Source organism: Streptomyces sp. NPDC045955 (assembly GCF_056430805.1).
In genome coordinates, this window is sequence record NZ_JBWKKY010000003.1 from 1 (window position 1) to 57,671 (window position 57,671).

The following is a 57,671-nucleotide window of genomic DNA, read 5'->3' on the forward strand; positions in this document are numbered from 1 at the left end:
TTTTTTTCCCCCCCCTCCCCCCCACCCTCCTCCCTTCCCTCCTCCTTCCGCGCGGGCCCCCCCCGGGGGGGGGGTCCAACCCGGGAAAAACCCGCCCCTCCCCCCCCCCGCCACGGTGCTCGGGCACCGTGGCGGGACCGGTGACCGGAGGTGATGACACCTCAGTTCACCCCCTGTCGCCGGGCGATCTGCTTGGCCTGGCTGACGGCGTCCCTCCAGGCGGCGTCGGGCTTCTTGCCCTTGGCCTCGATGCTGGTCAGCTCGGTGAAGTAGGGGGCCATGACCGCGGCGTCCGCGGGTGCCTCGTAGCTGACCGGGATGGCCTTGGCGGCCGGGCCGAAGACCTCGATGACCTTCTGCCCGCCGAAGAAGGCGTCGGCGCCCGTCATGGCGGGCATGGCGTACGAGGCGGGGGAGGCGGGGAAGATGGCGGCGTCGGTGAAGCCGCGGGCGTTGTTGGCCGGGCTGAGGATCCAGCTGATGATCTTGAATGCCTCTTCGGGGTTACGGCACTGCTTGGGCAGCGCCAGGTAGGAGCCGCCCTGGTTGGCCGGTCCGCCGGGCGTGGCACAGACCCGCCACTTGCCCTTGGTGCCCGGGGCGGCCTGCTCGATGTCCAGCGCGTGCCAGGCCGCCCCGAGTTCGGTGCCGAGGTTCTTGCCGATGGCGGCGTTCCAGGTCTGGTCGTTGATCTTGGCGTCGATGCCGAGCGTGTAGGGGCGCACCGCCGTGGTCCACGCGGCGCGGATGTGGTCCTGGTCGCCGATGAAGTGGTTGTTCTCGTCGATGAACCGCTTGGTGCCCTGGCCGACCGCGATGTTGAACACCGAGCCCATGTTGTTGATCAGGTAGGTGCCGGGCACGGCCTTCTTCAGCTCGGAGCCGAGCGCGAAGTAGTCGTCCCAGGTCCCGGCCTCGGCGGCGACCTTGTCGGGGTCGGTGGGCAGCCCGGCCTTGCGGAACAGGTCCGCGCGGTAGAAGAGAGCCGTGGGGCCGATGTCGATCGGGAACCCGATCTGCTTGCCGTCCTCGGTCTGGGCGAGCTTGGTCTTCCAGTCCAGGTACTGGGACGAGACCTTCTTGAAGCCCAGCTCGTTCAGGTCGAGGAAGCGGTCGGCGTTGGGCAGGAAGGACGCGATGTCCTCGCCCTTGATGCCGGTGATGTCGGGCACGGAGCTGCCCGCCGCGAGCGTGGTGGTGAGCTTCTGCTTGAAGTCGCCGCCGATGGAGGCGGCGGTCAGCTTGATCTGGCTGCCGAAGTGCGTCTTGGCCTCCGCGACCACCTTGTCGCTCAGCGCGCCACCCCAGTACCACATGGTGAGGCTCTTGCCGTTCTTGGTACCGCCCGATCCCGAGCTGCCGCCGCATGCGACGGTCAGGCCGGAGGCGGCCGCGGTGAGCGCGGCGGCCTGGAGGAAGCCTCTACGAGAAAGGTCCACGGGTCACTCCTGTTTTTCCTGTTCGTGGTGCCGAGGTGTGGGTGAAGGTCAGTGCTGCCGTGCGGGAGGGGTGACGGGGGCGTACACGACCGGCGGACCGGGGTTCTCCGGGAGCCGGTCCGCCAGGAAGCCGTAGGCCCGCTTCAGATCGGGGTCGGTCAGGGAGCGCCACCAGCGGTCGACGCCGTACCAGCCGGGGGCGGCCAGCGCCCCGCCGTGGTGCCGGACCGACAGCCCGGCGGCGAGCACCGCGAACCGCAGCCGCTCCGCGAGCGGCCAGCCGCCGAGCGAGGCGGTGACGAACGCGGCGCCGAAGACGTCTCCGGCGCCCGTCGCGTCCAGTACCTCGACGTGGAGGGCGGGCACGTCGGCGTACTCGCCGGTGGTCTGGTCGACGGCCACCGCGCCGTCCCCGCCCCGGGTGACGACCGCGACCGGCACCAGCTCGGACAGCGCGCCGAGCGCGGCCACCGCGCTGTCCGTGCGGGTGTAGGCCATGGCCTCCGTCTCGTTCGGGAGGAAGGCGTGGCACAGCGCGAGCTGGTCCAGGAGGGCCGTCGACCACTCCTGGCTGGGGTCCCAGCCGACGTCCGCGTAGATCTGCGTGCCGCCCGCGGCGGCCTTGGCGAGCCAGTCGCGCGGCTGCGCCTCGATGTGCACCAGGGCGGTACGCGCCACGGGCGGGTCGCCCACCAGCACGTCCTGCGAGTACGGCGGCTCCTGGCCGTGGGTGACCAGGGCACGGTCCGTGCCGTGGGCCAGGGCGACGGTGACCGGGGTGGGCCAGCCGTCGGCCGTACGGGAGAGCGAGAGGTCGACGCCTTCCTGGTCGCACAGGATGTCCCGGCAGCACTCGCCGTAGAGGTCGTCGCCGAACACGGTGGCCAGCGAGGTGCGCAGGCCGAAGCGGCTGGCCGCCACCGCCAGGTTGGCGATGCCGCCCGGCCCGCAGCCCATGCCCGTCGTCCAGATCTCCTCGCCCGGGGTCGGGGCCTTGCCGAGCCCTGTGAGGACGAGGTCGTAGAAGAGCAGCCCGGTCAGCAGCACATCGGGCCGGTCGTCGTCCACGGAGGGTCCTCTCGTTCGGAAGCGTTCGAGGAGCCCACCCCGCGAGCTCGTCAAAACTCTTCATTTCGGTGACCGGAATCGTGCGCCGCTCGGAGAGATTGGTCAATACCCGAGCAGAAGTGAGCATGGAAATGATTGGGGATGACGAGTACTGTTCACGCCGTGCTGGCAGAACGACGACACCAACTCATCCTGCGGGCCCTGCGCTCCGGCGGGCCCGCGTCCGTGACCGACCTCTCGGAGCAACTCGGCGTGAGTCCCGCCACCATCAGGCGTGACCTGGTCAAACTGGAAGAAGACGGGCTGCTCACCCGCGTCCACGGCGGCGCCGTGGTCGAGGAGGGCGACCAGCCCTTCGCCGAGGTCGCCGAGGTGCGCGTGGCCGAGAAGGACGCCATAGCCGAGCGTGCGGCGGCGATGGTCAGGGACGGCCAGTCGGTGCTGCTGGACATCGGGACGACGGCCTACCGCCTGGCCCGGCAGCTGCACGGCCGCCGGCTCACCGTGATCACCAGCAACCTGGTGGTCTACGAGGAGCTCGCCGACGACGAGGGCATCGAGCTGGTCCTGCTCGGCGGCATGGTCCGCCGCGAGTACCGCTCGCTGGTCGGCTTCCTCACCGAGGACAACCTGCGCCAGCTGCACGCCGACTGGCTCTTCCTCGGCACCAGCGGCGTGCGGCCCGGCGGGCAGGTCATGGACACGACGGTGGTGGAGGTGCCGGTCAAGCGCGCCATGATCAAGGCCGGCGAGAAGGTCGTGCTCCTGGCCGACGCGGCGAAGTTCCCGGGGCACGGGATGGCGAAGGTCTGCGGTCCCGAGGAGCTGGACGTGGTGGTGACGAACGAGCCGGTCGACGCGGCGACGCGGTCCTCCCTGCAGGACGCAGGAGTCGAGGTCGTCGTGACGGGAAGGGTGCAGACGTGAAGCTGACGATTCTGGGCGGCGGAGGATTCCGCGTGCCGCTGGTGTACGGGGCGCTCCTCCAGGATCACGCCGAGGGCCGGGTGACGCACGTCGTCCTGCACGATCTCGATCCCGCGAGACTGTCCGCGGTGACGCGCGTTCTCGCCGAGCAGGCGGCCGGAGTCCCCGACGCGCCCGAGGTGAGTGCCACCACCGATCTGGACGAGGCCCTGCGCGGCGCGGACTTCGTGTTCTCCGCGATCCGCGTCGGCGGTCTGGAGGGCAGGGCGAACGACGAGCGCGTGGCCCTGGCCGAGGGCGTCCTCGGCCAGGAGACGGTCGGCGCGGGCGGCATCGCCTACGGCCTGCGCACCGTCCCGGTCGCCGTCGACATCGCCCGGCGCGTCGCCCGTCTGGCGCCGGACGCCTGGGTCATCAACTTCACCAACCCGGCCGGCCTGGTCACCGAGGCCATGTCCCGCCACCTCGGCGACCGCGTCATCGGCATCTGCGACTCCCCGGTCGGTCTCGGCCGCCGCATCGCCCGGGTGCTCGGCGCGAACCCGAAGGAGGCCTGGATCGACTACGTCGGCCTCAACCACCTCGGCTGGGTGCGCGGCCTGCGCGTCGCCGGCCGCGACGAGCTCCCGCGTCTGCTCGCCGACCCGGACCTGCTCGGCTCCTTCGAGGAGGGCAAGCTCTTCGGCGTCGACTGGCTGCGGTCCCTGGGTGCGATCCCCAACGAATACCTGCACTACTACTACTTCAACCGGGAAGCCGTCCGCGCCTACCAGCAGGCCGAGAAGACCCGCGGCGCCTTCCTGCACGACCAGCAGGCCCGCTTCTACGCCGAGATGCGCAACCCGGACGCCCCCGCGTGGAAGGTCTGGGACCGCACGCGTGCCGAGCGCGAGGCCACCTACATGGCCGAGAACCGCGAGACCGCGGGCGCCGGCGAACGCGACGAGGACGACCTGTCCGGCGGCTACGAGAAGGTGGCCCTCGCCCTGATGCGGGCGATCGCCCGGGACGAGCGCACGACCCTGATCCTCAACGTCCGCAACCAGCACACCCTGTCGGTCCTGGACACGGACGCCGTCATCGAGGTCCCCTGCCTCGTCGACGCCAACGGCGCCCACCCCGTCGCCGTCGACCCGCTGCCCGACCACGCCACCGGGCTGGTCTGCGCGGTCAAGGCCGTCGAGCGCGAAGTGCTGGCCGCCGCCGACTCCGGCTCCCGCGCCAGTGCCGTCAAGGCCTTCGCGCTGCACCCGCTCGTCGACTCGGTCAACGTGGCCCGCAGGCTGGTCGAGGGCTACACCGAGGTCCACCCCGGACTGGCGTACCTTAGGTGAACGCCGCTCGGTAAGCGCTTTCCCCCACCGCTTCCCGCCTGCTCGCTCTTCCCGCTTCCTGGAGACATCTCATGCACGACGAAAGCCGCCGCATCGAGGAGCGCGTGCAGCGCCTTCACGACCAGCGCATCAAGACCGCGATCTACGCGGCCACCGTCCCCTTCGGGGTCGAGGCCTGGCAGGCCCCGGGGGAGCCGGTCCCGTTCGAGGAGGCCGCCGCCGCCTCGTACGCGCCCTTCGCGATGGGCACCCCCTGGGGACCGCCCTGGGGCACCACCTGGTTCCGCATGCGCGGACAGGTGCCCGAGGCGTGGGCGGGCCGCCGCGTCGAGGCCGTCATCGACCTCGGCTTCGTGGGCGACTGGCCCGGCAACCAGGCCGAGGCCCTGGTGCACCTCACGGACGGCACCCCGCTGAAGGCCGTCAACCCGCTCAACCAGTACGTGGCGATCGCCAACCCGGCGACGGGCGGCGAGACGGTCGAGTACCTGGTCGAGGCCGCCTCCAACCCGGACATCCTCGCGGACAACTTCTCGAAGACCACCCCGCTCGGCGACATCCTCACCGCCGGGGACAAGCCGCTCTACACCTTCCGCAGCGCCGACATCGCCATCCTCGACGAGGAGGTCTGGCACCTCGACCTCGACGTCCAGGTGCTGCGCGAGCTGATGCTGGAGCTCGGCGAGCACGACCCGCGCCGGCACGAGATCGCGCACGCGCTCGACCGGGCGATGGACCTGCTCGACCTGGACGACGTCTCCGGCTCCGCGCCCGCCGTCCGCGAGGCGCTGAAGCCGGTGCTGTCCAAGCCCGCGCACGCCAGCGCGCACACGATCTCCGGCGTCGGCCACGCCCACATCGACTCGGCCTGGCTCTGGCCGATCCGGGAGACCAAGCGCAAGACGTCCCGCACCTTCTCCAACGTCACGTCCCTGGCCGACGAGTACGACGACTTCATCTTCGCCTGCTCCCAGGCCCAGCAGTACGAGTGGGTGCGCGACAACTACCCCAAGGTCTGGGCCCGCATCCAGGAGTCGGTCAAGAACGGCCAGTGGGCGCCGGTCGGCGGCATGTGGGTCGAGTCCGACGGCAACCTGCCCGGCGGCGAGGCCGTCGCCCGCCAGTTCGTCCACGGCAAGCGGTTCTTCATGGACCACTTCGGCATCGAGACCAAGGGCGTGTGGCTGCCGGACTCCTTCGGCTACAACGCGGCCTACCCGCAGATCGCCAAGCTCGCCGGCAACGAGTGGTTCCTCACCCAGAAGATCTCCTGGAACCAGACCAACAGGTTCCCCCACCACACCTTCTGGTGGGAGGGCATCGACGGCACGCGGATCTTCACCCACTTCCCGCCGGTCGACACCTACAACGCCCGCTTCAGCGGCGAGGAGATGTCCCGCGCGGTCCGCAACTACCAGGAGAAGGGCGGCGCCAGCCGCTCCCTGGCCCCGTTCGGCTGGGGCGACGGCGGCGGCGGCCCCACCCGCGAGATCATGGAGCGCGCCCGCCGGCTGGCGGACCTGGAGGGCTCCGCGAAGGTCGTCGTCGAACACCCCGACGAGTTCTTCGCCAAGGCCCGCGAGGAGTACCCGGACGCTCCTGTCTGGGTCGGCGAGCTCTACCTGGAACTGCACCGCGCCACCTACACCTCCCAGGCCCGCACCAAGCAGGGCAACCGCCGCTCCGAGCACCTCCTGCGCGAGGCAGAGCTGTGGGCGACCACGGCCGCCCTGCACGCGCAGGGCTACACGTATCCGCACGAGAAGCTGGACCGCCTCTGGAAGACGGTGCTGCTGCACCAGTTCCACGACATCCTGCCCGGCTCCTCCATCGCCTGGGTGCACCGGGAGGCCGAGGCCGAGTACGCCCGTGTGGCCCGTGAACTCCAGGCGCTGACCGCCGAGGCGCTGGCCGCGCTCGGCTCCGGCACCACCCGCGTCTTCAACACCAGCCCCTACGACCGCGCCGAGGTGGTCCGCACCTCCGAGGGCGCACCGGTGTACGTGGAGGTGCCCGCGAGCGGCTCCGCGCCCCTCGCCGGCGCCGAGCCCCCGCAGCCGGTGACCGTGAGCGGCCGGGTGCTCGACAACGGGCTGGTCCGCGTGGAGGTGGCCGAGGACGGCACCCTGTCGTCCGTCCGCGACCTGCGCGCGAACCGCGAGGTCCTGGCGGAGCCGGGCAACCTGCTGCGCCTGCACACCGACCTGCCCAACTACTGGGACGCCTGGGACATCGACAAGCACTACAAGAACCGCTACACGGACCTCCTCGACGCCTCGTCCGTCACGGTCGTCGAGCAGGACGCGCTGGTCGGTGCCATCCGCGTCGAGCGGGACTTCGGCAAGGGCTCGAAGATCACCCAGACGATCACCGTCCGCGCCGGCAGCCCCCGCATCGACATCGAGACCGACATCGACTGGCACGAGACCGAGAAGATCCTCAAGGCGGCCTTCCCGGTCGACATCCGCGCCCCGCACTCCTCCGCCGAGATCCAGTTCGGCCACATCCAGCGGCCCACCCACACCAACACCAGCTGGGAGGCGGCCCGCTTCGAGGTCTCCGGCCACCGCTGGGTGCACATCGGCGAACCCGGCTACGGTGTCGCCGTCATCAACGACTCCACGTACGGCCACGACGTGTCCCGCACGGTCCGCGAGGACGGAGGCACCACGACCACCGTCCGCCTCAGCCTGGTCCGCGCGCCGCGCATCCCGGACCCCGAGGCCGACCAGGGCCGCCACCGCTTCACCTACGCGCTGCTGCCCGGCGCGACCGTCGAGGACGCCGTCGCCGAGGGCTACGCCCTCAACCTCCCGCTCCGGGTGGCCGACGCGGCGGGCGCTCCCGCGCCGGTCGTCTCCACCGAGGGCGAGGGCGTGACCGTGGAGGCGATCAAGCTCGCCGACGACGCCTCCGGCGACGTCGTGGTACGGCTCTACGAGTCCCGCGGAGGCCGGGCCCGGGGCGCCCTGCGCACCGGCTTCCCGCTCGCCGGCGCGCAGATCACCGACCTGCTGGAGCGACCGCTGGAGGAGGCGGGCGTGGACGACGACGGCGCTGTCCCTCTGGAACTGCGGCCCTTCCAGATCCTGACGCTGCGTCTGCGCAGGGGCTGACCCATGGCCATGCAACCCTGGTTCACCGACGCCAAGCTCGGGATCTTCATCCACTGGGGCATCTACGCCGTCGACGGCGTCCAGGAGTCCTGGTCGTTCTACGACGGCATCGTCCCCTACGACCAGTACATGTCCCAGTTCGACCGCTTCACGGCCGCCCGCTACGACCCGCGCGACTGGGCGAGGCTCTTCGCGCGGGCCGGCGCCAAGTACGCCGTGCTGACCAGCCGCCACCACGACGGCGTCACCCTGTGGGACACGGCGTACGGCGACCTGAACGTGGGCCGCGACCTGATCGGCGGCTACGCCGACGCCCTGCGCGAGCAGGGCCTCAAGGTCGGGCTCTACTACTCGCACTCGGACTGGAGCCACCCCGACTACGCCTCCACCCGCAAGCCGGACCGGCCGCCGGAGCTGGAGGACAACCGCTACTCGGAGGTCGCCGCCGAGGACGAAAACCTTCAGGCCTGGGAGAGGTTCCTCGCCTACCGCGACGGCCAGATCCGCGAACTGACCTCCCGCTACAAGCCCGACCTGCTGTGGTTCGACGGCGAGTGGGACCGCAGCGAGGAGCAGTGGCGCATCCCCGAACTCGCCGCCCTCATCCGCTCCGAGGTACCGGACGTCGTCTTCAACGCCCGCATGCTCAGCGAGGGCGACTACGCGACGCCGGAACAGGGCGCCCCGGTCGTCCCGCCCGAGGGCCCCTGGGAGCTGTGCCTGACGATCAACGACTCCTGGGGCCACCAGCACCACGACCACAACCACAAGTCGGTCGACCAGCTGATCCGCTACTTCACCGAGACCATCGGCGGCGGAGGCAACCTGCTGCTCAGCGTCGGCCCGCGCGAGGACGGCACGATCCCGGCCGAACAGGCGGAGCGGCTGGAAGGGCTCGGCGACTGGATCGCCCGGCACGCGGAGGCGGTGTACGGCACTGGACGGGGACTCCCGCCGGGCCACCACTACGGCCCGAGCACCCTCTCCAAGAACCGCCGCACCCTCTATCTGACCCTCTTCGACGCCCCGCGTGCCGAGATCAACGTCCGCGGCCTGCTCAGCCAAGTCCGCAGGGTCTCGGTGCTCGGCAGCGGCACGGAACTGGCCCACCGGGTCACCGGCGGTCTCCACGAGACACCGGGCGTCCTGTGGATCGAGCCTCCCGCCGTGCCGGACCTCGACCCGCACGCCACGGTGCTGGCCGTCGAACTGGAAGGGGAACTGGAGCTCTACCGCGGAGCCGGCCGATTCTGACGAAAGTTTAAGGAACCGGTAAGCGGCCTGCTCACGGGCGGTATGTGGACGTCCGTGAGCAGGCCGGTTCGCCTTCCGGACACCTGACGTTCGCCCGTTCCCTCTGGGATGCGGAACGCACAACGCGAACGAAAGGTGTCACCGTGCGAGACCCGCGTATGGCCGCCATCGGCAAGGGCCTGAAGCGTCGCGGAAGGCTGGTGATACAGGCGGTCAGTCCACCGCGCCGGAACCTCGACGCCATCCCCGCCCCCCGCCCGGCGCCCGACACCTACACCGCTCCGACCGCCCCCCGGCTGGTGGACTCGCCGGTGTTCGTCCTGTCGTCGGTGCGCTCCGGTTCGACCCTGCTGCGCGTCCTGCTCAACAGCCACAGCCGTATCCGCGCCCCGCACGAGATGCACCTGCGCACGGTGCACGTCCACCTGTCCCGCGACTTCACCGCGAACGCCATGAGGGCGCTGCACCTCGACAAGGACGAGCTGGAACACGTGCTGTGGGACCGGGTGCTGCACCTGGAGCTCACCCGCAGCGGCACGGACGTCATCGTCGACAAGACCCCGCCGAACACCCTCATCTGGCCCCGTCTGCGCCGATGCTGGCCGAACGCCCGCTACATCCTGCTGCTGCGTCACCCCGGCGCTGTCGTCAGGTCCCTCACCGACCGGCGTGCCGACCCCGATCACGAAGCCGTCCGCGCCGAGGTCCTCGACTACAGCGAGAAGCTGGAGGAGGCCCGCCTGAACCTCGACCCCCATGTGATCACCTACGAGGAGCTCACCGCCGAGCCGGAGAAGGTCACCCGGGGCATCTGCGACCACCTCGGCGTCCCGTGGGAGCCCGGCATGCTCGACTACGGCAGCAAGGACCACGGCACCTTCCGCCCCCAGCTCGGCGACTGGTCCAGCACCATCAAGTCCGGCCGCATCCAGTCGGCCCGCTCCGCCGACCCGGACGTCGAACTTCCCCCACGCCTGAGGGAACTGGCCCAGGCATGGGGGTACAGGGACTGAAGGGGGGCAGGGGCTTTGCGGACACCCCCTAGAGGGGCAGGGCCCCGACCGTGGCCTGTGGGGCCGCCGCCTCGACGGAGTCGGCCGGCACCGCGGGCAGTGGCTGCTGCTCCGTCGCCTCCGGCCGCTGCTGCGGCAGCTGCACCGGCCGCAGCGGACGCGGCCCCGACACCACCGTGTAGTCCTGGCCCAGGAACGGCGGGACCACCTCACCCGGGTCCTCGCCGAGCGCCAGCTGGACGGCGGCCCAGGGAGCGTTGACACCACACAGCGACAGCTGGTGCAGGCCGCCGGCCGGGCGGGTGTTGACGTCCATCAGGACCGGCCGGTCGCCGAACATCCGGAACTGGATGTTGGACAGGTAGTGCAGCCCGAAGCCCTCCGCGATCCGCCGGGCCGGGTCCAGCCACTGCCCATGCAGCGTGAAGCCCCGGCGGCGGCCGTTCTTGGTGCGGCCGATGGCCAGCCGGACCCGGTTGTCCGGACCGGTCAGGCAGTCCACCGACACCTCGGGCTGCTCCAGGCGCGGCATCACCAGCCAGTCGACCGGCTCCTCGGCCCGTCCCAGCGCCTCCAGCACCAGGTCGAGCGGCACGTACGGGCTCGGGAAACCGTTCAGGTGCATCAGCGAGAAGGGCGTGCGCGTGATCACGCGGAAGCCCACCCCGCCCGCCCCGGACGCCGGCTTGAAGCACGCCTTGTGCCCGGCGGCCTCCAACTCCTCGACCGCCGCGACGAGTTCATCGGCCGACCGGACCCGCCACCACGGCGGCACCGGCACGCCGATCGCCTGGACCGCCTCGTAGGCGATCACCTTGTCGTGGAAGACGGCCACCGCCTCGGGCGGCGGTGCCAGCACCGCCGTACCGGCCGCCTCGAACTCGGGGCGGTGCGCCACGATCGCCGACTGGTGCAGCCGGGGCACGAACACGTCGATACCGCGCCGCCCGCACTGGTCCAGCGCGTACTCGACGTAACCGGCCGGGGAGAGGTTCTCGGGTTCCAGCTCGGCGGTGTCGGCGGCGGCCAGCACGGGGGAGTCCGGGTCACCGTGCGTGGCATGGATCTCCACGGCCCGGTCGCTGGGATTTCTCCGCAGCTGATCCATGAAGAACACGTTCTCCGCGTACGTGCGGTTGAGCCAGACGCGTACGCGAGAGACCATGCAGGCCGCCTTTCACGGTTCGCGGGCAGGGCTCAGCAGCCCGTGCCCGGGCAGGAGGAATGGAGGGACACCAAACCGCCCCTGCGAGAGGGAAGTTTTCAGCGGTGGTGTTGGGGCAGATCATACGGCCTCGGCGGGCCGTGTCGTGCAACGCGCGTGTTACGGATCGCGAGTCCCGTTCGTCCGTTCCGCCCTTGTCCCCGGGCGCGGTGATGTGATCTCGTGGTGGCGTTTGCGTCGGGTGCGCGGAGGAGGACGAGGGGTGACGTCGACGGCCGGTGGCGCCGGACAACTGCTGGCCATCAGCGATCTGCACATCGGCTATCCGGAGAACCGCGCGCTGGTCGAGCGGATGCGGCCCGGGTCGGACGACGACTGGCTGCTCGTGGCCGGGGACGTCGCCGAGGCCGTGGCCGATGTGCGCTGGACCCTCGAGACGCTCGCCGGCCGCTTCCGCAGGGTCGTCTGGGTGCCCGGGAACCACGAGCTGTGGACCCATCCGAGCGACCCCGTCACCCTGCGCGGTGTCGCCCGGTACGACCACCTGGTCGAGTTGTGCCGGGACCTGGGCGTGACGACACCGGAGGACCCCTACCCCGTCTGGGACGGCCCCGGAGGCCCCGTCGCCGTCGCGCCGCTCTTCCTCCTGTACGACTACTCGTTCCTGCCGGCCGGCTGCGCGACCAAGGAACAGGGCCTGGAGTACGCCCAGGGCACGGGCATCGTGTGCACCGACGAGTACCTGCTGCACCCCGACCCGTACCCGAGCCGGGAGGCCTGGTGCCGGGCCCGGGTCGCCGAGACCGAACGCCGGCTCGCCGAACTGCCCGGCGACCTGCCTGTGATCCCCGTCAACCACTATCCGCTGCACCGGCACCCGATGGACGTCCTGTGGCACCCCGAGTTCGCCATGTGGTGCGGCACCGGTCTGACCGCCGACTGGCACCGAAGATTCCGCGTCCACACGATGGTCTACGGCCATCTGCACATCCCCCGCACCACCTGGCACGAGGGCGTGCGCTTCGAGGAGGTGTCGGTGGGCTACCCCCGGGAGTGGCGCAAGCGGGCCGGGGAGCCGGGGCGGCTGCGGCGCATCCTGCCGGCGGAGGGCGAGGAGCGGTGATCGGGGAACTGCTGCCACAGACCGTCGTCACCGTGGAGGCGTACGGCGGCGAGGGCGCGGACGCCCCGCTGTACCCCGAGGAGGCGGCGCTCGTGACGCGGGCGGTCGCCAAGCGGCGCCGGGAGTTCGCCGCCGTCCGCTCCTGTGCCCGCCGGGCCATGGAGAAGCTCGGCGTGCCGCCGCAGCCGGTCCTGCCCGGGGAGCGCGGCGCCCCGCGCTGGCCCGCCGGCCTGGCCGGCAGCATGACCCACTGCGACGGCTACTGCGCCGCCGCCCTGGTCCGCGCCACCGACCTCGCCTCCCTCGGTATCGACGCCGAGACCCACGGGCCGCTGCCCGAGGGCGTCCTGCCCGCCGTGGCCCTGCCGACCGAGACCGAGCGCCTGCGGCACCTGGCCGCACAGCGCCCCGACGTCCACTGGGACCGGCTGCTGTTCAGCGCGAAGGAGGCCGTCTACAAGGCGTGGTTCCCCCTCACCGGCGAGTGGCTGGACTTCACGGAGGCCGACATCGACCTCTCCGCCGCCCCCGGCGACCGGCCACGCGGCACCTTCCGCGCCACGCTCCTCGTCCCCGGCCCACGCGTCGGCGACCGCCGCCTCGGCCATTTCGACGGCCACTGGACCACTGACCGGGGCCTGGTCGCCACGGCGGTCGCAGTACCGCACGACTGAGACAGCCGTGCGGGGTGCGCGCCTGCGGACGTCGGCGGGCGCGACCACCGCCGTCGGCTCAGGGGCCCGGCTCCGGGCACCAGTTCCGGAGCAGTTGGAAGAACGCCTCCTCGTTGCCGGTGAGGCCCGCTCGGTCGAGGGCCTCTTCCGCCTCGGCGAGGACGGCGGGCGGGACGACCGGGGGCCGGGGGGCGCCGCACGGGCCGGGCTCCAGGTCGAAGGCGGCGCGGACGGTGTGCAGCAGGCGCAGATAGGCCTGGACGGCGGTGCGTTCGCGGTCGGTCAGTACGGCGGTGGGCATCAGTCGGCTCTCCCCGTGTCGGAGTCATCGGTCACGCCCCGCACACAAGGGGCGCACCTCCAGCTTGCCGCCCACCACTGACAATCCGGCCCCGCCGCCCGGCGGTTCGCCCGCTCGGCGGAGGCGGAACCCCAGCTCAGCCCTGCGACCCCGGATACCCCAGCGACGCCTCGATCCGCCCCGCCAGGTGGTCCCGCTGCACCGGCCCCCGCGACGACGAACCCGCCAGCCACGTCCTGCACTTGCTGGCCAGCAGCAGACCGAAGCTCTCGGCCTCCTTCTCGTCGTCGAGGTCGAAGCGGGTGCGCGCGGCGACCTTCAGCACCGTCTCCTGGAGGTCCGCGCCGTCCTGGAGCAGCCGGGCCGCGACCGCGGCGCCCTCGACGTGGTGGGAGCAGTGCCCCGCCTTCATGTGCCACAGCTCGTGCCCCAGGATCACCAACTGGTGGTCGGGAGCCGTGCGTTCCTCGATCACGACGAGGTCCTGCTCGGCCATGTCGAGCCACAGCCCGCTCGCGGTCCCGGGCGGGAAGGCGGCCGTACGGAAGTGGACGGGGCGGCCCCGGCGTCTGCTCATGGCGTCGCACAGCGCGGCGTACAGCTCCTCGGGCCGCGCCGGCGCGGGGAGGGTCAGCTCCGCGACCAGTTCGCCGCACAGGCGGCGCATTTCCTTACCTATGCCCACAGTTCTCCCCACGGTCACGACTCGGGCCGCTTGACACTCTCCAGGAGCATGTCCAGCCACTCCGCCACCTTGTCGCGGTGCTGGTCGGTGGGCAGCTGCGCGGCCCGCCAAGCGATGCCGCGCACGCCGTGGTCCTGCAGCAGCCGCTCCAGCGGGTCGTCGGCCGCCGCGGCCGCCTGCCGCTCCCGGTCGGCGAGCTTCTGGAGCAGGTCCTGCTCGGTGTGCTGGAGGGCGCTCACCAGCGCCTCGGGGTCCTCGGCCGTGAGGAACCCGGCATGCACCCGGAAGAACCGCTGGAGCGCGTCGCAGTGCTCCATGGTCGGCCGCCGGTCGCCGTTGATCAGGGCGCCGGCCTGCTGCCGGGACATGCCCGCGCCGTCGGCGATCTCCTGCTGGGTGTACTTGCGGCCGTTGGGCTTGAGCCGGGTCCGGCGCAGCAGGTCCAGGCGCTGGAGGAACCGGGCCTGCACATCGGGCTCACCCGCCGGCCGGCCGCCGAGCAGGGCCTTGACCACGGGCTCCGGGACGCCGGAGGCGACGGACAGCCGGCCGAAGTCGAAGACCTCGGCGTGCGGCACTCCGAGCCGGTCGGCGAGCGCGGTGACACGGGAGACGACGGCCGCCAGCACGGCCGTCGGCGTGGCGCCCGGACCTTCGACGAAGCCACCCGTCACCGACAGATCTCCTACGTCTCTCACAGGCTTCTCACAAGTGGATGCCGTGACCTACCCCGGCGTGAACTTCCCGGAGCGTACTCGGTGGTTCGAACTCACATCCAGGTCTCGCCACAACTGTGGCCAATTTCAGCCGTCAACCAGCATGAAATGCCACGATAGTTGACACGCCTCAGCTCCGGGCACCAGGATCGGTGCGCCGCGTCAGGGCCGCACAGGCAAGAGGGGTGACCTCCCGATGGCATATCAGGCAGGAGGGCAGCGGCCGGCACCGCGGCCCGTCCCCGACACTTCCGACGTCCAGGCCTACCTGGAGGACTACGCCGGGCTTCTGGAGGCCGTCTCCTTCCCCTCGCTCGTCGTCGACCACTGCTGGGACGTGGTGCTGGCCAACAGCGCCTTCCGGTCACTTTTCGGCGGCGTCGGCCCGCACCCGACGGCCATGCCGGGCGACAACTTCCTCAGGTTCGTGCTGTTCCACCCCGACGCTCCCACCGTGCTCGGCGAGCACGAGGCGAGCTGGTGTCTGCCGATGCTCGCGCACTTCGCGCGGACCGTGGAGAGCCACGGTCCCGATCACGGCCTGCAGGCCATCCGCCGCGACATCGCCCAGGACCCGATCATGGAGGCCGCCTACCGGCACGGCCTGCCGCACTGGATCCGCTCGGTCGGCGAGAGCGCCGTCGAGCAGGACGGTGCCGTACGCCCACTGCTGCACCCGGATCCCCGCTGGGGCGCCATCGACTGCCGGATCGTCGTCGAGACGTCCAGGACACTTGACGAACTGGGCTGTACCCGGCTCACGTTCGTGCTGCGCGAGGCCCGCCGCACCCCGTCCCGGGAGCGCCGGACGCGCCGTACCGCCTCCTCCCATCTGAGGGTCGTCCCGGCGGCCGACTGAGCCCCGCCGGCCCCGTCGCCACAGCACCGCATCGCGCAGTCGCCGGCGTCCGCCCCATTCCCAGGCCGTGTGGTGTGTGACATAGTACTGGCGTGAGCGAGCCGCTGACCTGCGATGTCGTGGTGGTCGGAGCCGGAGTGGTGGGAGCCGTCTGCGCCCTGTACGCGGCCCGCGCGGGCCTGGACACCGTCGTGCTGGACCGCGGCCCGGTGGCCGGCGGCACGACCGGCGCGGGGGAGGGCAACCTCCTCGTCTCCGACAAGGAACCCGGACCCGAGCTCGACCTGGCCCTGCTGTCCGCCCGGCTGTGGGCCGAACTGGCCGAGGAGGGGCTGGGAAAGGCGGTCGAGTACGAGGCCAAGGGCGGGATCGTCGTCGCCGGCACCGGCGAAGCGCTGACCGGGCTGGAGAGCCTCGCCGCCGGGCAGCGCGCGGCCGGGGTCGAGGCGCTCCCGGTGCCGCCCGACCGGCTCCCCGACCTGGAGCCGTACCTGGCCCCCGGCCTCGCGGGCGGCGTGCACTACCCGCAGGACGCCCAGGTGATGCCCGCCCTTGCGGCGGCGCACCTGCTGCGCGCCTCGAACGCCCGGCTGCTCACCGGCCGGGAGATGACCGGGGTGCTGCGCGGCCCCGACGGTGCGATACGCGGCGTACGGACCGACCGGGGCGACGTCCACGCCCCGGCGGTCGTCAACGCGGCCGGCACCTGGGGCGGCGAGGTGGCGGCCCGCGCCGGGGTGTCGCTGCCGGTGCTGCCCCGGCGCGGATTCGTCCTGGTCACCGAGCCGCTGCCGCCCCGTATCCGGCACAAGGTGTACGCCGCCGACTACGTGGCCGACGTCGCCAGCGACTCGGCGGCCCTCCAGACCTCCCCCGTGGTCGAGGGCACCCCCGCCGGGCCGGTCCTCATCGGCGCCAGCCGCGAACGCGTCGGCTTCGACCGGACGTTGTCGCTCCCGGCGCTGCGAGCGCTGGCGGCGGGCGCGACGCGACTCTTCCCGTTCCTCGCCGGAGTCCGGGCCATGCGGACGTACGCGGGCTTCCGGCCGTATCTGCCGGACCACCTGCCCGCGATCGGCCCCGACCCCCGGGCGCCCGGACTGCTGCACGCCTGCGGGCACGAGGGCGCGGGCATAGGTCTGGCCACCGGCACCGGGCGGCTGATCGCCCAGGCGCTGACGGGGCGGACACCCGACCTGGATCTCGGACCGTTCCGGCCCGACCGCTTTCCCGAGGAGGCCGAGTGAATCCACTGGAGCTGGCGGGGGCCAGGCCCGGCCCCGCCTTCACGGTCACCTTCGACGGGCGTCCGGTCCAGGCGCTGCCCGGCCAGACGGTCGCCGCCGTGCTGTGGGCGGCGGGCATCACCTCCTGGCGGACCACCCGGGGCGAGGGCCGCCCGCGCGGTGTGTTCTGCGGGATCGGCGTCTGCTTCGACTGCCTGGTGACCGTCAACGGCAGCCCCAACCAACGCGCGTGTCTGCTCCCGGTGCGGCCGGGAGACGTGATCGGCACGCAGGAGGGGACGGGCCATGCGGACTGAACTCGCCGTGATCGGCGCCGGACCGGCCGGGCTGGCCGCGTCACTCGCGGCGGCCGCGCGCGGCATCCGGGTCGCCCTCGTCGACGCGGCGACGGAGACCGGCGGGCAGTTCTACCGGCAGCCCGCAGCCGGGCTCGCAGCCGCGCGGCCCGAGGCGCTGCACCACCGGTGGCGCACCTGGGAGCGGCTGCGGGACGGCCTCGCCGCCAGTTCCGTGCACGTGCTGACGGATCATCATGTGTGGTGCGTGGAACGCACGTCCGGCGGCTTCACCGTGCACACGCTGCTCGGCCCGGAGCAGGAGGAGCCGGCCGAGGTGCACGCCCGGGCCGTGCTCCTGGCCACCGGCGGATACGAGCACGTGCTGCCCTTCCCCGGCTGGACCCTCCCGGGCGTCGTCACCGCCGGGGGCGCCCAGGCCATGCTCAAGGGCGGGCTCGTGCTGCCGGGACGGCGGGCCGTCGTGGCCGGGACCGGTCCGCTGCTGCTGCCCGTGGCGACCGGGCTCGCGGCGGCCGGCGTCGACGTCGCCGCGCTCGTCGAGTCCACCGGCCCCGGGCGCCTGGCCCGCCACGGCCGGGCCTTGGCCGGCAAGCTCCCCGAGGGCGCCGGATACGCCGCCCGGCTGCTGCGGCACCGCGTGCCGGTCCTGGCCCGCCACACCGTCGTCCGCGCCCACGGCGACGACCGGCTGACCGGTGTCACGGTCGCCGCCCTCGACGCCGACGGACGCGTCCGGCCCGGCACCGAGCGGCGGTTGCCCTGCGACACCCTGGCCGTCGGCCACGGCATGCTTGCGCACACCGATCTGGCGGAGGGCCTCGGCTGCGGCCTGGACGGTCTCGCCGTGGCCGTCGACGCCGAGCAGCGCACGGACGTACCCGGCGTGTGGGCGGCCGGCGAGTCCACCGGTGTCGGCGGCGCGGCCCTCGCCCTCGCCGAGGGGCACATCGCCGGGTGCTCCGCCGCCGCCCACCTGCGCGGCACCGCCCCCGACCCGGCCTCCGCCGCCCTCAAGGCCCGTAGGGCACTGAGGAGTTCAGCGGCCGCCCTCGACGCCGCCTACATCCCGCCCGCGCACTGGTCCGAACAGCTCACCGACGACACCGTGGTCTGCCGCTGCGAGGAGGTCACCGCCGGTGCCGTGCGCGAGGCCCTGGACCTCGGCGCGGGCGAGGAGCGCACCGTGAAGCTGCTGACCCGGGCCGGAATGGGCTGGTGCCAGGGCCGGATGTGCGCCGTCGCCGTCGCGGGTCTCGCCGGCTGCCCGCCCTCCCCGTCCAGAAGGCCGTTCGCCCGTCCCGTGCCGCTCGGCGTCCTCGCACGGCAACACACCCAGGAGGAAATGTCATGACCGACCACCGCCCCTGGCGCGGCGTCCTCGTCGCCACCGCGCTCCCGCTGGACGACGACCTCTCCGTCAACTACGACAAGTACGCCGAGCACTGCTCCTGGCTGGTCGAGAACGGCTGCGACGGCGTCGTGCCGAACGGCTCCCTCGGCGAATACCAGGTGCTCACCCCCGAGGAGCGCGCCCGTGTCGTCGAGACGGCCGTCGCCGCGATCGGTGGGCAGCGCGTCATGCCCGGCGTCGCCGCCTACGGGTCCGCCGAGTCCCGGCGCTGGGCCGAGCAGGCGGGCGAGGCGGGCTGCCGGGCGGTGATGCTGCTGCCGCCGAACGCCTACCGCGCCGACGAGCGTTCCGTCCTCGCCCACTACGCCGAGGTCGCGAAGGCGGGCCTGCCGGTCGTCGCGTACAACAACCCCGTCGACACCAAGGTCGACCTCGTGCCGGAGCTGCTCGCCCGGCTGCACGGCGAGGGACACATCCGGGCGGTGAAGGAGTTCTCCGGAGACGTCCGCCGGGCCTACCGCATCGCCGAACTCGCCCCCGAGCTCGACCTGTTGATCGGCGCGGACGACGTCCTGCTGGAGCTGGCCGTCGCGGGCGCCAAGGGCTGGGTCGCCGGCTATCCGAACGCGCTGCCGCAGGCGTCCGTCGAGCTGTACCACGCGGCCGTCGACGGCGACCTCGACACCGCGCGGTCCCTGTACCGGCAGCTGCATCCGCTGCTGCGGTGGGACTCGCGGGTGGAGTTCGTCCAGGCCATCAAACTGTCCATGGACCTGGTCGGCCGCCACGGCGGACCCTGCCGGCCGCCGCGCATGCCGCTGCTGCCCGAGCAGGAGGCCGCCGTCCGGTCCGCCACCGAGAAGGCCGTCGCGGCCGGACTGGCGTAAGGGAAGGTGGGATCATGCGCAGCAGACTCGTCCTGCACGCCGTCGACTCGCACACCGAGGGCATGCCGACCCGCGTGATCACCGGTGGCATCGGCACCATCCCCGGCGCCACCATGAACGAACGGCGGCTGTTCTTCCGCGAACACCGCGACGACATCAAGCAGTTGCTGATGAACGAGCCGCGCGGCCACACCGCGATGAGCGGCGCGATCCTCCAGCCGCCGACCCGGCCCGACTGCGACTGGGGCGTCGTCTACATCGAGGTCTCCGGCTATCTGCCGATGTGCGGGCACGGCACCATCGGCGTGGCGACCGTGCTCGTCGAGACCGGCATGGTCGAGGTCACCGAGCCGGTCACCACCATCCGGCTCGACACCCCGGCGGGACCGGTCGTCGCCGAGGTGGCCGTGGCGGACGGGGCCGCCACGTCGGTCACCCTCCGGAACGTGCCCTCCTTCGCCGTCGGCCTCGACCGCGAGGCCACCCTCGCCGACGGCCGGACGGTGACGTACGACCTCGCCTTCGGCGGCAACTTCTACGCCATCCTGCCGCTGGAGCGCCTCGGCCTGCCCTTCGACCGGTCCCGCAAGGACGACATCCTCCGGGCCGGCCTGTCCCTCATGGCCGCCGTCAACGCCGAGGACCCGCCCGTCCACCCGGAGGACCCGTCCATTCAGGGCCTCCACCACGTCTACCTGGCCGCCCCCGGCTCGACCGCCCGGCACTCCCGGCACGCCATGGCCATCCACCCCGGCTGGTTCGACCGCTCGCCCTGCGGCACGGGCACCAGCGCCCGCATGGCACAGCTGCACGCGCGCGGCGAACTCCCGCTGCACACCGAGTTCGTGAACGAGTCCTTCATCGGCACCCGGTTCACCGGCAGACTGCTCGGCACCGCCGAGGTCGCCGGCCGCCCGGCCGTGCTGCCCAGCTTCACCGGACGCGCCTGGATCACCGGCACCGCCCAGTACCTGCTGGACCCCGAGGACCCGTTCCCGGCGGGGTTCGTCCTGTGAGCCGCACGCCCGCGCTGCCTGTGCTGGGCAGCAGGAAACCCAGCCACCGCGAGCGGGTCGCGGAGGCGCTGCGGGCCGCTCTGATCGCCGGGGAACTGCTCCCCGGCGAGGTCTACTCGGCCCCCGGCCTCGCCGCCCGCTTCGGCGTCTCCGCCACCCCCGTGCGCGAGGCCATGCTCGACCTCTCCAAGGAAGGCCTCGTCGACACCGTGCCCAACAAGGGCTTCCGGGTCACGGCCGTCTCCGAGAAGCAGCTCGACGAGTACACCCACATCCGCGCGCTGATCGAGATTCCCACCACGGCCGGCCTCGCCGCCTCGGCCGACCCCGTGGCGCTGGAGGCGCTCCGGCCGGTCGCCGAGGAGATCGTCACCTCCGCCCGGGCCGGTGACCTCATCGCCTACGTCGAGGCCGACCTGCGCTTCCACCTCGGCCTGCTGGCCCTCGCGGGCAACGACCATCTCGTCGACGTCGTACGGGACCTCAGACGCCGCTCCCGGCTGTACGGCCTGACCGAGCTCGCCGAGCAGGGCCGGCTGGAGGCGTCGGCGGAGGAGCACCTGGAGATCCTGGACGCGCTGCTCACCCGGGACGAGGAGGCCGTCCGGGCGGTCATGACCCGTCACCTGAGCCACGTGAGGGGCCTGTGGGCAAGCGCCCTTTAGGGGCGCGGGGCCGTAACAACATGCGGCTCCGCCGCGTGGGCGCGACCAGCCCCCACGGCCCGCAGCCTCCAGACGGCACGTCGGACCGAGCTCGTCCGGTCCTTCGAGCGCGGCCTCGCCGTGATCCGCGCCTTCGACGCCGAGCACCCGGCGCTGACCCTGAGCGAGGTGGCGCGGGCCTGCGAGCTGACGCGCGCGGCGGCGCGCCGCTTCCTGCTCACCCTCGCCGACCTCGGCTACGTGCACACCGACGGCCGCCGCTTGCGCCTCACCCCGCGGGTGCTGGAACTCGGCTACTCCTACCTCGCCGGCTGCACGCTGGCCCAGATCGCCGAGCCCCATCTGGAGCAACTCGTCACGCGGGTACGGGAATCGTCCTCGCTCTGCGTCCTCGACGGCGACGACGTCGTGTACGTCGCCCGGGTTCCGACCCGCCGCATCATGACCGCGCCCCTCACGGTCGGCACCCGGTTCCCGGCGTACGTGACGTCGGTGGGCCGGGTGATCCTCGCCCATCTGCCCGACGAGGACGTCGAAGTCAGGCTCACCCGGGCGGAGTTGAAGCCCCTCACCCCGCGCACGGTCGCCACGCCTCAGGCCCTGCGGGCGGAGCTTCGCCGCGTCCGCCGGCAGGGCTACGCCGTCGTCGACCAGGAGCTGGAGGAGGGGCTGAGGTCGGTCGCCGCCCCGGTGCGGAACCGGGACGGCGAGGTGGTCGCGGCCGTCGACATCGCCGTGCACGCCGGGCGCAACTCCGCCGACTCCGTACACCGCGACCTGGTGCCGCACCTGCTGGCGACGGTCGCAGGGATCGAGGCCGACCTGCGGATCACAAGTCCAGCACCAGCCGTCGCCCTCGGCACCGGGACACGCAGATCATCATCGTCTCCCCGCTCTGACGCTCCTGAGGGGTGAGCACGGAGTCCCGGTGTTCCGGGGTGCCGTCGAGGACGTCGGTCTCACAGGTGCCGCAGGTGCCCTCGGTACAGGAGAAGAGCACCTCGACCCCGGCGTCGCGCACGGCGTCCAGCACGGACACGTCCGGCGCCACGGTGACTGTCCTGCCGCTCCGCGCCAGCTCCACCTCGAACCCGGTGTCGCCGCCCGTCTCCTGTTCCTTGGGCCGGAACCGCTCGACGCGCAGCACCGCGGGCGGGCAGCGTTCCTCGACAGCGTCCAGCAGCGGGCCGGGGCCGCAGCAGTAGACGAGTGTGCCCTCGGGTACGTCGTCGAGCACCGAGGGCAGGTCCAGCAGGCCCGTCTCGTCCTCGGGCGCGATCGTCACCCGGTCGCCGTACCGGGCGAGTTCCTCGCCGAACGCCATCGACCGGCGGGTGCGCCCGCCGTACAGCAGCGTCCACTCGGCGCCCGCCGCCTCGGCCGCCGCCAGCATCGGCAGGATCGGGGTGATGCCGATGCCGCCCGCGACGAAGCGGTAGCGGGGGGCGGGCTCCAGGCCGAAGTTGTTCCGGGGCCCGCGCACCCGGACCTTGTCGCCCTGCCCCACCTCCTCGTGCACATGGGCCGAACCGCCCCGGCCGTCCGGCTCGCGCAGTACCGCGATCCGCCAGGCCGACCGGTCCGCCGGATCGCCGCACAGCGAGTACTGCCGCTCCAGCCCGGCGCCGAGCACCACGTCGATGTGGGCGCCCGGCTCCCACACCGGGAGCGGCTCGCCGAGCGGGTGGCGCAGGGTGAGGGCGAGCACGCCGTCGGCGGCGAACTCACGCCGCTCGACGACGAGTTCGTCTTCGTACACGCTCATGAACTGTTCCCTCGCGGCTCGTCGACGTCATGCCCCTGGGGGTGGGCGAGCATCCACTCCCACATCTCCACCGGGTCCTGCGCGGTGTGCTCCCGGCCGCAGTGGCAGGTGCCGTGCAGGACGTCGGTGCCGGGCAGCCAGTCGATACGGTAGATCTCTCCGGTCGGGCTCGTCACTGGACCTTCTCCACGGGCTTCTCGCCCTCCTCGACCAGCCGGGCGAGGATACGGCGGGCGGCCAGACCACCGGTGTCGATGTTGATGCTCAGCTCCTGGTAGCCGGCGCGCTCGGTGCCGAGGGTCTTCTGCAGCAGGTTGAGGGCGGTCACGTCCTGCATCACCACCGTGTGGTTGTTGCCGCGCAGGAACTCGGTGACCTCGGCGTCGTCGGTCGCCCAGTCGCGGGAGACGGCCCAGAAGTCGTACACCTTTCCGTCGCCGGACGGGGTGATCGCGTACGTGATCTCGGTGTGGAAGCCGTTCGGGTCGCTGCCGTCCGCCTCGGGCAGCACACCGACCGGGGCGATGCGGCTGTGCAGCAGATACAGGCAGGGCGCGTGGTACTCGATGTCCTGCCAGCGGGTGATCCGGCCTGCGATGCCGGTGGACTTGGCGTAGAAGGGCGGGCACTCGGCGTCGTCCATGTGCCGGCTCACCCGGACGATCCCGGCGCCCTCGTCGACCTCCGTCGTGATCGGCGTCTCGGCGACCTCGGGGGTGCCGATGTACCCGCCGTGCAGATACGTCTCGTGGGACAGGTCCAGGAGGTTGTCGACGAGGAGTCCGTAGTCGCAGTCGATGGGCTCCATGCCGCGCACGGTGACCCAGCCGGGGGAGTCGAGGTGCCTGGCCCGCGGGATGCTCTGCGGATCGGCGAGCGCCGGGTCACCGATCCACACCCAGATCAGCGAGTCCTGCTCGACGACCGGGTAGGAGGCGACCCGGGCCGTGCGCGGCACCCGCTTCTGGCCCGGCACGTACACGCACGTACCGCTCGTGTCGTACGTGAACCCGTGGTACCCGCACACGATCCGGTCGCCGTCGAGCCGCGTCGGGGCCTCGGACAACGGGTACCGGCGGTGCACACACCGGTCGTGCAGCACGACCGGAGTGCCCTCCTCCTCGGTCCGGTAGAGCACGAGCGTCTCACCGAGGATCGTCCGTCCGAGCAACTCCCGCCCGACCTCGTGACTGTAGGCGGCGACGTACCACTGGTTCCTGGCGAAGGCGGTCATGTGAGGCATGGGGTTCCCGTCCCTGTCGGCGGGGCGTCGTCGCCCCGCGTGCCGTGGTTGGAACCAGGGTCGTGAGGCTTGCATCGGCTCGGCAAGACGGCTTCTGCCAGGCGGAAGAACTTCTGTAAAGAGGCTGGTCAGAGCCTTGTTCTGTCAACCTCTAGTCGCGAGAGTGGAGTGCCGCGTGGTGCGGCCGTTCGGTTCGCGCTCAGGGGTGCCGGAGGCGCCGACGGCGAATGCGACTACTCACAGCGTGGCGTTAATCGCCCAATTATGTCCACTTAGTTTCAATTGGGATGCTCCTCTGTCGGCGGATACTCGGTACATCGGCAAGAATCAGCATCACTGCAGGTCAATTACTGTTCGTTTTGGAGTCTGGGGTCCTTGGGGCGAATCCGGGTCGAATCCGCATCCTTTCAGGCTGTTGAGCGTGTTGCCGCTGGTCAGGGTGGTGTGAGGAGCCTGTCCGCCCGCCGACCGGATGCCGACGACGCCACGCCCTGTCCCGCCGCCCGTCACGGACCGGCTGGGTCGCGGAAACCCGCACGCGAGTTGAGCGGCGAGGCCAGCGCGGACAGCCCCACCAGGACCCGCAGCGCGCCCGCGATCCCGATGATCAGGTACATGTTGTGCCAGTGCTGTTCCAGCACCCCGCCCAGCACCGAGGCCAACGGGATCGACATGAACGCGATCATCCGGGTGGTGGCGACCACACGTCCGAGCAGCTCCGGCGGCACGGTGCGCTGGCGCAGCACGAACCAGCTGACCATGTTCACGGTGCCGATTCCGTAGATCAGTGCCCACAGCACCGAGACGCCGACCACGTCCCGCACCCAGATCAGCGCCACGATGCCGGCGCCCGCCAGGACCGTGCCCGCGATGACGACCCGGCCGGGTGCGAAGCGCCGGCCGAGCCAGGGGCAGACCCCCGCCCCGAGCACCGCGCCCGCGCCTTGCGCCGTCAGTACGACACCGATGAGCGTCGGCGACATCGCGTGGTAGTCGCTGAGGTAGTAGACGAGGTTGGCCTGCACCATCCACGTGCCCAGGTTGGCGAGGAAGAAGAGAGCGGCGCCGCTCAGCAGCACGCGGTTGTCCCGGCCGATGTGGACCAGCGCGTCCCGGATCTCGCCCAGCAGGTCACGGCGTTCGGGCGGGGTGTCCTTCCCGTCCCCCTCCGCGGTCCGCCTGATGGCGACGATCGCCAGCGCCGACACGGCGAAGGTGCCGGCGTCCGCCCAGATCGCACCCTGGTAGCCGAGGGCGGCGATCAGCACACCGGCCACCGCCGGACCGGCGAGGCTCATCACGTTGTCGCCCATCTGCATCCAGGCGTTGGCGCGTTCCAGGTCCCGGTCAGGCACCAGCCGGGGCACCAGGCCCTGGAACGCCGGGTAGTACAGCGGCTCTACACACGCCAGCAGGAACGCGAGCACGTACACCAGGAGCACGGACGACGCGCCCGACGTCACCACGAGCGCGAGCAGCCCGGCCAGCGCGGTCGCCGCCAGGTCACCGATGACCAGGATCCGCCGGCGCTCGAACCGGTCGGCGATCACCCCGCCGGGCAGCGAAAGCAGCAGCAGCGGCGCGTACTCCAGTGCGTACACCACGGCCGTGCTCAGCGCCGAGCCGGTCAGCTCGAGCACCATGAGCGGCAGCGCAAGCCGGTAGATCCAGGTGCCGAGCCCCGACACGACGAACGCGAACAGCAGCAGTTCGTACGGTGCGCCCAGCCGTCGGCCGGCCGGCGCGCGAACCTCCGTGCTCATGCCGTCCTGCTTACTTCGGCCACCTCGCGGATCAGGCCGGTGACGGCCGTGCGCCAGGGACGCAGGTAGAAGTGGTCGCCGGGGAACATCCGTAGCGCGAACGGGCCGGACAGGTGCCCCCGCCACGCCTCCAGCTGCGCGAGCGGGATCGTGTCGTCCGTGCCGCCGAGCACGGTCGCGGGCACCTCCAGCGGCTCGGCGTCGGCCGCGGCGCGATAGGTCTCCAGAACCTCGTAGTCGGCGCGGAAGTACGGCAGCACCAGGCCGCGCAGCTCGGCGTGTTCCCGCAGCTCCGCGGGCACCCCGCCGTGGCGTCGCGCCACGACGTCGAGGAAGTCCTCCTCGGGCAGGTCGTGGATGCTCCCCTCGTACGCCACCAGGCCGGGCGCGGGCCGTGCGGACAGAAACAGGTGCCGGGGGCCGGGGAGTCCGGCCGTCAGCAGGGCGCGGGCCACCTCGAAGGCGACCAGCGCGCCGAAGCTGTGCCCGAAGAACACGGTCGGCAGGTCCGTCCGGACGCGGTCGGCGAGTTCCGCCACGAGGGGGTCCATCCGCGTGTGCGGCGTCTCCTTGGAGCGGGCGCCGCGGCCGGCGAGCTGTACGGCGCAGACGTCCACGGTCTCGGGCAGGTAGCGGTGCCAGCGGGTGAACTCGGCCGCCGTGCCGCCCGCGTGGTGGAAGCAGTAGAGCCGCAGCCGAGGGTCGGCGCGGTGCTCGCCGCGCACCGTCCACTGCTCGTCCCCGAATGTGTCCGGCACCGCCGTCACCTGCCTTCCCCGGCCCGGCGGCGCAGCTCGGCGGCCAGGGCCTCGATCGTCGGGAACTCGAACAGAACGCCGATGCTCAGCTCAACGCCGAGCCGGTCGCGGACCTCGGCGATCAGGCCCACGGCGCTGAGCGAGTCCCCACCGAGCGCGAAGAAGTCGTCGCCGTGGCCGACGCGGGACAGGCCGAGCGCGGTCTGCCACAGCTCTTCGAGCACCGCGGTGACGTCCTGAACGGGAGACTGGGCGGACTGGGCGGACGGTTCGGTCCGTGGGGCCTGTTCGCCGTGCGCGGGCGGTTGCGCAACGGACTCCGGCGCGGGCACGGGCGGGGGAGTGGTGGGCGGGGCGGAGCCGGGGGCACGGTCCGGGGCGGGTTCCAGCTGTAGCGGCACGCCGTCGCGGTACGGGCGCACCGCGACCTGCCGGCCCGGACGTGCCGCCAGGATGTCGAAGAGCAGGGCCACGCCCTCGCCGGGCGGGATGCCCTCCGAGGGTGGCAGGCCCGTGGCGCCGTCACGCGCGCCCTCCCTCTCCGTGGCCTGGGGGCCTCCCAGGGTCTGCGGGGCCTCTGTGGTCTGCTCGCCGTCGTCCGGCCCCGCGAAGGGGTTGCCGTCCACCCGCCGCATCGTGAACCCGCGCACGGTGACGGCCACCACCTCGTCGGCGCGCACCAGATCGATGTCGGCGACCAGGACGCCGTGGCCGCCACGGAGGTGCCGGATATGGGCGGTGAACGTGCCAGGGAGGTCCTCGTACACCGTGATCTCGCCGTACAGCAGCGGCAGGTGGTGGTCGTCCTCGCGGCGGCGTGTGAGCGCGGTCGCGCTGTCCAGCAGCGCCGGGTGCAGTGCGTGGTCCTCCACCTCGGCCCGGTACCGCGGGTCGAGGGCGAGCCTGGCGAGCTGCTCGTCGGCGGAGCGGCGCAGTCCCTGGACGTTGAGCCAGTGCGGGCCCAGTTCGGCGAGGTCGCCGGCGCCGGTGGCCTCGACGGTCTCGGTCATGCGCGCGGACACCGCGGCCAGGTCCACGCGAGGCGCGGCCCGGTCACCGACGGTCTCGACACGCCCCGAGCAGTGCACGGTCGACCCCGTACATACCGTGAAGTCCCAGCGGTCCTCGCGGGGCTCCAGGACGACGCGGACGCGTCGGGTGCCGTCGACGAACAGCGGGCGGCGGAACACCACCTCGCGCAGTCGCACGGGTGCCCCGGAGAGGTCCGGCAGCAGCGCGCGGGCGGCGCTGACCACGAGGTCGAGGTGGCCGGTGCCGGGGAGCACGGCGCGGCCGCCGAAGCGGTGTTCGTCGAGGAGCCAGTCCTTCTCGGACAGCTCCTGCTCGTACACCAGCGGCTGCGCGGTCCGTCGGCCGCGGTCGTCGGTCCACGCCGCGAGGGGCTCCCCGCTGCCGGGGTCGACCGTGGAGCGGGCAGCCATGCCGACGCGGGCCCAGCTCGGCCAGTTGACGCTGACGCAGCGCTGCCGGGACACGGCCGCGTGAGCGTCGAGGAAGGCGTTGGCAGCCGCGTAGTCGGCGCTGCCGACCAGTCCGGCGATGGAGGCGCGGCTGGAGAAGGAGACGAGGAAGTCGAGCGGCGGCCGGTCGGCGAAGACCTGTTCGAGGACGAGTGTGCCCAGTACCTTCGGCCGCAGCACGGCCCGTACCTGCTCGGGGGTACGGAAGGCGATCATGCCTTCGCCCGGCAGCCCGGCGGCGTGCGCGACGCCGTGGACGGGGCCGGCGGTGTGTTCCACGCGCTCGACGACGGCGCGCAGGGACTCCTCGTCGGTGACGTCGGCGCGTTCGGCCAGCACCCTGGCGCCGAGCCGCTCCAGCTCGGCCACCTCGGGCGCGGTGGATCCGGTGGGCCCGGAGCGTCCGACGAGGACCAGCGTGGGGGCGAGTCCGGTCTCGGCGAGACCACGGGCGACGGCCAGACCGAGCCCGCCGAAACCGCCGGTGACGAGGTAGGTCCCGCCGGGGCGAACGGGGGCCTCGGTGGCGGGCCGGTGCCGGAGCGGCACCTCCACCGGGGTCCAGCGGCGGTCGCCGCGCAGGGCGACGACCGGCGGCCAGTCGGCCTCCTGGATCTGATGGGTTATCAGGTCGTCGTCGGTGCCGGGCGACACGTCGAGGAGCATGCAGGCGGCGTCCGGCAGTTCGAGCGGCACGGTCCGGGCCAGCCCGGTCAGGGCCGCCTTCGCGGGGTGGACGGGCTCGCCGCCGGAGACGTCCGCCGCCCGTTCCGTGAGGAACAGGAACCGCGCGGGCAGACGCAGCCGTGAGGAGCGGGCGACGATCCGGACGAGGTCGTACGCGCTCTCCACACCGTCGGTGAGCTGTGCCTCGACGGTGTCGGGGGCGGCGTCCGGCCACGGCGTGGCGGCGCGGGCGTGGACGTACACGGCGGGCTCGTCGCCGCGCGTAAGGAGGTCGTCGAGGACGGCACCCAGGGTGCCGGGGCGGGCAGGCACCACGCGGTGTCCGGCGTGGCCCAGGAGCCTGGTGACGCGGCGGGCCGCATCCGGGTCGTCCGGGAGCAGTACGAGTGCGACGCTGCCGCGGTGCCGGGGCGGCCGGGGGCCGGTGGGCTCCTCCCGCCAGCGGATCAGCGACAGAGGGGCGGGCGGGAAGCTCGCTGGAGGCGGCACGGGCGTGCGCTGGGAGGCCCGGCTGCCCTGTGCGGCACGCGCCGGGGCCTGCGTGCCCGGCGCGGCTTGTTCGACGCCGAGGTGGCCGGTGTCCCCGGCCGATGCGTCGGCCGGGCTCGCGGCAACGGGTTCCGGACCGGGCGGCGGCGGGCTGATCCAGTGCCGTTCGCGCTGGTACGGGTACGACGGGAGCGCGATCCTGCGTAGCGGTCGGGAGGGACCCATGGCGTCCCAGCGCAGGTCGTGGCCCTCCGTCCACAGCGTCCCGGCGGCGGCGAGGACCGCGGCCCGGTCGTCGCCGTCGCTGCCGAGCGTGGCCACGGCGAGGTGGCCGGAGCCCTGGTGGCGTACGAGACCGGTGAGGGTGCGGCCGGGGCCGGCCTCCACCGTGGTGAGTCGGCGTCCGGCGAGGAGCCGTGCCAGGGCGGGGCCGAAGAACACCGGCGCGGTGAGCTGTCCAGCCCAGAAGGCCGGGTCGACGGCCTGCTCGGTGGTGAGGGGCTGCCCGGTGGCGGCCGAGACGACGGGAAGGACCGGAGGGGACAGCGTGATGCCGTCGAACGCCTCCAGGAACCGCTGCTCGGCGGGGGCCATGGCGGGGGAGTGGAAGGCGTGCGAGGTGTCGAGCCGCTTGGCCTGCGCGCCCGCGGCGCGCACCCGTTCCGCGACGGCCTCGATCGCGTCGGCGGGCCCGGCGAGGACGGTCTGCCGCGGCCCGTTGACCGCGGCGAGGGCGACGCTGGCACCGGCGGCCGCGTCGTCCAGCAGGGCGCGGGCCTCCTCCTCGGCGAGGGAGACGGCGAGCATCGCTCCGGGCGGCATGGCCTGCATGGCCTGGGCGCGGGCGGTGACCAGGCGCAGTCCGTCCTCCAGGCTGGTGACCCCGGCGACCATGGCGGCGACGAGTTCCCCGACACTGTGGCCGAGCAGGGCGACGGGGGTGACGCCCCACGCCCGCCACATCGTGGCGAGCGAGTAGCCGACGGACGCCAGCAGCGGCTGGGCGTACTCGGTCCGGGTGAGCAGCTCGGCGGCGTGCGGGCCGCGCCAGGCCGGTTCCAGGTCGACGCCGAGAGCGGCCACGGTGTCGAGGCACTGGTGCATCGTCTCGGTGAACGTGGCGTCGTGACCGAGGAGTCCGGCGGCCATGCCGGGCCGCTGGGCGCCCTGGCCGGGGAAGAGCAGCGCGACCGGCCGGACGGCGGCGCCCCTGGTGGCATCCGCGGTGGTGCCGTCGGCCGGGCGCAGCACGCCCCGCCCCTCGGCGTCGGATAGCAGGTCCACGGCCTCACGGGCGCTCGCGGCGACGGCGGCGCGGCGCAGCCGGTGGACGGTCCTGCCGTGCCGCAGGGTCGCTGCCGCGTCCGCGAAGCCGTCCTCGCCGTGCCAGGTGAGGTGCCGGGCGAGCCGGGCGCGTACCTGCGGCTCGGCGGCGTCGGTGCGCGCCGACCAGACAAGCAGCTCGGGGCCGTCGGCGGGGGTGCCGGGCGGGGCGGGCGGTGCCTGTTCCAGCAGCACATGGGCGTTGGTGCCGCCGACGCCGAAGGAGCTGACGGCGGCCGTCCGGGGCCGCCCGTCCGTGGTCGGCCACACGTCGCGCCTCCCTACGACCTGGAACGGGGTGGCGTGGAGGTTCAGCTTGGGGCTGGGCTCGGTGAAGTGGACGGTCGGCACCAACTCGCCGTGCTCCATGCACAGGACGGTCTTGATGAGCCCGGCGACCCCGGCGGCCGGGCCGAGATGACCGATGTTGGACTTGACCGACCCCAGCGCGACAGCGGACGGGGCGGGGCCGCCACTGGCCGTGAGGAACCGGTACGCGGAGGTGAGGGCCTCGATCTCGATGGAGTCGCCGATGTCGGTGCCGGTGCCGTGCGCCTCGACGTAGTCGATGTCGCCGGGCGTGAGCCCCGCGACGGTCATCGCCTCGACGACGGCCCGCAGTTGGCCGTCCACGCCGGGCGCGCTGAAACTCACCCGGTCGGAGCCGTCATTGGTCACGGCGGAGCCCCGTACGACGGCCCGGACGGGATCGCCGTCCGCCAGTGCGTCGGAGAGAAGCTTCAGCACGACCACGCCGCCGCCGTTGCCGAAGACGGTGCCGCCGGCCCGGACGTCGAAGGGCCGGCAGACGCCGTCCTGCGCGTAGATGCTCCCGGGCGCCCAGCGGTAGCCGTGGCCGTAGGGCAGCTCAATCTCCGCGCCACCGGCCAGCGCCGTCTCGCACTCGCCGGCGCGCAGCGCCTCGCACGCCAGGTGGACGGCGACGAGGGAGGTGGAGCAGGCGGTGGCGACGGAGAGGGCGGGGCCGGTGAGGCCGAGGCGGTAGGAGACGGTGCTCGCGACGTAGTCGTTGTTGTTGTAGATGTCCAGGGACAGTGCCCCGGCGCGGGCGGCGAGTTCCTTGTTGGCACGGATGTTGAACTCCGCGTACCGGTTGGAGGCGGCGCCCCCGTACACGCCGACGGTGCCGGGCACGGCGAACGGGTCGTAGCCCGCGTTCTCCAGGGCGGAGTGGGCCAGTTCGAGGAAGAGACGCTGCTGCGGGTCGCGCATGGCGGCCTCGCGGGGGGTCATGCCGAAGAACTCGGCGTCGAAGCGGTCGGCGTCGGACAGGAGCGGGACACGGCGCACGTAGTGCGGATCCCGCAGATGGGCCTCCGGGACGCCGGCGGCGCGCAGTTCGTCGTCGGTGAGGGTGCTGAAGCAGTCGGCGCCCTCGGACAGAGCGTGCCAGAACTGCTCGAGGTTCTCCGCGCCGGGGAACCGTCCGGCCATGCCGATGATCGCGACCGGTTGCGCGGTGCTGCCTGCTGGGGAGTGCTGCTCCGTCGGCTGCTGCGACAGGTTCATCGCTGGGTGGTCCTCTTCTGTTCGGCGAGGCGTCGGCGGACGGTGCGTCGCGCGGCGGCGACCCCGGTCAGCGACGTGGGGCGGGCGGGGGCGGACGGGCTACCGCCGCCGGGTGCGGGGGCGCTGTCGCCGCGCAGGTGGCTGGCGAGCAGACGGGCGTTGGGGAACCGGAAGAGGTCGACGACCTGCACGGTGACGCCGTCCGCGCGCAGCCGTTCACGCATGCGCAGCAGCGAGAGGGAGGTGAGGCCGGCGTCGAAGAAGTTGGTGGTCGCGCCGGGCGGCGGGCCGGACACGGCGGCGCCGGACGCCGCCAGTTGTTCCCGCAGGGCCGTCAGGACGACCTCCTCGACGGCCGACGGCGGCCGCTCCGCAGGTTGCGCTTCAGGGCCGCCGGACACCTCGGCCGCGGCGGCGGTGGCCGCCCGGACGTCCACCTTTCCGTTGTGGTCGAGGGGCAGTTCGGGGAGGACGACGATCCGCCCGGGCACGGCCCATGCCGGGAGCACCGTGCCGAGTTCGTGGCGGAGTTCCTCGGCGAGCACGACAGCCGCGCCGGGTGCGGAGACGAACGCGGTGATGTCGGTGCCCGTGGCCACGGCCACGCACTGGGCGACGGCCGGGTGGGCGAGGAGGGCGGCCTCGATCTCTGCTGGTTCCAGCCGGTACCCGCCGACCGACACCTGCCGGTCGCGGCGGCCCGCGAACTCGATGTGCCCGTCCGGGGTGTACCGGCCGAGATCGCCGGTGCGGTACGAGGTGATGCCCGGCTCGCCGTACACGTCGGGGCCGAAGGGTGAGGGATCCTTCGCCGGGTGGGTGCGCAGGGCGAGGCCTCGGCCGCGTACGACGATCTCGCCGAGCTGCCCCACGCCCGCGCCCTCGATGACGAGCTCGCGCCACGGGCCGGCGGCGGCCAGCGGCACCGCGGCCCGGCCGCGCCTGCGCCGCACCGGGTCTCCCGCCGGGTCGTGCCAGCGCAACCAGGAGCAGAGCTGTGGCGTCTCGGTGGAGCCGTAACCGTGGTGGATCTCGGCGGCCGGGGCGGCGCGGCGCAGCTCGCGGGCGACCGGGTCGGTCAGCAGGGCGCCGGACAGCACGATGTGCCGCAGCGCATCGATGCGCCGACCGGTGGCCAGGGCGACGGAGGCGAGAAGCCGGGCGAGAGAGGGGGTGGCGTGCAGCAGGGTGATCCGCTCCGCGATGATCCGGTCGAGCAGCGCCTCCGGCTCGCCGGCGTCCGGCAGATGGAGGGACCCGCCACTGGTGAGCGGCACCAGGATGTCACGCAGTACGGGGTCGTGCCCGGGGGCTGACAGCATCAGGACGCGGTCGTCCGATCCGGCGCCGAACGCCTCGCGGTAGTGGTGCAGGGCCTCGGGAAGCGCGTCACGCGGGGCGAACACCACGCTGGGCTCGCCCGTGGTGCCCGAGGTGCACAGCGCGTGGCCGCAGTCGAGGGGCCGCGGCTCACCGGTGGGGCGGGGCAGGTCCGGCCCGGCCAGCACGGGCACCGGCCAGTCGGGGCCGCCGGGGACGAGCACGGCCTCGGCCCCCGAGCCGGCCAGGGCGGCCAGCAGCCGGCGGCCGGGCAGCGCCGCGTCCACGAGGGCGACCGCGCACCCGGCGTGCCAGGCGGCGAGGAGTTCGACGACGGTCGTGCCGGTACGGTCACCGGGGAGCAGCACCATACGGTCCGACCACCCGGCGGCGCGCAGGGCGTCGGCGCGCTCCACGACCGCCCGCTGGAGCTGACGGTACGTGAGTACGCCACCGGGCCCGCTCAGCGCGACCCGGTCGGGGTGGGCCTCGGCCGCCCGGGTGAACGCCTCGCTGATGCCGGGGAGTTCGGGGCGCGGAGCGAGGGCTGCCGGGGACCGGTCGCCGCCGAGCGGCCATCCGGCGGGTGCCCGGTCGAGACCGTCGGGCCCGGCTCGGAGCAGCCGGACCACCTGGTCCAGGAGGTGCCCGGCCACCTCCTGGTCGAACACGTCCACGGCGTACACGAGACGCAGGCGGTAGCCGGTGTCCTCGACGCGGCGCAGATAGAGGCCGAGGTCGAACAGGGATCCGGTGGTATCGGGTTCCACCTCGGTGGTGGCCACCCCGTCGAAGGAGGGTGGCGGTGCCGCCTGGGTCAGATCGTTGAACCACACCTGGTACAGCGGGTTACGGCTGAGGTTGCGGGGCAGGCCCACGGCCTGGACGATCCGTTCGAAGTCCGCTCCGGCGTGCCCGTGGGCGTCGAGGAGCGCGTCGGCCACCTGGCGTACCAGTTCCGCGAACCGGTCCGAGCCGGCGACGTCGACACGCACAGGCAGCGTGTCGACGAGGAAACCGATGACGTCCTCGCTGGGGCCGCCGTCGCGTGAGGACCACGGCACGCCGACGACGACCTCGTCCTGCCCGCTCCACGACGTGACGACCGTGGCGAACGCGGCGAGGACTACGGCGACGGGCGTGACGCCGAGAGCACGCGCCACCTCGTCCAGGCGGCGCGCGGCGGCGCCGGTCACGGTGGCGTCGACGGCGCCGCCCGCGAAGGTGTTGACCGCGGGGCGACGGGTCTGGAAGGGCAGGCCGTGCGAGCGCGGGGCATCGCGCAGCCGCTCGGTCCAGTACGCGAGGTCGACGCCTTCCGCGGTGGCGTCCGTGCGAGCGGCCCGCTCCGTCAGCAGGTCGCCGAACTGGGGCGGTTCGGGCTGCGCTGCGCGGCCGTCGTAGGCGTCGGCCAGCTCCGCCAGGAAGAGGTCCACGGACCGCTGGTCGGCGATGGCATGGTGCAGCACGGCCACCAGCAGGGCGTCCCCGTCGGCGCCCGAGGTGTACCGGACGCGCAGCAGCGGCGCGCTGTCGACGGGCAGCGGCTCGGCCGCCGCCTCGACGGCCATGGCACGGCAGCGCTCCTCGGTGAGCGGCTCGTCCACGGCCGCGACAGTGAGCGGGGGTTCCACGTGGTCGACGACGGCCTGGTACGGGCCCGCGTCGTCCTGGGCGATGCGCGTACGCAGCGACTCGTGCCGGCGCACGACCGTCAGGAGCGCGTCTCGTAGCCGGCCGGTGTCCAGACCCCTGGGAACGCGCAGGGCGGCGACGACGTTGTAGGCGCTCAGGCGCGGATAGAGCTGCTCCATCAGCCAGAGCCTGCGCTGCCCGGCGGAGACGGGGGCCCGGGCGGGGTCGGACCGCCGTGGCAGGGCCGCGCCGACACCCAACCCGGCTCCGGCATCCGTACCGGCCCCGGAACCCGCCCCCGCGCTGTTCTCGACGCGGGTGCGCAGAGCGGCGAGGGTGAGTCGGTCGCGCAGCAGTTCGGCCAGCGACACCCGCAGCCCGTAGGTGCGCAGGAGCTCCCCACGCAGCCGGACCGCGGCGAGGCTGTGCCCGCCCAGCGCCAGGAAGTCCGCATCCTCGTCCACCGTGTCCAGGCCGAGCACGTCGGCCCACAACCGGGTCAGCGGGTCGGCCTCGGGCAGAGCGTCGGCGTCGCGCGGCGCGAGCAGTGCCTCGGCGCGCCGCCGCAGCTCCACGCGGTCCTGCTTGCCACTGCCGGTCAGCGGCATGGTGTCGAGGACGACGAAGTGGCTCGGGACGTAGGCGGAAGGCAGCCGCGCCGCCACATGAGCGCGGCACTTCTCCTGCCACGCCGGACCGGTGTCGGTGACGGTCCCGGCGGGTCGGACGAACGCCACCAGGCGCGGGACGCGGCCGCCCGCGGCGACGACGGCGCACTCGGCGACGCCGGACCGGTCGCGCAGGACCGTCTCGACCTCACCCGGCTCCACCCGTACGCCGCGGATCTTGACCTGCTCGTCGATGCGCCCGTGGTAGCGGATCTGTCCGTCGACGACGCTGACCAGGTCGCCCGTGCGGTAGACGCGGTCCACGCCGCTGCCGGGCGGCGCGGGTACGAAGGCGCGCTCGGTGAGGTCGGGGCGTCGGACGTAGCCGAGGGCGAGGGGCGCGCCACCGATGCACAGTTCACCGGTCTCGCCGTCGGCGACCGTCCGGCCCTGCCCGTCGAGCACGAGCAGGACGCAGTTGTCGATGGCCCGGCCGATCGGGACGTCCTCGACCTCGGCCGGGTCGGCGGGGCTGTCCCAGTACGTGACCTCGATGGACGCCTCGGTCGGGCCGTACAGGTTGTGCAGCCGCACGGGCAGGGTCTCCAGGCACGCGCGGGCCAGGGCCGGCGGCAGGGCCTCGCCGCTACAGAAGACGTGCCGCAGGGTGGTGCAGTCGCCGGCGTCCGGCCAGCGGAGGAACTCGTCCAGCATCGAGGGCACGAAGTGGCACACGGTGACCTGGTGTTCGACGACCGTCTTGATGATCGCCGCGGGGTCGGCGTGCTCCCCGGGGGCGAGCAGGACGAGCCGGGCGCCGACGGTCAGCGGCCAGTAGATCTCCCAGCCGGACACGTCGAAGGTGTACGGGGTCTTCTGCAGGACCCGGTCCTCCGGTGTCAGCCGGTAACGGCGCTGCCCCCACAGCAGCCGGTTGGTGACCCCGCCGCTGGGCACCAGAACGCCCTTGGGCGTGCCCGTGGAGCCGGAGGTGAAGAACACGTTGACGGGCTGGTCCGGGGGCACGGACCGCAACGGCGCCGGGGTGTAGGCGTCGTCGGTGCCGGCGGCGAGCGGTACGACGTCCAGCCGGTCGATCCCGTCCGGGCCCTGCCAGGCGGCGAGCGGGCGGGTGGTGCCGACCACCAGGGCGGGCCGGGCGGCGTCGAGGATGAGGGCGAGCCGCTCGGCGGAGACGTCGGTCGCCAGGGGCAGATAGGCGAGGCCCGCCTTCAGGACACCGAGCAGCGCGGCCACCATGTAGGGACTGCGGTGGGCCAGGACGGCGATGGGCCGGTCCGCGGGCAGATCGCGGCGCAGCAGTTCCTCGGCGAGCCGGTCCGAGACCTGCTCCAGCTCCCGGTACGTCCAGGTCACTTCCGTGCCGACGCAGGCGACGGCGTCGGGGCCGCGGTCGGTGGCGGCCCGGACCAGTCCGGGGATGCCGTGCGGGGCGCGGTGGTCGACGTCGGGGCCGCGCAGGGCGTGACTGCGATGGTCGTGGCGAGGGTGCATGACGAAGGTCCCCGTTTCCGAGTGGTGCGTAGTGGTCGACAGGTGCGGCGGCGTGGACGATGGCGTGGATGGCGTGGATGGCATGGATGGCGGGGTGTCGGGGTCAGCTCGTCGCGCCCTCCCGCGACAGGTGCTCTCTCGCGGAGCGCACGGTCAGCCGACGCACACTGGCGCTGCACAGCGCCAGCGCGGTCGCCGTGACGACCAGGAGCGCCCCCATCACGAGGGTCGTGTCGACCGAGGTGCGCAGGGCGAGCGGCCCGGCCGCCATCTCCCCGACGGGCATGGCGACGAAGGAGCCGAGCGCGTCGTACGAGTAGACGCGCGCGAGCCGGTCGGGCGGGACGTTCTCCTGGAGGGACACGTCCCAGGCCACCGCGAGCTGTTCGAGGGCGACGCCGTTGACGAACATCGCGGCGGCGAGAAGGACCGTGTGCGAGGTGGTGGCGAGGGCCAGCAGGGGCAGCGCCTCGAACGCGCCGACGGCGGCGCCGTACCGCAGGGCGTGCCGCGGCTGGAAGCGGGCCGCGACGATGCCGCCCGCGAACGCGCCCGCCGTCTGGGCGGCCAGCAGCAGTCCCCAGGTGGTGCGACCGAAGGAGGCGTCGGCGACGGTGGGGCCGAGGACCTGCAGCCCGCCCGCGACGACGGCGTTGATGACCAGGAACTGCAGGACGACCACCCACACCCAGGTGCGCGAGACGAACTCCTTCCATCCTTCGCGGAGTTCGGCGAGCGGGCGGGTGGGGCCGCCGCCGCCCGTCGGCGTGGTGGCGGCGACTTGGCGGATCCCGGTGAAGCACGCGGCCGCCACCAGGAAGACGGCCGCGTTCACGGCGATGCCCCAGCCGGGGCCGGCCGCCCCGGCGACGATGCCGCCGGTGGAGGTCCCGATGACCATGCCCGCGTTGACGGCCATCCGTACCAGCGCGTTGGCCTGCCGGATCATGGTGGGTGGGACGGTCTGCGGCACCAGCGCGGCGGCGGCCGGCAGCGACACCGCGGCGACCGCGCCGTTGACGACGCTGAGCAGGACAAGCAGCGGCACGGACGCGAAGCCGAGCAGCACGCTCGCCGCGATGACCGCCTGGACCAGCCCCGCGGCCGCGCTCGTGCCCTGGAGGACGAGCCGGCGCGGCAGCCGGTCGGCGATCACGCCGCCGAACAGCAGCAGCGCCACGTTGGCGACGGACCGCGCGCCGACGACGATCCCGAGGTCCACCACCGAGCCCGTGAGGTCGAGGACGGCGAAGGACAGCACGATCGGCGCCATCGCGTTGGCCACGTAGGTCGCCATCCGTCCGGCCGCCAGGGCACGGAAGCTGCGCTGGCGCAGCGTGTCCAGGAGCGTCGGTGCGCGGCGCCCGTCGGTCATCGCCGGGCCGCCGGATCCGTCACAGCCGTGGGGTCCACGGGATGGTCCACGATGAGCACACCGTTGGACGCGGCACCCTGGTGCGTGTTGATGACGTGCGCCGACCGGGGACTGCCATGGCGGACGTACATGCCGGACAACACGCGGCCGTACATCATCGGACCGAGCACGAACGGCACGGCCTCGGTGCGCACGTCGTCGGTCTTCTCGTGTACGAAGCTCATGGTGACGAGGTCGCCGTCCACGGCGTCCTGGAGGACGTGGGTGTCGTGCGCGGCGGCGTCCAGCACCAGCTCGCGCCAGCGCGCCTCGCTCACGGAGCGGCCCGGGACGACCCCGGTGCCGCCGTATCCGTCCCCCGGCTTGAGGATCAGCCGCGTCCGGTCCTCACGCAGGCGGTCCGCCCGGGCGAAGGTGGTGCGCGGGACGTGGCGGCGTACGAAGTCCCGCTCTGCTGCGTCCAGTTCGGGCAGATCCTCCCAGATCCAGGCCAGGATCCTCTTGTCGCTGACCGGGCTGGTCGCCTCCGGGGTGTACATCCGGGTGGTGCCGGCGCGCAGGGCACCGGCCAGGGCGTCGAGGCCGGGCCCCTGCTGCTCGACGGGCAGGAAGAGACGGAAGACGCCGTGGGCGACCTGCTCCCCGGCGCGCAGCCGCCGCCGCTCGTCCAGGGTCAGCAGCTCCAGCGGATGTCCGACGACGGTGATGCCGTGGGCCTTGCCCCGCTCGGCCAGCGGACCGAGGAAGGCGATGAAGTCGTCCGGGTCGGCCAAGGCGTCCAGCCCGTCCTCCCGGAAGACGGGGACGACGAGGCAGGCTCCCTCGGCCAGATCGAGGTGGGAGACCAGCTCGGTGAAGAACGCGTCCACGGACGACGGCGGAGTGCGCAGCGAGACCGGGCCGGCCGCGACCGCGGCCGGCAGTCCGTCGGCGTACACCTTCTGGAACTGTGCCGCGATGAGGTCGCCCTCGATGGCGCCCCCGACAGCGCCGTCGATGTTCAGTTCGAGGATCCGGGGTTCCCCGCGCTCCACCATCACATCGGCGCGCACCGATGTCAGCAGCCGCTCGTCCAACGGGGCGTCGGGCCTGAGCAGGGGGTACCAGCCGTGGGGCATGCCGAGCACGTCGAGCAGTCCGCCCGCCGTGGCCGCCCGGCGTCGGCAGGCGTCCAGCACCAGCCCGGCCGCACGGTCCGCGACGGCACCGACCCGCTCGTACGCGGCGGCGCCGAGCATCAGCGGCCGGACCGGGTTCCAGGCGTCCTCGGCGCGCGGCACACCGGAGTGGGCGATCCGCCAGTGAGCCCTGCCCAGGGCCTCGGTGGCGCGGCGGAAGTCCTCGGGCAGGGCGGGATACAGGTCGGCCACGGGTACGCGGGTCACGGCAGAGACCTCCAGGCCCGATACGCGGGCAGCAGCCCCTGCTCGGCCTGCCGGTAGACGCGGACGAGTTCCGTGGCGACCGGGTGGTCGCAGGCGAACTCGGTGTCGTCGACGCACCGCACCGGACGTACCCCGCCGGCGGTGCTCGCCACACACAGCGCGTCGCAGGCCAGCAACTCCTCGGGCGCCACGCGGGCGCGGACCACCTCGTGGCCGAGGTCACGGGCGATATCGACGACGGACGCGAGCGTGATGCCGTCGAGCGCGGCCTCGGAGTCGGGCACGAGGAGGGTACGGCCGCGGACCCCGAAGACGTTCTGCACGGAGCACTCGGCGACCGCGCCGGTGTCGTCCAGCAGCAGGGCGTCGTCGTAACCGCGCCGCCGCGCGTCCGCCCAGGCCGCACGGGAGTTGAGGTACGCGGCGGAGACCTTCGCCTTGGTGGGGAAGGCGCGGGGGCTGAGCCGGGCGACCGTGGAGAGGGTCAGCCGGGGCCGCTGGGCGCGGACCTGCTCGTCGAAACGGGCCACGTCGAAGGCGAGCACGGCCACCTCGGCCGCCGCCCCCGGCTCGGCGAGGCCCAGCACCCCGTCGCCCAGGACGGCCAGGGGCCGCAGGTAGGCGCGGCGCAGCCCATTGGCGCGCAGCGTGTCGTGGCAGGCGGTGGCGAGCTCCTCAAGGGGCAGGTCGAGGGTGGTTCCCACCAGGCGGCAGGACTCGGCGAACCGGGTCAGGTGCTCCTCCAGCCGGAAGATGTGGTGCCCGGCGTCCCCGTCCGGGAACGCGGAGATCCCCTCGAAGACGCACAGGCCGTAGTGGAGGCTGTGGTTGGCGAGGGTCAGTGTCGCGTCGGCGGCGGGGACGAGCGCGCCGCGCCACCACAGGAACTTCGCGGGTTCGTTCATGTCGTCAGTCCTTGTCGCGGCGGGCGATCAGGCGGCATATCGCGTCACCGACCTCGTCGGTGCGGGCGGCGCCGCCCAGGTCGGGAGTGAGTACGTCGGACTCCAGCACCTGGTCGACGGCGCTCTCCACGGCGGCGTGCGCGTCGCCGAGACCCATCCGGTCGAGCAGCATCGCGTAGCTCAGGACGGAGGCGATCGGGTTGGCGCGTGCGGTGCCGGCGATGTCGGGCGCGCTGCCGTGCACCGATTCGAAGACGCCGAGAAAGGCGTCGTCCTGCGGGTCGTAGCTGGCCGAGGGGGCGACGCCGAGCCCACCGGCGAGCTGGGCCGCCTCGTCGCTGAGGATGTCGCCGAACAGGTTGGCCGCGACCACGACGTCGAAGCGGGCCGGGTCGCGGATGAGTTCCATGGCGGCGGCGTCCACGTACAGGTGGTCGTGCTCGACGTCCGGGTGGGCGGCGGCGACGGCGCGGAACCGCTCCTGCCACAGCGGGCCCGCGCTGGGCATGGCGTTGCTCTTGTCGACGAGGGTGACCTTGCGGCGGCGTGCGCGGGCCAGGCCGAACGCGGCCCGTACAGCCCGGTCCACGGCCGCGCGCGTGTGCACGGCGACCTCCATGGCGACGTGCCCGGGCCGACCGCCGCGGACCGTGCCGCCGACACCGACGTACACGTCCTCGGTGTTCTCGCGGACGATGACGAGGTCCACGGCGCCGGTGGAGGTGACGTGCTTCAGCGGGCAGTGCCGCAGCGAACGCAGCCGTACCGGACGCAGGTTGACGCCCAGTTCCAGCTGCTGGCGCAGGCCACCGATGATCTGCCGGGCGTGCGCGTTGTCCGGGACGCGGGGGTCACCGAGGGCACCGAGGAGAACGGCCCGGTAGCGGTCCCTGATGCCGGGGATGTCGATGTCGGTGCCGCCGTGCTTCAGGTGGTGGTCGGCGTCGTAGGGCAGTACGTCGGTGGTCAGGCCGGTGCCGAAGAGGTCGTCGACGACGGCATGGACCTTCAGCACTTCGGCCATCACCTCCGGGCCGATGCCGTCGCCGGGGATGACCGCGATCGTCCCGGTCACGTGGGTCACGCGGGTGCTCCCGTCCCGACCTGAGCGCGGACGTAGGCGACGAGGCCGCCCGCGGCGAGCAGTTCCCGCTCGAACGGGGAGGGCGGGATGATCGGCGCGGACGTGCTGCGCGTGACGTTGACGAGCTTTCCGCTCTCGTCGTCCACGACGAGCCGGTCGCCCTCGCGGATCTCGTACGCGAAGTCGCCGACCTCGACCAGCCGGAGGCCGATGTTGAGGGCGTTGCGGGCGAAGATGCGGGCGAAGCTGTGCGCGACGACGAAGGGGACGCCGGCCGCCTTGATGCCCATGGGGGCGTTCTCCCGCGACGAGCCGCAGCCGAAGTTCATGCCGCCGACGATGAGGGAGCCGCCCAGGTCGTGGCCGGTGGCCCGGTAGTGCTCCAGGAACGCCTCGTTGCCGGCGTGGGCCATGATGTGTTTGCGGTACTCGGCGGGGTCGGGGATCTGGCAGTAGACGCTGGGCAGGATCACATCGGTGTTGACGTGGTCGCCGAAGACCCAGGCGAGGCTTCCGGCCGCGTCGTCCGCGCCCCCGGAAGGAACGCCGGAGGCGGCGGCTGTGCCGGAGTCGGCCGACGCGGCGCCGGTGGTGCGGCCCTCCCGCACCGTGTGCAGCGCGAACAGGTCCTCGACGGCGGCGCGGACCTGGTCATCGCCCTCGTAGTAGTGGCCGCGGTCGCCGATCGGCGCGAGGACCCCCGTGAGCGCGGCGCGCGCCGCGACCGCGGGGCTCGCGAGGACGACGGCGGCGTCCACGTCGCCGCAGCGGCCGCGGAAGTTGCGGTTGGAGGTGAAGACGGCGACCTCCCCCTTGCCGAGCACACCGGACTTGATGCCGATGCACGGCCCGCAGCTGGAGGACTCGACGTAGCAGCCCGCCTCCAGCAGGACGTCGATCAGGCCCTCCCGCATCGCGGCCCGGTACGCCTTCTGGGAGGCGGGGATGACGATGGTGCGCACGCCGTCCTGGACCCGTTTGCCGCGCAGGGCGTCGGCGACCACACGGAGGTCCTCCAGGTGGCCGTTGGTGCAGGACCCGATGAAGACCTGCTCGACCGGTATCTCGCCCCGCTCGTTCGCGCGGGCGGCCAGCGGGGCGACGCCCGTCATGACATCCGGGCGGCCGGCGTACTCGTCCCAGTGCCGCAGCACGTACTGGAGCTGGTGGGCGCCGATGGCGTTGTCGGGCGAGAACGGCAGGGCGACGGTCGGCTCGATCCGGCCCAGATCGACGTCGACGACGTCCACGTACTCGGCGTCGTCCTCGTCGACGGTGAAGGTGGGGTACGCGGTGTCGCCGAGGTACTCCGCGAGGACCTCGTCGGTGGGGAACAGGCCGTACTTGGCGCCCATCTCTACGGCCATGTTGCTCAGCGACAGCCGGTCGTTGATCGCCAGCGAGGCGAGGCCGGGACCGCCGAACTCCAGGCTGCGGTAGACGGCTCCGTGCACGCCGAGCAGCCCGCACAGGTGCAGCGCCACGTCCTTGCCCTGGACGTGCGGGCGCAGCGAGCCGTGGAAGCGGACCAAGGTGGCCTCGGGCACCCGCATCCAGCACGTGCCGCGGACCAGCGCCATGGCGAGGTCGGTGGAGCCGATGCCGGTGGCGAGGGAGGCGACGGCGCCGGCGGTGCAGCTGTGGGAGTCGGCTCCCACCGCGACGTCGCCGGGCCGGATCAGCCCCTGCTCGATCAGGATCTTGTGCTGGATGCCGCCGTCGTACCCCACGTCGAAGACGCGGATGCCGTGTTCCCGTGCGAACCGCCGCAACTCGACGAGGATCGACGCCATCGACGCGGTGTGGGTGGGCACGACGTGGTCGAAGACGAACGCGGTCCTCTCCCGCTGCCGGGCGATGCCCTCGGCGATCCAGGCGTCGTCGAAGCCGCTGTCCCGGAGGATGTCGAGGGCCCATTTGACCGTCATCTCGCTGCCCCAGCACAGGTCGAAGGGCAGATCGACGACCTCTCCGGTGCGGACGGGACGGCCGAGTGCGTGCTCGAAGAGCTGTCGGACAAGAGTCATGGCGCGCTGCTTCCCTCCGGAGAACCGAGGAGCTGCCTCTTCAGGCAGTCGAAGACGGTGACGTACAGCTCGAGGCGCCGCTGCGCGGCGGGGGACGACAGGCGGATCCAGCCCCGGACCGGCCCGGGGCCACAGCCGCGCAACCGCTTGGCGTCGGGCGAGCCCATGCCGTACGCGATACGCCGGGCGCCCGCCGCCAGGGCCTGCTCCACGAGGTGGTAGAAGGTGAGGTTGAAGTAGGCGTGGGCGGTGCCCACGGCCGCGGCGTCGAAGCCCAGGAACTTGGGATGGAGGACCCCACCGGCCTCCAGGCACAGCAGGAAACCGGCGATGTCGTCGGCCGCCTCGGCGTCGTCGCGCCGCACCACGTGCAGGGTGGGGCCGAGGCGCTCCGCCGCCAGGAGCGTGGTGAACAGCCGCTCCATCGCGTCCCGGTCGACGGGCAGCCCGTACTTCTCGTGCTGCCCCTCGGACAGCACCGCGCACCGGGCGATCACGGTCGGGCCCGGGTCCTTCACCCGCTCGATGTGCAGGCCGCTCTCGGCGAAGCGGCGCATCTCGGCACGCACGACGGTCCGCCGCTTGCGGCCGAGGCCGCGGACGTAGTCGTCCAGGACGGCGTGGGAGGAGACGTCGAGGTCGTACTCCAGGTCGGAGAGGAACTCCAGATAGCCGTGGTCGGCGAGGACGCCGCGCAGGCCGTCGCCGGTGCCCGCGTGCCACAGGAAGCAACGGGCGGGGATCCCCTCGGCGGCGCAGTACTCGTCGACGGCGTGCAGCAGCCGGTCCACCGCCGCGGTTCGGTCGCAGCACGGCAGGGTGAGGATGTCGCTCGCGTAACCGTACGGGCTGGTGACGACCAGCGCGGGGTAGGCGACGGACCGCGCGTGGACGGCCTCGGTGCGCACCACGGCGGCAAGCAGCGCGGCGGCCTCGGCGGTCTCCGCCCCGGACCGGTCGCGGGCGAGGGCCTGGCGCAGGTGGTCCAGTTCGTAGTCGCCGAAGAGCGCGCCGACCGGGTCGTGGTAGGGGAAGGAGTCCGGGGCGCGCAGCAGCACGCTCTGCAGCCCGGCGACGGTGCGGCCGTCCTGCCGCAGCAGGAACAGGACCAGCTCGAAGCCGAAGCACTCCTCCACGGCCCGCAGCCAGTCATACGTCAGGTACACCTGGTGCTCCGGGACCAGCGCGTCCCATTCCGCCCGTTCGACGGCGGACACGGACCTGACGACCGTGACGTCACTCCCCACGCGCGGCCACGCCCTTACGTGCGACCACGACAAGACGGTCGGCCCGGTGGTCGTAGGGCGAGCCGTCATAGCCGCCGAAGGCCCTGAAGTCCTCGAAGCCCACGCTCCGCAGCATGTGCCGGAGCTCGGCGGCGCTGTAGAGCCACAGGGTCAGCGAGGCGCGGGCGGCGCGGTCGCCGTCGATGGAGAACCAGTCGCTGCGCAGCCGCGACCAGTCGTCCAGGACGGTGTCCCGCTGGACGAGGACCCGGCCGTCGTGCTCGGTGAGGGAGACCCGCTCGTCGAGCCGGGCGAGGACTTCCTTGCCGACGACGTCGACGAGGAGCGTGCCGCCGGGCGCGAGGCTCGTGTGGGCGTTGCGCAGCACCTGGAGGTTGTCCTCGTCCCGGGCGAAGTAACCGAAGGACGTGTACATGTTGATGATGACGTCGAACGCCTCCGGCTCGACGAAGTGGAGCATGTCGGCCTCGACGAACCGCGCGTCTGCGCCCGCCTCCCGGACCGCCTCGTCGGCGGCCTTCAGCAGCGCGGCGCTGCGGTCCACTCCGGTGACGGCGTGTCCGGCCTCGGCGAGCGGGACGGTGAACAGGCCCGGCCCGCAGCACAGGTCGAGGACCCGCGCGCCGGGCGGGAAACGGAACAGCGGCGACTCGGCCACGATCCGGGCCGCCTCGGCGGCGCGCTCATCGGAGAACAGATGGACGGAGAAGTCGTCCCAGAACGCCTGCTCCTCGAACCAGGTGCGGTCGTGCTGTGCGCTCATGCCTTCAGTGCCGTTCCCTGTCGCTGGTGGTAGATCTCGATCATCTGCGCCTCGGTGACGCTGGACTTGGTGCGGACGGCCACGTCCTTGACCTCGCGCAGGACATCGCCGAGGACCGTGTCGTCGTGGGCGAGTCCATGGGCGTCCAGGACGTACGCGACGATGGACTTGCCGGAGTGCTTGCCGATGACGATGCGCCTCGTGTGGCCGACGAGTTCGGGCCTGAGTGGCTCGTAGGCGGAGGAGTCCTTCATCACGGACGACACGTGCAGCCCGGACTCGTGGGAGAAGGCGTGGCCTCCGACGACAGGCTTCATGGGGCTCACATCGATGCCGGACAGGCCGGCGATCAGGTCGGACATGGGCTTGAGCCGGGACAGGTCGACGTTCGTCCGGTAGCCGTAGAGCTGCGTGAGGGCGACCGTGACCTCCTCCAGGGAGGCGTTGCCGGCCCGTTCGCCGATGCCGTTGATCGTGCACTGGACCTCGTCGGCGCCGCCGAGGACGCCCGCGATGGTGTTGGCCGTGGCGAGCCCGAAGTCGTTGTGGCAGTGCAGTGACAGCAGCACGCTGATCCGTTCGCGCAGCCGCGCGATGAGGGCACGGAACGCGTCGGGCGTGGTGGAGCCGACCGTGTCGGCGACGCCGACGAGATCCGCGCCGCTGTCCTGGGCCAGGACGAGAACCTCTTCGAGGTAGTCGTACGGGGTGCGGGTGGCGTCCTCGGAGCCGCAGCCCACGAACATGCCGAGGCTCTTGGCGTACGCGACGCCGTCGGCCATCTCGCGCTTGAGGCGGTCACGGACGGCGCTGTCGGTGCCGCCGAACTTGACCCGCATGTGCACGTCGGACGTCGGGAGGAAGGTGTAGATGGCGTCGGCGCCGCACGCCTTCGCGAGGTCGATCTCGGTGCGGTTCGGCCGGCAGAACGCCACGACACGGGCGCGCAGGCCCAGCGCGGCGATGGCGCGCACGGCTTCCCGGTCGGCCTCGGAGGAGGCGGGGAAGCCGGCGTCGATGCAGTCGACGCCCATCTCGTCGAGGAGTCGGGCGATTTTCACCTTCTCCTCGACCCGGAAGGCGACGCCGCAGGTCTGCTCCCCGTCGCGCAGCGTGGTGTCACAGACGAGGATCTTCCGGGCGGGGCCGGTCCCGGTCGCGGTCTGTGTTTCCGTCACTTCGCATCTCCCAGCAGGTAGTCGCGGCAGGGGGTGCCGATCACGTCGCCGGTGAACCGCGGACGGCGGCCGTAGACGACCCAGGTCGTGGTGACCGCGCCGATGTAGCGGTCGAGGCGCAGCGCGCCGTCCGACTGCTCCAGGTACTCCAGGTGCGTGAGCCCGGAGTCGTACCTGCCCTCCAGGAGGTGGCGGCCCACGACCGGCTTGGACGGCTCCCGGACGACCTCCTCCCACTGCGTCACGTCCACGTACCCGGCGGTCGCCGGCACCAGGCCGAGGCTGCGGGGGCGCTCCACGTCGCTGCGGCTCAGCAGCACCAGCTCCTTCGTGGGGTACACGAAGGTGTCGACGACGTGGACCTCCCCGAAGTACCGCTCGGTGATCAGGTGCACCTCGGGGTGGGCGCTGCACTGCACCAGGTAGTCGATCTCGCCGCGGCGGACGCGTTCGAGACCGTCGTGGAGGTCGAGCGTGAGGTCGATCTCCGCGTCCTTCTCGATGCCCTGGAACGCGAAGTAGTGCGCCACGGCGTTCTCGTGGCAGCTGCCCTCGGGGCCGAGGGTGGTGAACGTCAGGCTCATCGCCGTGCCTCCGTGGGTGACGCCGGCGCCGGGGCACCGTCGATGATCTCGTCCTCCAGGCGGCACGCCTCGTCGATCAGCAGGCCGGCCAGGGCACGCATGAAGTCCGGTGCCACACCGTGGCGTTCACCGCGGGCCGCGTACGCCTCGCGGACCGCGTGGACCCGGCGGGGCTGCATCATCGGGATGTCGTGGACCCGTTTCACCTCGGCGACCTCGCAGCAGACGGCCAGGCGCGCCGCGACGAGCTCCGCGAGCTGCTCGTCCAGTGCCTCCAGCCGTTCGCGGTAGGGCCGCAGCACGCTGTCGTGGGTCGGGTCGGTCAGGGCGGGGTCGGTCACGACGCCTCCAGGGCAAGGGTCAGGGCGCGGGCCGCGCCGCGCAGGTTGGCGAGTCCGTATCCGCCTTCCTGGACGAAGACGGTGGGAAGCCGCTGCGCGGCCAGGAGCGCGCCGACGGGGCCGAACACCTCGGGCGGCAGGCTCCAGGAGCCATGCGGGTCGTCACGGAGCACGTCGTAGCCGACGGAGACCACCAGCGCGTCGACGTCGGGCCCGCGCAGCGCTTCGAGGGCGTCCTTCACCAGGGCGAGGTACTCCTCCGCGCCGGGGTCTGCGGCCACGCCGAACAGACCGGTGCCGGGCTCGAACCGGTAGGGGAAGTCCTCCGGGTCGCTGGAGTGGACGGATGCGAACGGCAGCGCCGGGTCGCGCCGCACGCAGGCGAGCGTGCCGTTGCCCAGGTGGTAGTCGATGTCGAGGATGCCGACCCGGGCCGCGCCCTCCTCGCGCAGGGTGCGGGCGGCCACGACCGCGTTGTTGAGGAAGCAGTAGCCGCCGTACCATCCAGGCCCCGCGTGGTGGCCCGGGGGGCGTACGAGGGCGTACGCGGGCTCCTGACGCCGTGCGGTCAGCTCCGCGGCGGCGACGGCCGCGGCGGCCGCGCGGCGGGCGGCAGGCCATACGGCGCGGGTGACGGGGGTCTCCTGGGTGAGCCCCGGCGCGGCGAACGCGTCGTCGAGGACGGACTCCTCGCCCTCGGGGACACCGTTGCGTAAGTGCTCGAGCAGGGCGGGCTCGTGCGTGGCGGCGACGAGCCTGTCCGCGCGGGCACGGCTGTCCGGCCCGGCGGCGGGGGCGAGTTCCGCGCCGCCGTCGCGCAGGCCCGCCAGGATGCGGTGGATGCGCTCGGGCACCTCCTTGCTGGCGACCCGCGCACCGGACGGCTCCACCGTGAACGGCAGGACCCCGGTTTCCGCCTCCACGACCACGTGCAGCGTCATGACAGGTCCTTGATCACACGGGGGCCGACGGCCCGGAAGCCCACGCGCTCGTAGAACGCCAGGGTGCGGGGGTAGCCCGCGAAGTCGGGCGAGGGCAGACAGACTTCGACGCGGCGAACGCCGTCGGCGGCGCAGGCCTCGTCGAGCGCGTCCAGCAGGAGCGCGGCGACGCCGCGTGAGCGCAGCTCGGGCGCCACCCACAATTCCTGCACCTGCCGGTAGGGCGCGGCGAGCCGCAGCGGGGTCTGCGTGGTGTACGCGAGGACACCGACGACCCGCCGGTCCGCGCCGCGCGCCACGAGCACACCCCTGTCGTCCCGGCCGGCGATGGCGTCGCCCACGGCCGCCACGAGGCCCGCGACAGTGTGGCCGGGGTCGCCGCGCAGTTCGCGCAGCAGCGCGGTGACCGCCGCGGCCACCGCCTCCGCCTCGTCCGGTCCCGCGGGCCCGACGTCCACCACGCCGGACGCGTCGAAGACGTCCGCGCTCATGTCTGGCATTTCGTACTCGATTCCGTCATGACGTCGGTGAGTTCGCCGACGCCGAGGGCCCGCAGCAGCGCCCGCGCCTTGAGCCGTGTCTCCTGGAACTCCTCCTCGGCGTCGGAGAGCACGATCAGCGCACCCCCCACACCGATGCGCACCCGGTTGCCCTCCCAGACGATGGTGCGGATGACGATGCTCTGGTCGGCGCGGCCGTCGAAGCCGAAGAAGCCGAGGCTGCCGGAGTACGTCCCGCGTTCCTCGGGCTCCAGCTCGTCGAGGAGCTCGACGGTGCGCTTCTTCGGCGCGCCGGTCATCGAGCCGCCGGGGAAGAGCGCACGCACGCAGTCGACGGCGTCGCGGTCCTGGCGCAGCCGGCCGCGGACGGTCGTGACGAGCTGGTGGACGGTGGCGTACGACTCGGCGGCCATGAGCTTCGGCACGTACACGGTGCCGGGGTCGCAGACCTGGCCGAGGTCGTTGCGGAGCAGGTCCGCGATCATCAGGTTCTCGCTGCGGATCTTCGGGTCCGACTCCAGGGCCCGGCGGGCGGCCTCGTCGGCCACGGGGTCGTCGTGCCGCGGGGCGGTGCCCTTGATCGGCTTGGTCTCGACCTCGCCGTCGTTCCCGACGGTCACGAACCGCTCGGGCGAGGAGCTGAGCACCGCCCGGTCCCCGAGGCGCAGGTACGCGGAGTACGGGGCGGGGTTGGTGGACCTGAGCAGCAGATAGGTCTCCAGCGGATCGGCCTCGCTGGTGCCGCGTATCTGGTACGTGTAGCAGGCTTCGTACGAGTCACCGTCGCGCAGCCAGCGCTGCACCGTGTCGAAGTGCCGCAGGTAGGTCGCCCGGTCGACGCCGGGTTCCAGTACGGCCGGGGCCGTCTCGCGGCGGGGCCGCGGCACGGGTGCGCGGCGGGCCAGGTCGCGGATCTGGTCGCACCAGGCGGTGTGCTCCTCGGCGGTCAGGCCCACGGTGACGAGGAACCGCCGGCCGGTCTCGTGGTCGTAGGCGACGAACCGGTCGACGCGCAGGAGCTCCGCGTCGGGGCGCTCGCCGCTGCCGGGGCGCCCGATGCCGGTGCTGCCCTTGAGGCCGTAGCCGAGGTAGCCCACGTACCCCCCGGCGAACGGCACGGGGGAGGCGCCGGGCCGGACGGGTGTGGCGGCGAGGCCGGCGCGTAACGCGTCGAAGACGGTTCCCGGGACCGGCCGTATGGTGTCACCGGTCTCGTGTTCCACGACGTTCGTCGCCGCGTAGGCCCGGATCACCTCCAGCCCGGGTCCGGCGCAGGAGCCGAGGTAGCTGTAGCGGCCCATGCCGTAGGCGGCGCGGGAGCTGTCCAGCCAGAAGCTGTACGGGCTGTCGGCGAAGGCGCGCAGGAACAGCTCCTGGGCCTCGAGGTCGGTGTCGAGGTCGTTCCACCGGAGGGCGGGCGGGATGCCGAGGAAGTTCGCGATCAGTTCCTCGCCGTACTCGCTCTCCACCGACTCGGGGTGGAACTGCACGCCGTACAGGGGCCGTTCACGGTGCTCCAGGCCCATCACCACGCCGTCCTCGGCGCGGGCGGTCACGACGAGGTCGTCGGGCAGCGGCTCGGTGACGGCGAGGGAGTGGTAGCGCACGGCCTGGAAGCCCTGGGGCAGGCCGGCGAAGACGCCACTGCCGGTGTGCGTGATGGCACTGGTGCGGCCGTGGACGACCTCCGGCGCGTGGCCGACCTCGCCGCCGAAGGCGACGACGAGCCCCTGATGGCCGAGGCAGACGCCGAGGCAGGGCACGGTGGCCCGCAGCAGCAGGTCACGGCAGAGTCCGAAGTCGGCTTCCCGCGCCGGGGTGCCGGGCCCCGGGGAGATCACCACATGGGTGAAGTCCCGTGCCAGCAGGTCGTCCACCGTCGCCTCGTCGTTGCGTACGACGACGGGGGGAACGCCGGCGACCTTCCAGATCAGCTGGAAGAGATTCCAGGTATAGGAGTCGTAGTTGTCGACAAGAAGGATCCGCAGGTCTTTCACCATGTGGTGGAACTCCTCGAGAACCGGAACCGGCCTCGTGGGCGCGTCAATCCGGCTGACCGTCAGTGTGTTATCGGACGGCAGACGTCCGGGGAGAAAACGCCACTTCGCCACAAAGTGTGCAGCGAAAGCGACCGGCGACGTGCGCAAGGGCATGCCCATGCGCACGAGATGGCAGTGACCTGTTCCCGCCCCCGTAAGTCTGTCCCCGCTCGGAAATGTTCCGGGATGCCGTCACATCCGGTGGGTCGTGATCGAATTGGCGGCTCCGGGACCCTTCCCCCGATGCCGCCGATGCTAGTCAGCGCGGACCGAAAGCGCACCCTTGTGTGACTCAGGACACTGCAACTCGGCCACTGGGCGGGTGATTTTCCGAGGAAGCATGTGAATAAGCCATTCCGCTATCGGGTTTGCCGTCGTGTCAGTCAGTCTTCGACGTTCGTCAGTCAGTCTCCGACGTCCCGTCAGCCTGCCTCCGCGGCAGCCAGGACGCCGGCCGCGATGGTCTCCAGGTCGGTGTCCTCCGTGATGAACGGAGGCATGGTGTAGATCATGTCGCGGTAGGGCCGCAGCCACACCCCGCGCCGCACCGCCGCCCGGGTTGCCGCGGTCACGTCCACGTCGTGGTCGAGCTGCACCACGCCGATGGCGCCGAGTACGCGGACGTCGACCACGCCGGGAAGGTCCGCGGCGGGCTCCAGGGCCGTGCGCAGCCCGGCCTCGATCCGCTTGACCTGACGACGCCAGTCGTCGCGCAGCAGCAGCCCGATCGAGGCGTTGGCCACCGCGGAGGCCAGCGGGTTGGCCATGAACGTCGGACCGTGGGCGAGCACCGGGAGTTCGCCCCGGGAGATGCCCTCGGCGACCCGGGACGTGCACAGCGTCGCGGCCATCGACAGATAACCGCCGGTCAGGGACTTGCCCAGGCACATCACATCGGGGCTGACCCCGGCATGAAGGGCGGAGAACAGCTCCCCGGTCCGTCCGAAACCCGTCGCCACCTCGTCGAAGACGAGCAGGACGTCATGGGCGTCGGCGGCCTCACGCAGTACCCGCAGATAGCCGGGGTCGTGGAAGCGCATCCCGCCGGTGCCCTGCACCACGGGCTCCACGATGACGGCGGCCAGCTCGTGGGCGTGCCGCTCGACGAGCCCGGTCAGGTGGCGGGCGTAGTCCTCGTCGACGCCGGCGTCGAAGCCGGCCGGTGGCCGGTCGGCGAACGCCTGCTCCGGCAGCAGGCCGGTCCAGGCGCTGTGCATCCCGGCGTCCGGGTCGCACACGGCCATTGTCTGGAACGTGTCGCCGTGGTAGCCCCCGCGCCAGGTCAGCAGGCGCCGCTTCTCGGGACGGCCCAGCGAACGCCAGTACTGCAGGCACATCTTGACCGCGACCTCGACGGACACCGATCCGGAGTCGGAGAGGAAGACGTGCCGCAGCGGCTCGGGGGTGATCTCGACGAGGGTCGTGGCCAGCCGCACCGCCGGCTCGTGGGTGAGGCCGCCGAACATCACATGGCTCATCCGGTCCAGCTGGTCACGCACGGCCGCGTCCAGCACCGGGTGCCGGTAGCCGTGGACGGCCGCCCACCACGAGGACATCCCGTCGACGAGCTCGCCGACCCCGTCGACCGGCACGGCGAGCCGCAGTCGTACGCCCTTCGCCGACTCGACGACGACGGGGTCGGTCCGGCCGGGCATGGGCGCGTACGGGTGCCACACATGGGCCCGGTCGAGTGCGAGCAGCTGCTGGGGCTCCAGGGGCGGCACGGGTGCGGGCACGGGATCCGATTCCTCCTCGGCACTTCGTCGGCGAAGTGACTGGCAGTGGCCCGAATATAACGGTCCCCGCACATCACGGACGGTGAATAGGCCGAGTCGACGAAGAAGTTGACTGAAAACAATCTTCCACTGCTCTTCAATGGGAGGAAACGACGATGGTTTCCGGACGGCGGCGATGACGCCGACCACTCCCGGAGCGTGACAACGAGGGGCGGCCTGCTGATACGTTTACCGCCCGACCCCGCTGGTAAAGCAGTTCCACAATGACGGCACGAATGGAAAGGGGGCGGGGGTCATCCGTCGTCCCGTCATACGTGATTTCGTCGGCCGGGATCCGGCATACCTGATCCCGGACCGGTTTCGCAGGGGGTGCCGTGCCGCATAAGGTCATTCTGGCCCTTCTGGCGATCGGTTCCTTCGCCGTCGGCACCGACGGTTTCGTCATCAGCGGAATTCTTCCCGTCATAGCGGGCGATCTGAAGGTGTCCGAGCCGGTCGCCGGACAGCTCGTCACGGCTTTCGCGCTGAGTTACGCGATCAGCGCGCCGGTCCTGATGACCCTGACCGCCGGGCTGTCCCGCCGTGTGATGCTGCGCGGCTCCCTGCTGCTGTTCCTCCTCGCCAACGTGCTCGGCGCGCTCGCGCCCACATACGGCGTGCTGCTGGCCGCGCGGATCCTGGCCGGCGTCAGCGCCGCGCTCTACATGAACACCGCGGCGGCGACGGCCACCGCGCTCGCGGGGGAAGCCCACCGCGGCCGGGCCGTGTCGCTGATCGTCGGCGGCCTCACGGTGGCCACCGCGCTGGGTGTGCCCGGCGGCACGCTGGTGGGCCAGCTCGGCAGTTGGCGGTTCACCCTCGTGCTGGTCGCCGTGCTCGCCCTGCCGGTGCTGGCCGGGCTCTGTCTGATCATGCCGCCGGTGCCCCAGCCACCGGTCGTCGGCATCCGTGACCGGGTGCGGATAGGCTCCCAGCCGCCCGTGCTCCTCGCGGTCACGGCCAATCTGCTCGCCGTGGCCGGCTGCTTCACGGTCTTCACCTACCTCGCCGCGTTCACGCGTGCCGCCACGCACCTGGACGACGCGAGCGTCAGCCTCGTTCTGCTGGTGTGGGGCGTGGCCGGCGCGGTCGGCACCGCGATCGGCGGTCGGCTCAGCGACCGGATCGGAGCCGAACGCACCTTCGTCGCCTCCGTGTCGGGTGTCGTGGTGACGATGACGCTGCTGGCCGCCACGGCGAGCTTCTTCACCTCGGGGGCGACCGCCGTCGTGGCGGCCTTCCTCACCGTCACCGTGGTCTGGGGGGTGTGCTACTGGGCCGAGCCGCCCACCGCCATCCACCGCGTGCTGGACCTCGCCCCCGGCGCGCCGGCCGTGGCCATCTCGGTGAACAGCTTCGCGTCCTACGTCGGTGTGGCCCTCGGCGGCGCGGTCGGCGGCGCGGTTCTCGACCGGCTCTCGCCCGCCGCGCTGGCATGGGCGGGTGTGTGCCTGGAGCTGGCGGCACTGGCGTGCGTCGTCGTGCCCCGCGTCATGGCGGGGCGGCGCGGCGCGGAAGACCCGGCACCGCACGAAGGTGCCGTGACCAGCGTGTGACCTAGACGACTTCCGGACCGGTCGGCGGTGACGCCGGGGGCCGGAGGTGCAACAGTGCGAAAGGACCAATCCATGGAAAACAGGGGGAGGTTGGCCCACCGTGGCTGACGAGGTTCTGGAGCGGCTCACGACCTGCGCCGCACACGTCCTTCAGGTGAAGCGCGAGTCCGTGACCCCGGACGCGAGCCTTGCCGACGATCTGGGAGCCACCAGTCTCATGCAGGTCGAACTGGTCATGGCTCTGGAGGAGGAGTTCGACATCTCGATGCCGGACGACGCCGTCGAGGACATCCGTACCGTCGACGACCTGCACCGCCTCGTCCTGTCGCTGGCGTCATGACGGACGGCCGCACGGACGGCGTCACGAGGCGTCACACACCGGGACGCCGCCGGGTCGCCGTCACCGGGCTCGGCGTCGTCAGCGCCTGCGGCACCGGCACGGACGCCTTCTGGGAGGGCCTGTTCGGCGACCCGCCCGAGGGCCACCGGGAACTCACCGACTGGGACCCGTCGCCCTGGATGGATCCGCGCGAGGTCCGCCGCACCGACCGGTTCACGCAGTTCGCCGTCGCGGCCGCCGACATGGCCTGGCGCGACGCGGCCCTGAAGGCGGCGGAGACGGACCCCGACCGCTGCGGCGTCGTCATCGCCACCGCCCTCGCCGGGGTCGGCACCTTCGAACGACAGGCCGTGACGCACCACGAGCGCGGCCCCCGGCGCGTCTCCCCGTACCTGGTGCCGATGATCATGGCCAACGCGGCGGCGGCGACCGTGGCGATGCACGGGGGGCTGCGCGGCCCCTGCGAGAGCGTCGAGACCGCCTGCGCCGCCGGTACACACGCCATTGCCCACGCCGCACGCATGATCGCCGACGGCACCTGCGACGTGGTCCTGGCGGGCGGCACGGAAGCGGCGATCACGCCCACGATCGTGGCAGGGTTCACCACCATGCGGGCCCTGTCGCCGTCGGGCCGAACCCGGCCCTTCGACGCCGCGCGCGACGGCTTCGCCATCGCCGAGGGGGCGGCCGTGCTGACGCTGGAGGACTGGGACACGGCGGTGGCACGCGACGCCACCATTCACGGGGAGGTGCTGGGAGCGGGCAGCACCGCCGACGCACACGACATCACCATGCCGGCCCCGGACGGTGCTCCGGCCGCCCGCTGCATCCGCCTCGCCCTCGCCGACGCGGGGCTGCGTCCCGAGGACGTACGCCAGATCAACGCGCACGGCACCGGCACCGTCCGCAACGACCAGGCGGAGAGCAACGCCATCCGGGCGGTGTTCGCCGACTGCCCTCCGGTGACCTCCACCAAGGGCGCCACCGGGCATGCCTTCGGCGCCGGCGGCGCGCTGGAGGCGGTCGCGGTGCTGCTGTCGATGCGGCACCGGGTGATCCCGCCGACCGTCGGGCTCACCGAGCGGGATCCGGACCTGGACGTGGACGTCGTGACCGGCGACGGCCGCTCGTGGGAGCCCGGCCCGGCCATCACGTCGTCGTTCGGCTTCGGCGGCCACAACGGTGTCCTCGTTTTCGGTCCCCACACGTGACGGGCGGGATGCAGCGATGGAGTCACAGCGGCAAGGCGGCGGACCACAGGACGTGTTCGCCTGGATCGACGACACCGCACGGCGCATGGAGCGGGCCGGACTGACCCGCCGGGTCCATGTCCGCGGCCCCCGCCCCGACGTGATCGACTTCGGCGGCAACGACTACCTCGGCCTGACCCGGCATCCGGAGGTCGTCCGGGCCGTGGCCGACGCGGCCCACGTCTGGGGAGCCGGCTCGACCGGGTCGCGGCTGGCCACCGGCACCACCGAGGTGCACGCCGAACTGGAGCGGGAACTGGCCGAGTTCTGCGGTGCTGAGGCCGCGCTGGTCTTCTCCAGCGGGTACCTGGCCAACCTGGGCGTGGTCACCGCGCTGGCCCGCCCCGGCACGCTCGTCGCCTCCGACGCGTTCAACCACGCGTCGCTGATCGACGCGCAGCGGCTGTCCGGTGCCGCCGTGGTCACCACCGACCACGGCGATCGGCAGGCGCTGGCGCGCGTACTGGACGGCCGGGAACAGCAACGGGCCCTGGCGGTCACCGAATCGGTGTTCTCGGTCGACGGCGACCTGGTGGACCTCGCAGCGGTGGCGGCCGTCTGCCGCGAGCACGGCGCGGGGATGCTCGTGGACGACGCGCACGGCTTCGGCGTCCTCGGCGAACGCGGTGAGGGAGCCGTGGCCGCCGCCGGACTGGGCGACAGCCCGGACGTCGTCACCACCCTCACCCTGTCCAAGTCGCTGGGCGCGCAGGGCGGTGCGGTGATCGGCACCCGCCGCGTGGTCGACCATGTGATGAACATGGCCCGCAGTTTCCTCTTCGACACCGGGCTCGCCCCGGCCTCGGCGGCCGGGGCGCTGGGCGCCCTGCGGGTACTGCGCGCCGAACCGGACCGGCCCGCGCGGACCCGTGCGGTGGCGGCGGCCATCGCCGAGCGCCTCTCGGCCGCCGGGCTGCCGGTGACCCGGCCCGACGCCGCCGTGGTCTCGGTGCGGGGCCCGTCACCGGCGCGGACGGTGGAGTGGGCGGGGAACTGCCTCGCCGACGGGGTCAGGGTGGCGTGCTTCCGGCCCCCTTCGGTGCCCGACCGCTACTCCCGTATCCGGCTGACCGCCCGCGCCGACCTCACAGCGGCCGAGATCGACCGGGCCGTGGAGGTGGTGGC

General features: G+C 72.6%; 45 protein-coding genes and 1 pseudogene (1 of these 46 running past the window's edge). 19 read left to right on the top strand and 27 right to left on the bottom strand.

What is annotated here, in order from left to right; genetic code table 11:
• Positions 1 to 161: 161 nt before the first annotated feature.
• Both AC07F0_RS06450 and AC07F0_RS06455 read right to left on the bottom strand, forming a co-directional pair.
• Complete coding sequence (locus AC07F0_RS06450) at positions 162 to 1,439, bottom strand: ABC transporter substrate-binding protein (protein WP_478975017.1); 1,278 nt, start codon at positions 1,437 to 1,439, stop codon at positions 162 to 164.
• Positions 1,440 to 1,487: 48 nt separating this feature from the next.
• On the bottom strand, positions 1,488 to 2,507 hold the full coding sequence (locus AC07F0_RS06455; RefSeq protein ID WP_478975020.1) for a carbohydrate kinase family protein: 1,020 nt from the start codon (positions 2,505 to 2,507) through the stop codon (positions 1,488 to 1,490).
• Between the two features lie 162 nt (positions 2,508 to 2,669).
• Between AC07F0_RS06455 and AC07F0_RS06460 the strand changes: the two genes are divergently transcribed.
• The 5 genes from AC07F0_RS06460 to AC07F0_RS06480 all read left to right on the top strand — a co-directional run bounded on the left by AC07F0_RS06460 (position 2,670) and on the right by AC07F0_RS06480 (position 10,151).
• Positions 2,670 to 3,434, top strand: coding sequence for a DeoR/GlpR family DNA-binding transcription regulator (locus tag AC07F0_RS06460; protein ID WP_478975023.1), 765 nt, complete (start codon positions 2,670 to 2,672; stop codon positions 3,432 to 3,434).
• Positions 3,431 to 4,768: a 6-phospho-beta-glucosidase gene (locus AC07F0_RS06465; protein ID WP_478975026.1), complete on the top strand. Its 1,338-nt coding sequence runs from the start codon at positions 3,431 to 3,433 to the stop codon at positions 4,766 to 4,768. Before AC07F0_RS06460 ends, AC07F0_RS06465 begins: the two co-directional genes overlap by 4 nt.
• Positions 4,769 to 4,839: 71 nt before the next feature.
• The gene (locus AC07F0_RS06470; protein WP_478975029.1) at positions 4,840 to 7,884 is read left to right on the top strand and encodes an alpha-mannosidase; all 3,045 of its coding nucleotides are present in this window, start codon (positions 4,840 to 4,842) and stop codon (positions 7,882 to 7,884) included.
• A 3-nt stretch (positions 7,885 to 7,887) separates the two neighbouring features.
• Positions 7,888 to 9,138, top strand: coding sequence for an alpha-L-fucosidase (locus AC07F0_RS06475; RefSeq protein WP_478975032.1), 1,251 nt, complete (start codon positions 7,888 to 7,890; stop codon positions 9,136 to 9,138).
• A 143-nt stretch (positions 9,139 to 9,281) separates the two neighbouring features.
• A complete protein-coding gene (locus AC07F0_RS06480) occupies positions 9,282 to 10,151 on the top strand; it encodes a sulfotransferase family protein (RefSeq protein ID WP_478975034.1) in 870 nt (289 codons plus the stop codon).
• Between the two features lie 28 nt (positions 10,152 to 10,179).
• On the opposite strand, the gene AC07F0_RS06485 is transcribed toward AC07F0_RS06480, so the two are convergent.
• The gene (locus AC07F0_RS06485; RefSeq protein ID WP_478975037.1) at positions 10,180 to 11,316 is read right to left on the bottom strand and encodes an ATP-grasp domain-containing protein; all 1,137 of its coding nucleotides are present in this window, start codon (positions 11,314 to 11,316) and stop codon (positions 10,180 to 10,182) included.
• A 262-nt stretch (positions 11,317 to 11,578) separates the two neighbouring features.
• Between AC07F0_RS06485 and AC07F0_RS06490 the strand changes: the two genes are divergently transcribed.
• The gene (locus tag AC07F0_RS06490; protein ID WP_478975040.1) at positions 11,579 to 12,439 is read left to right on the top strand and encodes a metallophosphoesterase family protein; all 861 of its coding nucleotides are present in this window, start codon (positions 11,579 to 11,581) and stop codon (positions 12,437 to 12,439) included.
• Positions 12,436 to 13,113: a 4'-phosphopantetheinyl transferase family protein gene (locus AC07F0_RS06495; RefSeq protein ID WP_478975043.1), complete on the top strand. Its 678-nt coding sequence runs from the start codon at positions 12,436 to 12,438 to the stop codon at positions 13,111 to 13,113. The genes AC07F0_RS06490 and AC07F0_RS06495 overlap by 4 nt, the downstream gene beginning before the upstream one ends.
• A 58-nt stretch (positions 13,114 to 13,171) precedes the next feature.
• Here AC07F0_RS06495 and AC07F0_RS06500 read toward each other — a convergent pair whose 3' ends face one another.
• The 3 genes from AC07F0_RS06500 to AC07F0_RS06510 all read right to left on the bottom strand — a co-directional run bounded on the left by AC07F0_RS06500 (position 13,172) and on the right by AC07F0_RS06510 (position 14,773).
• Positions 13,172 to 13,414, bottom strand: a complete 243-nt coding sequence (locus tag AC07F0_RS06500; protein ID WP_436728500.1) for a hypothetical protein — start codon at positions 13,412 to 13,414, stop codon at positions 13,172 to 13,174.
• A 136-nt stretch (positions 13,415 to 13,550) separates the two neighbouring features.
• Positions 13,551 to 14,081, bottom strand: a complete 531-nt coding sequence (locus AC07F0_RS06505; RefSeq protein ID WP_478976215.1) for a toxin-antitoxin system, toxin component — start codon at positions 14,079 to 14,081, stop codon at positions 13,551 to 13,553.
• Between the two features lie 32 nt (positions 14,082 to 14,113).
• Entirely contained in the window at positions 14,114 to 14,773 is a 660-nt protein-coding gene (locus tag AC07F0_RS06510; RefSeq protein ID WP_478975046.1) for a helix-turn-helix domain-containing protein, read from the bottom strand.
• Positions 14,774 to 15,011: 238 nt separating this feature from the next.
• Here AC07F0_RS06510 and AC07F0_RS06515 point away from each other — a divergent pair, with 238 nt between their 5' ends.
• The 8 genes and pseudogenes from AC07F0_RS06515 to AC07F0_RS06550 form a co-directional block, all read left to right on the top strand.
• Positions 15,012 to 15,674: an MmyB family transcriptional regulator gene (locus tag AC07F0_RS06515; protein WP_478975049.1), complete on the top strand. Its 663-nt coding sequence runs from the start codon at positions 15,012 to 15,014 to the stop codon at positions 15,672 to 15,674.
• 92 nt (positions 15,675 to 15,766) lie between these two features.
• On the top strand, positions 15,767 to 16,921 hold the full coding sequence (locus tag AC07F0_RS06520) for an NAD(P)/FAD-dependent oxidoreductase (RefSeq protein ID WP_478975052.1): 1,155 nt from the start codon (positions 15,767 to 15,769) through the stop codon (positions 16,919 to 16,921).
• On the top strand, positions 16,918 to 17,217 hold the full coding sequence (locus tag AC07F0_RS06525; RefSeq protein ID WP_478975055.1) for a (2Fe-2S)-binding protein: 300 nt from the start codon (positions 16,918 to 16,920) through the stop codon (positions 17,215 to 17,217). The genes AC07F0_RS06520 and AC07F0_RS06525 overlap by 4 nt, the downstream gene beginning before the upstream one ends.
• Entirely contained in the window at positions 17,207 to 18,571 is a 1,365-nt protein-coding gene (locus AC07F0_RS06530; protein WP_478975058.1) for an FAD-dependent oxidoreductase, read from the top strand. The genes AC07F0_RS06525 and AC07F0_RS06530 overlap by 11 nt, the downstream gene beginning before the upstream one ends.
• Positions 18,568 to 19,458 carry a dihydrodipicolinate synthase family protein gene (locus AC07F0_RS06535; protein ID WP_478975061.1) on the top strand — a complete coding sequence of 297 codons (891 nt, stop codon included), beginning with the start codon at positions 18,568 to 18,570 and terminating at the stop codon, positions 19,456 to 19,458. The genes AC07F0_RS06530 and AC07F0_RS06535 overlap by 4 nt, the downstream gene beginning before the upstream one ends.
• Positions 19,459 to 19,472: 14 nt before the next feature.
• Positions 19,473 to 20,474 carry a proline racemase family protein gene (locus tag AC07F0_RS06540; protein WP_478975064.1) on the top strand — a complete coding sequence of 334 codons (1,002 nt, stop codon included), beginning with the start codon at positions 19,473 to 19,475 and terminating at the stop codon, positions 20,472 to 20,474.
• Positions 20,471 to 21,139, top strand: coding sequence for a GntR family transcriptional regulator (locus tag AC07F0_RS06545; RefSeq protein ID WP_478975067.1), 669 nt, complete (start codon positions 20,471 to 20,473; stop codon positions 21,137 to 21,139). The genes AC07F0_RS06540 and AC07F0_RS06545 overlap by 4 nt, the downstream gene beginning before the upstream one ends.
• 93 nt (positions 21,140 to 21,232) lie before the next feature.
• Positions 21,233 to 22,054 (top strand): annotated as a pseudogene (locus AC07F0_RS06550) (IclR family transcriptional regulator domain-containing protein); the annotation flags it as partial.
• Here the strand turns inward: AC07F0_RS06550 and AC07F0_RS06555 are convergent.
• The 21 genes from AC07F0_RS06555 to AC07F0_RS06655 form a co-directional block, all read right to left on the bottom strand.
• Entirely contained in the window at positions 21,969 to 22,904 is a 936-nt protein-coding gene (locus tag AC07F0_RS06555; protein ID WP_478975070.1) for a PDR/VanB family oxidoreductase, read from the bottom strand. The pseudogene AC07F0_RS06550 and the gene AC07F0_RS06555 sit on opposite strands and share 86 nt — an antisense overlap.
• On the bottom strand, positions 22,901 to 23,080 hold the full coding sequence (locus tag AC07F0_RS06560; protein WP_059416872.1) for a hypothetical protein: 180 nt from the start codon (positions 23,078 to 23,080) through the stop codon (positions 22,901 to 22,903). The genes AC07F0_RS06555 and AC07F0_RS06560 overlap by 4 nt, the downstream gene beginning before the upstream one ends.
• Positions 23,077 to 24,147, bottom strand: coding sequence for a Rieske 2Fe-2S domain-containing protein (locus AC07F0_RS06565; RefSeq protein WP_478975073.1), 1,071 nt, complete (start codon positions 24,145 to 24,147; stop codon positions 23,077 to 23,079). The genes AC07F0_RS06560 and AC07F0_RS06565 overlap by 4 nt, the downstream gene beginning before the upstream one ends.
• 506 nt (positions 24,148 to 24,653) lie before the next feature.
• On the bottom strand, positions 24,654 to 25,910 hold the full coding sequence (locus tag AC07F0_RS06570; RefSeq protein ID WP_478975076.1) for an MFS transporter: 1,257 nt from the start codon (positions 25,908 to 25,910) through the stop codon (positions 24,654 to 24,656).
• Entirely contained in the window at positions 25,907 to 26,668 is a 762-nt protein-coding gene (locus AC07F0_RS06575; protein ID WP_478975079.1) for a thioesterase II family protein, read from the bottom strand. The genes AC07F0_RS06570 and AC07F0_RS06575 overlap by 4 nt, the downstream gene beginning before the upstream one ends.
• Positions 26,669 to 26,673: 5 nt before the next feature.
• Positions 26,674 to 32,178, bottom strand: a complete 5,505-nt coding sequence (locus AC07F0_RS06580) for a type I polyketide synthase (RefSeq protein ID WP_478975082.1) — start codon at positions 32,176 to 32,178, stop codon at positions 26,674 to 26,676.
• Positions 32,175 to 37,256, bottom strand: coding sequence for an amino acid adenylation domain-containing protein (locus AC07F0_RS06585; protein ID WP_478975085.1), 5,082 nt, complete (start codon positions 37,254 to 37,256; stop codon positions 32,175 to 32,177). Before AC07F0_RS06585 ends, AC07F0_RS06580 begins: the two co-directional genes overlap by 4 nt.
• A 103-nt stretch (positions 37,257 to 37,359) precedes the next feature.
• Complete coding sequence (locus tag AC07F0_RS06590; protein WP_478975088.1) at positions 37,360 to 38,631, bottom strand: MFS transporter; 1,272 nt, start codon at positions 38,629 to 38,631, stop codon at positions 37,360 to 37,362.
• Entirely contained in the window at positions 38,628 to 40,016 is a 1,389-nt protein-coding gene (locus AC07F0_RS06595; protein WP_478975091.1) for a hypothetical protein, read from the bottom strand. The genes AC07F0_RS06590 and AC07F0_RS06595 overlap by 4 nt, the downstream gene beginning before the upstream one ends.
• Positions 40,013 to 40,921, bottom strand: coding sequence for an aminotransferase class IV (locus tag AC07F0_RS06600; protein ID WP_478975094.1), 909 nt, complete (start codon positions 40,919 to 40,921; stop codon positions 40,013 to 40,015). Before AC07F0_RS06600 ends, AC07F0_RS06595 begins: the two co-directional genes overlap by 4 nt.
• Before the next feature lie 4 nt (positions 40,922 to 40,925).
• Positions 40,926 to 42,005 (bottom strand): isocitrate/isopropylmalate dehydrogenase family protein, encoded by a 1,080-nt coding sequence (locus AC07F0_RS06605; protein ID WP_478975097.1) that lies wholly within the window; start codon positions 42,003 to 42,005, stop codon positions 40,926 to 40,928.
• Positions 42,002 to 44,032 (bottom strand): LeuD/DmdB family oxidoreductase small subunit, encoded by a 2,031-nt coding sequence (locus AC07F0_RS06610; RefSeq protein ID WP_478975100.1) that lies wholly within the window; start codon positions 44,030 to 44,032, stop codon positions 42,002 to 42,004. Before AC07F0_RS06610 ends, AC07F0_RS06605 begins: the two co-directional genes overlap by 4 nt.
• The gene (locus AC07F0_RS06615; protein WP_478975103.1) at positions 44,029 to 45,249 is read right to left on the bottom strand and encodes a GNAT family N-acetyltransferase; all 1,221 of its coding nucleotides are present in this window, start codon (positions 45,247 to 45,249) and stop codon (positions 44,029 to 44,031) included. Before AC07F0_RS06615 ends, AC07F0_RS06610 begins: the two co-directional genes overlap by 4 nt.
• A gap of 19 nt (positions 45,250 to 45,268) precedes the next feature.
• Complete coding sequence (locus AC07F0_RS06620) at positions 45,269 to 46,042, bottom strand: class I SAM-dependent methyltransferase (RefSeq protein WP_478975105.1); 774 nt, start codon at positions 46,040 to 46,042, stop codon at positions 45,269 to 45,271.
• Positions 46,039 to 47,220, bottom strand: coding sequence for a LeuA family protein (locus AC07F0_RS06625; RefSeq protein ID WP_478975108.1), 1,182 nt, complete (start codon positions 47,218 to 47,220; stop codon positions 46,039 to 46,041). Before AC07F0_RS06625 ends, AC07F0_RS06620 begins: the two co-directional genes overlap by 4 nt.
• Complete coding sequence (locus tag AC07F0_RS06630) at positions 47,217 to 47,804, bottom strand: hypothetical protein (protein WP_478975111.1); 588 nt, start codon at positions 47,802 to 47,804, stop codon at positions 47,217 to 47,219. Before AC07F0_RS06630 ends, AC07F0_RS06625 begins: the two co-directional genes overlap by 4 nt.
• Complete coding sequence (locus AC07F0_RS06635) at positions 47,801 to 48,145, bottom strand: chorismate mutase (protein ID WP_478975113.1); 345 nt, start codon at positions 48,143 to 48,145, stop codon at positions 47,801 to 47,803. Before AC07F0_RS06635 ends, AC07F0_RS06630 begins: the two co-directional genes overlap by 4 nt.
• The gene (locus AC07F0_RS06640) at positions 48,142 to 49,086 is read right to left on the bottom strand and encodes an arginase family protein (protein WP_478975116.1); all 945 of its coding nucleotides are present in this window, start codon (positions 49,084 to 49,086) and stop codon (positions 48,142 to 48,144) included. Before AC07F0_RS06640 ends, AC07F0_RS06635 begins: the two co-directional genes overlap by 4 nt.
• Positions 49,083 to 49,586 carry an N-acetyltransferase family protein gene (locus tag AC07F0_RS06645; protein WP_478975118.1) on the bottom strand — a complete coding sequence of 168 codons (504 nt, stop codon included), beginning with the start codon at positions 49,584 to 49,586 and terminating at the stop codon, positions 49,083 to 49,085. Before AC07F0_RS06645 ends, AC07F0_RS06640 begins: the two co-directional genes overlap by 4 nt.
• Positions 49,574 to 51,586 (bottom strand): aminodeoxychorismate synthase component I, encoded by a 2,013-nt coding sequence (gene pabB, locus AC07F0_RS06650; RefSeq protein ID WP_478975121.1) that lies wholly within the window; start codon positions 51,584 to 51,586, stop codon positions 49,574 to 49,576. Before pabB ends, AC07F0_RS06645 begins: the two co-directional genes overlap by 13 nt.
• Before the next feature lie 461 nt (positions 51,587 to 52,047).
• A complete protein-coding gene (locus AC07F0_RS06655) occupies positions 52,048 to 53,361 on the bottom strand; it encodes an adenosylmethionine--8-amino-7-oxononanoate transaminase (protein WP_478975124.1) in 1,314 nt (437 codons plus the stop codon).
• Positions 53,362 to 53,735: 374 nt separating this feature from the next.
• On the opposite strand from AC07F0_RS06655, the gene AC07F0_RS06660 reads away from it, so the two are divergent.
• The 4 genes from AC07F0_RS06660 to AC07F0_RS06675 form a co-directional block, all read left to right on the top strand.
• On the top strand, positions 53,736 to 54,956 hold the full coding sequence (locus AC07F0_RS06660) for an MFS transporter (protein ID WP_478975127.1): 1,221 nt from the start codon (positions 53,736 to 53,738) through the stop codon (positions 54,954 to 54,956).
• Positions 54,957 to 55,056: 100 nt separating this feature from the next.
• Complete coding sequence (locus tag AC07F0_RS06665; protein ID WP_478975130.1) at positions 55,057 to 55,296, top strand: acyl carrier protein; 240 nt, start codon at positions 55,057 to 55,059, stop codon at positions 55,294 to 55,296.
• Positions 55,293 to 56,507, top strand: coding sequence for a beta-ketoacyl-[acyl-carrier-protein] synthase family protein (locus AC07F0_RS06670; protein WP_478975133.1), 1,215 nt, complete (start codon positions 55,293 to 55,295; stop codon positions 56,505 to 56,507). Before AC07F0_RS06665 ends, AC07F0_RS06670 begins: the two co-directional genes overlap by 4 nt.
• A 16-nt stretch (positions 56,508 to 56,523) precedes the next feature.
• A protein-coding gene (locus tag AC07F0_RS06675) for an 8-amino-7-oxononanoate synthase (protein WP_478975136.1) crosses the window boundary here: on the top strand, positions 56,524 to 57,671 show its 5' portion. It continues 19 nt past the right edge of the window; the window shows 1,148 of its 1,167 coding nt (coding positions 1-1,148); it begins with the start codon at positions 56,524 to 56,526; its stop codon lies beyond the right edge, outside the window.

Bases quoted from the DNA above. Each gene is read 5' to 3' on its own strand.
- AC07F0_RS06470 (WP_478975029.1), top strand. From the start codon at position 4,840: ATGCACGACGAAAGCCGCCGCATCGAGGAGCGCGTGCAGCGCCTTCAC.
- AC07F0_RS06475 (WP_478975032.1), top strand. From the start codon at position 7,888: ATGGCCATGCAACCCTGGTTCACCGACGCCAAGCTCGGGATCTTCATC.
- AC07F0_RS06485 (WP_478975037.1), bottom strand. From the start codon at position 11,316: ATGGTCTCTCGCGTACGCGTCTGGCTCAACCGCACGTACGCGGAGAAC.
- AC07F0_RS06500 (WP_436728500.1), bottom strand. From the start codon at position 13,414: ATGCCCACCGCCGTACTGACCGACCGCGAACGCACCGCCGTCCAGGCC.
- AC07F0_RS06505 (WP_478976215.1), bottom strand. From the start codon at position 14,081: ATGCGCCGCCTGTGCGGCGAACTGGTCGCGGAGCTGACCCTCCCCGCG.
- AC07F0_RS06515 (WP_478975049.1), top strand. From the start codon at position 15,012: ATGGCATATCAGGCAGGAGGGCAGCGGCCGGCACCGCGGCCCGTCCCC.
- AC07F0_RS06530 (WP_478975058.1), top strand. From the start codon at position 17,207: ATGCGGACTGAACTCGCCGTGATCGGCGCCGGACCGGCCGGGCTGGCC.
- AC07F0_RS06535 (WP_478975061.1), top strand. From the start codon at position 18,568: ATGACCGACCACCGCCCCTGGCGCGGCGTCCTCGTCGCCACCGCGCTC.
- AC07F0_RS06540 (WP_478975064.1), top strand. From the start codon at position 19,473: ATGCGCAGCAGACTCGTCCTGCACGCCGTCGACTCGCACACCGAGGGC.
- AC07F0_RS06555 (WP_478975070.1), bottom strand. From the start codon at position 22,904: ATGAGCGTGTACGAAGACGAACTCGTCGTCGAGCGGCGTGAGTTCGCC.
- AC07F0_RS06565 (WP_478975073.1), bottom strand. From the start codon at position 24,147: ATGCCTCACATGACCGCCTTCGCCAGGAACCAGTGGTACGTCGCCGCC.
- AC07F0_RS06570 (WP_478975076.1), bottom strand. From the start codon at position 25,910: ATGAGCACGGAGGTTCGCGCGCCGGCCGGCCGACGGCTGGGCGCACCG.
- AC07F0_RS06580 (WP_478975082.1), bottom strand. From the start codon at position 32,178: ATGAACCTGTCGCAGCAGCCGACGGAGCAGCACTCCCCAGCAGGCAGC.
- AC07F0_RS06585 (WP_478975085.1), bottom strand. From the start codon at position 37,256: ATGCACCCTCGCCACGACCATCGCAGTCACGCCCTGCGCGGCCCCGAC.
- AC07F0_RS06590 (WP_478975088.1), bottom strand. From the start codon at position 38,631: ATGACCGACGGGCGCCGCGCACCGACGCTCCTGGACACGCTGCGCCAG.
- AC07F0_RS06600 (WP_478975094.1), bottom strand. From the start codon at position 40,921: ATGAACGAACCCGCGAAGTTCCTGTGGTGGCGCGGCGCGCTCGTCCCC.
- AC07F0_RS06610 (WP_478975100.1), bottom strand. From the start codon at position 44,032: ATGACTCTTGTCCGACAGCTCTTCGAGCACGCACTCGGCCGTCCCGTC.
- AC07F0_RS06620 (WP_478975105.1), bottom strand. From the start codon at position 46,042: ATGAGCGCACAGCACGACCGCACCTGGTTCGAGGAGCAGGCGTTCTGG.
- AC07F0_RS06630 (WP_478975111.1), bottom strand. From the start codon at position 47,804: ATGAGCCTGACGTTCACCACCCTCGGCCCCGAGGGCAGCTGCCACGAG.
- AC07F0_RS06640 (WP_478975116.1), bottom strand. From the start codon at position 49,086: ATGACGCTGCACGTGGTCGTGGAGGCGGAAACCGGGGTCCTGCCGTTC.
- AC07F0_RS06645 (WP_478975118.1), bottom strand. From the start codon at position 49,586: ATGCCAGACATGAGCGCGGACGTCTTCGACGCGTCCGGCGTGGTGGAC.
- pabB (WP_478975121.1), bottom strand. From the start codon at position 51,586: ATGGTGAAAGACCTGCGGATCCTTCTTGTCGACAACTACGACTCCTAT.
- AC07F0_RS06670 (WP_478975133.1), top strand. From the start codon at position 55,293: ATGACGGACGGCCGCACGGACGGCGTCACGAGGCGTCACACACCGGGA.